The following is a 44,349-nucleotide window of genomic DNA, read 5'->3' as shown; positions in this document are numbered from 1 at the left end:
GCACCCTGTATTATCACCCACCATTAGAGAAGCGAAAATCCGAAGGATTTCAATCCTTATAGAGAAATATGTACGCGAAATCATGCGACTCCGTAGGAGTCGTACACAAAGAGGCCTATTTTTATAAATATTTGACCTCTTCGAGGTCTTAAACCTGAATTTATGGACAAGGCCTATACTTATTGCTCATGGAACCCAGGTTTATTAAACCCGGATTGTAATGGAAAGCCCACAGCCGAGTAAAACGAGGCAAGGACTTGTAATGAGCGGGGCTGCAGTTGTTGGGCTGCACTAATGTTCTTTTTCTAATTAAAAACTTAACGTTTTATAGGGAAGTGATTACTATGAACCTAAGTAGCTGAGTGCCTGTTTAATCATGGCATCACTTAAATTATGCGCTTTGTAATAACCATTATCACCCAAGTAATATTTATACAGCATTAGCTTTAAGTTTTTGTATATCAGTGGCTTTGAGGCGATAAGCTGTTTGGTGTCTATGGGTATTTTTTTGTTCTCCACATATTTAAGGAAATCTACATAGTCCCTATCGGAGATATTAAAAACACTTATGGCCTTATTAAGATAGTCGGACGTGTAGCGATCAGCCAAAACGTCAAAAACAAAATCGATGAACACCTTTTTTTGCAGTAAGGTAGCGTAAAATTTGTTGTAGCCAATGGTATCCAATTTTACATATATATCGGGTTGTATGCCGCCGCCCGCAAATATCTTCTTGCCGTCCTTAAGGATATAGGGCATATTGTTCATCAAGCTGTCGGCCTTGGGTGCATCAGAGGTGAGCTCGCCGCTATTTAGCCTGTCTTCGAGGTCGTTTTGGTAAGCTTTGTAGCCTCTTTTGTAGGGTTTTTGTATGCTTCGGCCCAAAGGAGTGTAATAACGGGCAATAGTAAGGTTTAGTGCCGAGCCGTCTTCGAAAGCAAATTGTTCCTGCACCAATCCCTTGCCAAAAGACCTGCGGCCTATGATAACGCCGCGGTTAAGGTCCTGTATGGCACCTGCAAAAATCTCGCTGGCCGAGGCCGAATTTTCGTTGATGAGTACGGCTAGTTTGCCCTGCTCAAACTCCCCTCCGCCAGTAGTAAAATAGTCGGTACGTGGATCATGCTTTCCCTGGGTATATACAATCAATTTGTTTTCGGGCAAAAACTGGTTGGCCAATGAGGTAGCAGCAGTTAAATAGCCGCCGCCGTTGTCCCTCAAATCAAGCACCATTTTTTTCATGCCCTTGGCTTTTAGGTTTTTAATGGTGTTGCTGAAATCGGTTTCGGTGGTGGCGCCAAACTTGCTGATTCTGATGTAAGCCGTTTCGGGGCTCATCATGTAGGCGGCATCAATACTGCTCACTTCTACCCGGCCACGTTTTACGTTGAGCACTACTGGTGAGCTGTTGCCTTGGTGCAGAACGGTCAATTGTACCGTTGTGCCTTTTTTTCCCTTTATCCTGCCCATCATGGCCGAGCGTGGCAACATGCGGCCGCTCACTACGGTAGTATCTACCTTTAAGATTTTGTCGCCCTGCCTAATGCCACTTGAAAAAGCTGGCCCATCTTTAATTACATTGGTAACCAGCAGGGTATCGTTAAGGATATAGTATTCAACGCCAACACCTTCAAAATTTCCTTCAAGAGCTTCCGAGAGCTCAAATGCTTCGGTAGGTGGCAAATAGGCGCTGTGCGGGTCTAACTGATGAAGAAGACTGTCGATGGGTAAATGTTTTAGGCTGTCGGCATTGATATCATCTACGTATTTTTTCTTGATGATATGGATGATATCCTCAACTTTTTCTTCCTCAGTATTGGCATACCTGATATCTTGTTTGACCTGGAAACCTTGGTCTTTTAAAAATCTGTAGCCCAAATACATGCCACCAATTAACGTGACACAATAGGCCAACGCAATTAATAGATTGAGGCGAGTACTTTTTTTCATCAGTTTGGATAGGGCAAAGGTACTAAAATTACTTGCTAGTAAAAAAAGAACGTATAAATTACCATTTAGTTTTTTAATAATTTATGCCGATATTTGAAAATTCTTGCAAGAAATTGCGGTTATGTGCAAATTTGTGAAAAGAAAAACCTATTTTTAATTTTAAATGAAAAGAGTAACCGAACAGGAATCTAAATACAAAGACATTGATAAAATGTCGGTAATTGAAGTTTTAAAAGGCATTAACGAAGAGGATAAGCTTGTTCCCTTGGCGGTTGAGAAGGCTTTGCCACAAATAGAACAGTTGGCTACAGCCGTTGCCGAGCGGATGAAAAACGGGGGGAGGTTATTTTATATTGGTGCAGGAACCAGCGGAAGATTGGGCGTAGTTGACGCTTCGGAGTGCCCGCCAACTTTTGGTGTACCATTTGACTGGGTGGTGGGTATCATTGCCGGCGGCGATAGCGCCATCCGTAAGGCCGTAGAGTTTGCCGAAGATGACGACAAGCAGGCTTGGATAGACCTTCAGGAATATGACATCAATGAAAAAGATTCGCTGGTTGGCTTGGCGGCTTCGGGCACTACACCTTATGTGGTTGGTGGTTTAAAAGAAGCTAGAAAACACGGGGTGTTAACCGGTTGCATCATTTGCAATACAGGCGGGCCGGTGGTTGCCGAATCTGATTTTCCAGTAGAAGTGGTTGCTGGTCCGGAATTTTTAACGGGCTCAACCCGCATGAAATCTGGAACTGCACAAAAATTGGTGCTAAACATGTTAAGTACCACCGTGATGATCCAGCTGGGGCGCGTGAAAGGAAATAAAATGGTTGATATGCAGTTGACCAACCATAAATTGGTAGACAGGGGTACGCACATGGTGATGGAAGAACTGAATATTGGTGAGGAGCAGGCCGCGGAACTTTTAAATAAATACGGCAGCGTACGTAAAGCGGTAGAGGCCAGTAAATAAAGCCAGCTACCTTTATAGATAGCCACAGATACACAGCTATTTTTTATTGTGAAAGATAAAATCTGTGTATTTGTGGCTAACTTTTTTAAGCCGTTTGGTCCATGCACGTACAGGATAAAATTGTAAATTTACCCCATGCACGAAATTGAACCATACTATCAGTGGAGAGACGATTATATCGCTGCGGAAGACGAGCGTTCACCTTTCTATAATACAGAATACTCGGAGTTTTATTACGATAAACAGCTATATAATTACCTCATCCATCCCCAATGGGACCTTTTTGGTTCTAATACACTTTACCTTAAGGTGCTGTATGCAGACTATGACAGGCATTACACCATTATTGAACTGATTGGTGAGTGGAATGATGCCATCACCAATGACATCATGATTTTGAAAAGGGAAATCTTGGAATTGATGATGGACGAAGGCATCCATAAATTTATCCTTATTGGAGAAAATGTGCTCAATTTCCATGCTTCAGACGACAGCTACTACGAAGAGTGGTTCCAGGAAGTGGATGACGAAGATGGCTGGATCGCTGGTATTAACTTCAATGAGCATGTGATCAGAGAATTTCGGGAAAACAGCATCGACTACTACATCAACTTTGGCGGACAATTGGACGAAATGCATTGGCGTAAGCTAAAGCCACTACAGTTTTACAAAAAAGTTGAGGAACTGCTGACAAAAAGATTAAACTAAAATTGTACTTTTAACCGTTAACCAATTTAAATTAATGATGGAACAACAAAATTATCAATATCAAGAACAGTCGGTTTTTGTGCAGGAAAAATCGGTATCTAAAAAATTCTTCGCTAACGTGTTCACTTGGATGTTTGTGGCCTTGAGCTTGTCCACCGTTGCGGCGTATTTATTTAGCACTAATGAGGGATTATTACAATACTTGATTACCTATAACCCAGAAACAGGTAAAGGGGGCATGTCTATTTTTGGATATATTGCCATGTTTGCACCGCTTGGCTTGGTACTCACCATGGGCTTTGGCTTAAGCAGACTGTCGTATGGCGCCTTGGTAGGTATTTTTATTTTATACGCCGTACTTACAGGGATCAGCTTAAGCTTTATTCTTTTAGCATATACTACCGGCTCTGTGGTAAGCTGTTTTGCAGCGGCGGCGGGAATATTCGGGATTATGGCATTTATGGGCTACACTACCAATATTGATTTGAGTAAGTTTGGCCCTATTTTAATGGTAGGCGTTATAGGTTTAGTTATCGCAAGTTTGATTAACATGTTTGTCCAAAGCGAGCAGTTTAGCTTGTTCATGGCATTTATCGGTATCGCTGTATTTACCGCCCTAACTGCTTATGATGTACAGAAAATCAAAAGAATTGGGGAAGGGCTTGAAACAAACGGCGAACAGGCGTTACAGGTAGAAAGTAAAAAGATGGCTATTGTGGCCGCTTTGTCTCTATATTTAGACTTTTTGAACATCTTCCTTTTCTTGCTACGTATTTTTGGAAGCAGAAAGTAATCTCGTTCAACCAAATAAAATTACAAAGGCCGTGCAGATTTGCATGGCCTTTGTAATTTTATTTGGGTTGTATCGCCGATATTTTTGGAAATGATAAGCGGATGTTGCACCTTTGCATTGCTTATTAAGAAAGACGGAGGGACTAGACCCAGCGAAGTCTTAGCAACCTGTGCCAACAAGGTGCTAATTTCTAATCTCAGCAGTGGCGAGAGAAGATAAGTTTAGCGGATATACTCATTTCCGACTTTTTTAATAGGCTTTTAATTGATCATATAGTTTTTCAAATATCGAGCGCCGAAGTGCAGGGTATGTATTTGTCTGTATGAAGTTAGTGCATTTATCAAGGTGATTGATACTTGATGCTAGCAACTTACTATCACAACCGCATGAGCATTAGAGAAGAACTAGAGAAACGTATTTTAATTATAGATGGTGCCATGGGTACCATGATCCAACGTTATACCCTAACCGAAGCAGATTTTAGAGGCGAGCGTTTTGCAGGCCATGCCTGCGATGTAAAGGGAAATAATGACCTGCTGAATATTACCCGCCCAGATATTATTAAGGCTATCCATACCGAATATTTGCAGGCTGGTGCTGATATTATTGAAACGAATACCTTCAGTACGCAGCGCATTTCCATGGCCGATTACCAAATGGAAGAGCTTTCGTACGAGCTGAGCTATGAAGGGGCAAGAATTGCTAAAGAGGCAACTGCCGAATTCATGGCCAAACATCCCGATAGGAAATGCTTTGTTGCCGGCGCTATTGGTCCAACCAACCGTACACTTTCCCTATCGCCAGATGTGAACGATCCTGGTTTTAGGGCCATTTCATACGATGAACTTTTTGAGGCTTATTATGAGCAAATCAGGGGCTTGGTTGATGGAGGATCGGATGTACTGCTTATCGAAACCATTTTTGATACCCTAAATGCAAAAGTGGCCATTGCTGCCATTAAGCAATATGAAGAAGTAGTGGGCAGGAAGCTCGAGATCATGATTTCGGGAACCATTACCGATGCTTCGGGCAGGACTTTGTCTGGACAAACGGCAGAGGCTTTCCTCAATTCGGTGGCACATGCTAATCCGCTGAGTATTGGTTTTAACTGCGCTTTGGGAGCTAAAGAAATGCGTCCGCACATTGAAGAATTGGCCGCTAAAGCCGCTTGCTACGTTTCTGCTTATCCAAATGCAGGTTTGCCTAATGAGTTTGGCGCTTACGACGAGCTGCCACACGAAACGGCACATTTGGTAGATGATTTCATCACCTCTGGTTTTGTAAATATTGTAGGTGGTTGCTGCGGTACTACGCCAGACCATATTGGCTGTATCGCTAAAAAGGCGGCTCAGGCTAGCCCCAGAAAAATACCAGTGCTTGAGCCCTATTTGCGTTTAAGCGGATTGGAACCTGTAACCATCACGCCAGAAAGCATTTTCGTGAACATTGGCGAAAGAACCAATATCACAGGTTCGCCTAAATTCTCCAAACTGATTTTAGGTGGCGACTATGAAGCAGCACTTGCAGTAGCCCTACAACAGGTAGAAGGCGGCGCACAAATTATTGACGTGAACATGGATGAAGGAATGATCGATTCGGAAGCGGCAATGACCAAGTTCCTCAACCTGATTGCTTCGGAACCTGATATTGCCAAACTGCCAATCATGGTCGATTCCTCTAAATGGACCGTTATTGAAGCCGGGCTTAAATGTTTGCAGGGAAAAGGTATCGTTAACTCTATTTCCTTAAAGGAGGGAGAAGATGTTTTCAGAAGTAATGCCCGCAAAATTATGCGCTATGGGGCCGCCGTAGTGGTAATGGCCTTTGATGAACAGGGGCAGGCAGATAATTACCAACGCCGTATCGAGATCTGTAAGCGCAGTTATGATATTTTGGTACACGAAATCGGTTTCCCGCCACAGGATATCATCTTTGACCCCAATATCTTAACCGTAGCTACCGGACTGGAAGAGCACAATAACTACGCAGTAGATTTTATTGAGGCTACCCGCTGGATTAAACAAAATTTATCCCATGCCAAAGTAAGTGGCGGGGTATCTAATATTTCGTTCTCATTTAGAGGGAACAATGTGGTGCGTGAAGCCATGCACTCGGCATTTTTATACCATGCCATCCATGCCGGATTGGATATGGGCATTGTAAACGCGGGGATGTTGGAGGTTTACCAGGAAATTGAACCTGAGCTTTTAGAAAAGGTAGAAGATGTACTCCTAAACCGTAGAGAAGATGCCACCGAAAGATTGGTAGAGTTTGCCGAAACGGTAAAAAATAAAGGCAAAGTGGTAGTGAAAGACGAAGCTTGGCGACAAGGAACGGTAGAAGAACGTTTGTCGCACTCGTTGGTGAAAGGCATTGTAGAGTTTTTGGATGATGACGTAGAGGAAGCTCGCCAAAAATATGACCGACCATTGCAAGTGATTGAAGGCCCATTGATGGATGGAATGAACATTGTTGGCGACTTGTTCGGCGCTGGCAAAATGTTCCTGCCCCAAGTGGTGAAATCTGCAAGAGTGATGAAGAAGGCCGTTGCTTACTTACTGCCATTTATTGAAGAAGAGAAACGCTCCAATCCCGATGCGGGGCAAAGCTCATCGGCTGGTAAAATATTAATGGCTACCGTAAAAGGTGACGTGCACGATATCGGAAAGAACATTGTAGGCGTTGTTTTGGCGTGTAATAACTTCGAAATAGTGGACATGGGCGTAATGGTGCCTGCTCAGGAAATCATTAAAAAAGCCAAAGAAATTAATGCCGATATTATTGGGCTAAGCGGCTTAATCACCCCGTCGCTAGATGAAATGGTGCATTTTGCCAAAGAAATGGAACGCGAAGGATTTAACATTCCTTTGATTGTTGGTGGTGCCACTACTTCTCGGATACATGCGGCCGTGAAAATTGCGCCAAACTATTCCGGCCCCGCTATCCACGTATTGGATGCCTCCAGAAGTGTAACCGTTTGTAGCACTTTAATGAATGGAGAACTGAGAGATTCTTATATCAGCCAAATCAAGGCCGAATACGATAAAGCCCGTGAAGCGCATTTGAACAAACGGTCCGATAAACGTTTTAAAACCCTGGAAGAAGCTAGGGAAAACAAATTCCGGATAGATTTAACACAGGTTGCACAGGCTCCAACGTTTACCGGTACAAAAGTTCTGGAAGATTATCCGCTGGAAGAATTGTTATCCTATATTGACTGGACACCGTTTTTCCATACATGGGAATTAAAGGGCAGCTATCCTCGCATTTTTGATGACAAGAATGTAGGTGATGAGGCCAGGAAGCTTTTTAATGATGCGCAAACATTGTTGAAACGCATTGTTGACAAGAAACTATTAAAAGCAAAAGCGGTATTTGGTTTTTGGCCTGCACACACCATCGGCGATGATATTGAGCTTGACGTGGCGAGCAGTAGTTTAAGGGCTACGCCTGAACTGAAAAATGGCAAAGCCGATAAAGTTCGCATACATACCTTGCGCCAACAGGCAGAAAAAGTAGATGGCCAGCCTTATTATGCCCTCGCTGATTTTATTGCCCCTAAAGAAAGCGGAGTAGAAGATTATTTTGGTGGCTTTGCCTTAACCGCCGGTATTGGTTGTGATGAATTGGTAGCTGAATATGAGAAAAATCACGACGATTACAACAGCATTATGGTAAAAGCATTGGCCGACCGATTGGCAGAAGCCTTTGCCGAGAAATTGCATGAACTGGTGCGTAAGGATTATTGGGGCTATGCTAAAGATGAGCATTTTTCCAACGACGAACTGATTAAGGAACAGTATATTGGCATTCGTCCGGCTCCAGGCTACCCCGCTTGTCCAGAGCACACCGAAAAAGGGACCTTGTTTGCTTTGCTGGAAGCCGAGGAGAAAATAGGTTTACGCATCACCGAAAGCTATGCGATGTATCCTACAGCTGCGGTAAGTGGATTTTATTTCTCCCATCCAGAGTCGAAGTATTTCGGTCTGGGAAAAATTACTAAAGAGCAGATAGATGATTATGCTTTGCGAAAAGATTTAACGATAGAGGAAGTAGAAAGGTGGTTAGCGCCTAATTTGGCTTACTAGGCGTTTGGTTAGTTAGTTTTTTTGTTGTTTGGAATAACATAGTTTTATAATTAATATGGCATATCAAAAATACACTGAGTTGGAAGTCTGGAAGACAGCAAGGGTATTTGCAGCCTATATTTATAAGCTGACGGTTACATTTCCAAAAGAAGAAACATATGGGCTATCTTCTCAAATTAGGCGATGTGCAGTTTCTGTACCGTCAAACATTGCGGAAGGTTCAGGAAGACAACATGTAAAAGAAACAATTCAATTTTTAGCCATTGCTAGAGGTTCATTGTAGGAATTAGAAACTCAAATATATGTTTCATTTGATATCGGTCTCCTTTCGGAAGTACAATTGAATGAGAGTATTCAACAAATTGAAGTTCTAGGAAAATTGATTAATGGGTATATCAGGTATTTAAACAAGGAATAAAAAGAAATTAGTTGATTGACTTGTCGTTAACTAGGCTTTAGGGCTAAACAACCAAACAACCAAACAACCAAACAACCAAACAACGTCTAATGAAAATTACAGAACATATTAAAAACGCAAAAGGAAAAACCTTATTCTCCTTTGAACTTTTACCACCAATTAAAGGCCAAAGTATCGACTGGATTTACGATGGTATAGAGCCGCTGTTGGAATTTCAGCCGCCTTTTATCGACGTAACTTCGTTAAGGGAAGATTATATCTACAAAGAACAGCCCAACGGTTTATTGCAAAAGGTTTCCTATCGCAAACGTCCGGGAACCATTGCTATTTGTGCAGCCATTATCCATAAATATAAAATTGATGCGGTACCGCACCTGATTTGCGGCGGCTTTACCAAGGAAGAAACAGAAAATGCACTGATCGATCTGCAGTTTTTGGGTATCGACAATGTGCTGGCTTTGAGAGGCGATGCCCGTAAGGCCGACAGTTCCTTTGTGCCTACGCCCGGTGGACACGCTTACGCTACCGATCTTATCCAGCATATTAAAAACCATAATGATGGAAAGTTTCTCCATGAGGATGTGGAAACCTTCAAAAGTGATTTTTGTATAGGCGTGGCGGGCTACCCCGAAAAGCACTTTGAAGCACCCAACCTGAATACCGACTTCAAGTACCTGAAGCAAAAGGTGGATATGGGGGCAGAATTCATCGTAACCCAAATGTTTTTTGATAATCAGAAATATTTTGATTTTGTGCAGAAATGTAGGGATAGCGGGATCAATATACCCATTATTCCAGGCTTAAAGCCAATTAGCACATTGGGGCAGGTAACAGCACTGCCCAAAATATTCCATATTGACTTGCCAGATGAGCTGACAGATGCCTTATCGCATGCTAAAACCAATGCCGAAGCCAAAGAAATAGGAACCGCCGCCATGGTTAAACAATGCAAAGAACTGATCGAGTTTGGAGCACCGGTATTGCATTTTTATACCATGGGCAAGCCAGATCAAACCAAGGAAATTGCAAAGGCTGTTTTTTAGCGAATACCAGTTAATTGGTATTGCAAAATGATCGCTCCTCCAAGGCCTGGAAGAAGGTGGCGGGCTTGGCATAACCTGGTATTTCTGGGAGCTTTGCGAGAAGAAACAGTGAGGTGGCCTGAGGCCATTTAATTTTGATCACGACAGATGAATTTTGAAGGCAGCTGGCTTTAGGTAATGTAAAAAATACAAAACCATTTTAAAATTAGACAGTTATCTTACAAAGATATGCTTGCATAGTAAAATTGAAGATTTATATTTGCTCCATGAAAAAACAAAAACTTAGAAGCCTACTGATGCTTTGCCTACTCTTTTTGCTGGGCCTGGTATATAGCGTGCATGTTTTTGTAATGGATAGTAAGGTAGCTGTGCAAACAGAAATGACCGATACCAATGATAACAATACGGAAAGTGGTGAAGAAAATGTGAAAGAAACCTCACATCATCTTTTCTTGCCAGAAAAAATCCGCTATTATTTAAAGCCGGGAACATCAATTGTGGTTAACTTAAACGACCACATAAAAACCGCCCTTCCGGAAGCTTACCTCCAGTTAGCTACACCTCCGCCCGATTTTGCTTAAAACCACAGCAGAAAAATCAAACCACTGCCAAATTTTAATAGATATAAATGTACAAACGATGAATCAATATGATTTGCTGGTCAATCATCGTTGGCTCATCATCATCCACAAAACAACATGAAAAAATTATTTTTATTGAGCGCTATTGCCATGGTTGGCTTTGCCTTTAACACCAACGCACAAACAGTTAAACAAACAGAAATTACTTCGATAGATAATTCCTTAAATACCGTTTTAAAACTTACGCCAATCAATTTTAGTTACGATAAAGATTGGGCCGGTAAATTGAAGTTAAGCACCCAAAAACAAAGTGGGTTTGCGGTAGAAGAAGTAGCTAAAGTTGCACCAGAGTTAGTGGTTAATCAGCAAAAAACATATAGCGCTGGAAAAAACAGTACTAAAACTGCTACAGTTCCAATGGTAGATTACGAAACCCTTATTCCGCTTTTGGTAGGAAGCATTAAAGAACAGCAGCTACAGATAGAAGCCCTAAAAAAGGAAATAAGCCAGTTGAGAAGTGTAAAGTCAAAATAAAAAGGCCATTACAAATTTGTAAAAACCTCGGGCAATTATACGTTGTTCGAGGTTTTTTTATACGTTGCTTTCTGTGGCAAGGACATCTGGGGACCCAAGAAATGGCGGATGTTTTTATTGCGTTGCCACAAGCTTATAAATAAAGCTATCTAAACAAAACTGCTTGTTAAAAATATTATAGATGAAATGCAGTTAAATGAAGTATTTTGCTGGTATTTGCTGTTATTTTGGATATTAATTATTATTATTGGCATAAATTATTACAACAATATGCTCAAAAAAATCCTCCTTCTTTTATTTGTATTTGCTTCCTTACGGGTAGGTGCACAAATTAACACGGGCCCAAAAATACAGCGTGAATTTAGAGCCGCTTGGGTGGCCAGCGTAGCCAATATCAATTGGCCTAGTAAACCAGGTTTAACTACTCAGCAGCAGCAAAACGAAGCAATCGCTTTGTTGGACATGCTCCAAAAAAATAATTTTAATGCAGTAATTTTTCAAGTTAGGCCACAAGCAGATGCTTTTTATAAAAGTGATTTAGAGCCATGGTCGTACTATTTAACCGGTGTACAAGGACAGGCTCCAAATCCTTACTATGATCCCTTGGAATTTTGGATTGAAGCTGCGCATGAGCGTGGCATGGAATTGCATGTGTGGTTAAACCCCTATCGTGCACACCATACCGCTGGTGGGCCAGTAAGCGATTTATCCGTGGTTAAAAAATATCCAGATCTGGTAGTGAAGTTGAAACAGGGCTATTGGTGGTTTGATCCTTCCAAAAAAGGAACTCAAGATTTAGCTGCCTCGGTAGTGACAGATATCGTGAAGCGTTATGATATTGATGGCGTGCATTTTGACGATTACTTTTATCCCTATGCAGAATACAACGGCGGAGATGATTTTCCCGACGACGAAAGTTACATGGCTTATCAAAAAAGCGGAGGAAAGTTGTCTAGAGGGGATTGGCGTAGAGACCAGGTTAACAAATTTGTAAAGCGAATTTACAAGGAAATCAAGGCCGAGAAGAAGTTTGTGAAGTTTGGCATCAGCCCATTTGGTATTTGGCGCCCGGGTTATCCCGAATCTATTAGAGGAATGGATCAATATGAAAAGTTGTACGCCGATGCTAAACTTTGGTTGAATAAAGGGTGGATTGATTATTTCATGCCGCAGTTGTATTGGCAAATCAATAATATCCCCTTAAGTTATCCAGTATTGTTGGCTTGGTGGGAAAGTGAAAACACTAAAGGCCGGCACCTGTGGCCGGGACTGAACAGTGGCATTGGTGGGGGCGACAAAAATAGTGACGAAATCATTAACCAGATCATGATTTCAAGGGGTGTTACGCCAAAATCTCCAGGGGTTTCGCACTGGAGCATCGCTGCCTTAACCAAACATGAGAGCTTGCAAAATGATTTACTGGCGGGCCCTTATAAAGACGAAGCTTTGGTGCCAGTATCGCCTTGGTTGGGTAAAAAAGCTCCACGGGCACCTATGCTCAGTTATGAAGACAGAGGTAATGACCTTTATTTGAAATGGACAGCAAAAAACGAGGAGGAAGTGTTTAAGTACGTGGTTTACACTCAATATGGTGATAAATGGACTTACCGAACTTTAAATGCCAAAAGTAGCTTTTTTCAAGTCCCTAAACAGGTAGAAGCAAACGCCAAAACAAAGGCCGTAGCCAAATTGAAGGCCATTAAAGTAACGGCAGTTGGCAAAACCGGCCACGAAAGTGAAAGCAAAATCATCACGCTTTAAAGCAGTAACAGGCCACCATAAACTTGCGAAATTTAAAAGTTTCGCAAGTTTTTTTGTTTTAAAGAACCCGGCCTGAACGCTCGGCAGAAAAATCCTTAAGTAAAAACGCAAAAGAATTTTTCGACTACACTATTTTGTCCCAAATGAAGGGTTTGGGTGCTTATATTCTACGGATTTCTAACCTGTCCATCGCCAGTAACCAGCCACTTATAGCTGGTCAGTTCCTCCAGGGCCATGGGCCCCCGGGCATGAAGTTTTTGAGTGCTAATGCCAATTTCTGCACCTAACCCAAACTGGGCACCATCTGTAAATGCGGTTGAGGCGTTAGCGTAAACCGCCGCAGCATCTACCTGATTTAAAAATAGGGCAATATTTTCGGCATCCTCACTAATAATTGCCTCGCTGTGCTTTGAACTGTAGGTTGCAATATGATCCAAGGCTTCATTAATATCGCTCACTACTTTAACGGCTAATTTTAAGGATAAAAACTCGGTTCCAAAATGCTCGGGTTGGGCCGGGTGCAACAGCTCTTCGGGGTACTTCGCTTTTAGTGCCTGATAGCTTTTTTCATCGGCGTAAAGCTCTACTCCCTTCTCGGCCAGGGGCGATAAAAGATCTGTGATATCCCCGGTGCGGTCCCGATGGATCAGTACGCAATCCAGCGCATTGCATACACTAACCCTACGGGTTTTGGCATTGGCGATAATCCATTTTCCCTTCTCCAAATTAGCGGAAGCGTCAAAAAAGGTGTGTACAATGCCAGCTCCCGTTTCAATAACCGGGATTTTGCTATGCTCACGTACGTAATTGATCAAAGATTGGCTTCCCCTGGGAATTAATACATCTACGTCATTCACGGCGTTCAGTAAAGCCTCGGTAGCACTTCTATCGGGCGGCAATAAAGTTAGTACGTTAGGGTTAATCTGATGCTTTTCCAAAACCTCTCGTATTACTTTGGCGATAGCGGCATTAGAAAATTCGGCATCGCTACCCCCCTTTAACACGGCCACATTTCCAGTTTTAAAACATAAAGCAAAAACATCTACGGTAACGTTGGGGCGGGCTTCATAAATTACGCCAACCACCCCAAGTGGCACCCTTACTTTTTTAATGTTTAAATTGTTTGGCAAAGTTTTTTCGTGGATCAGGCTTCCCAAAGGATTGTCCAACAAAGCCACATTTTTTATTTCGCTGGCAATATCCCTGATCCGTTGTTCGGTAAGTTTTAGGCGGTCATATTTAGGATCACTCTCGGGCATGCGGTCCAAATCCTTCTGGTTTTCCGCCAGTACGAAGCCGCTTTGTTCCACTAGTGCTTCTGCCAATTTATTCAACAACAGGTTAATGGTTTCTTTATTGAGCGAAACCATGGTTCTGGTAGCCTGTCTTGCGTTTTCAAAGTATTGTTTCATCCTTAGGTTTTGGTTGGTTCGTTGTTTGGTTGTTTTGTTTTTAGAAGCCCAGTCTTTGTTCCTTGCTCTTTATTCCTTGTTCCTAATTCCTAACCACTAATTAAATCGCCGCATAAAAATAATCGTAATGCACCAGGGGTTTCTGGTTTTTTTGGCCAATCCGTTCGCGTGCTTTATCTGAGCCATATTTGGCAATGCCTAGGCCAATTAGCTTTTCATTTTCGTCAATAATTTTGATGATATCGCCCTTTTTAAAGTCGGCCTTGATGGCAATAATTCCTACTGGGAGTAAACTGGTGGCTTTTCCGGAGGTAAGCACTGTTTTGGCGCCATCATTTAGTTGTACGGCTCCAGTGGCTGCGGTTTCTGCATGGGCAATCCATTTTTTCTGGCCTGATTTTATTTTATCGGCTACAAAATGGGTGTGTAGCACACTTCCGTTCAATAGAGAAGTGAGAATATCGTCGGTTTTGCCATTGCTGATGTGCACATTGATACCAAGCTTGGCTATTTTTTGGGCAATGGTAGATTTGGTAATCATTCCGCCTCGGCCAAATTGCGACTTTCCAGCACTTACAAAGTTGCTGAAATCAGTAGGGTTGCCCGCTTTTATTTTTTCAATCACTTGGCTATCCGGTAGTTTAGGATCACCAGTATAAATGCCATCCACATTGGATAAAATAAAAAGTGCATCGGCATTCATCATCGAGGCAATAAGGCCTGCCAGCTCATCATTATCGGTAAACATCAGCTCCGTTACCGAAACCACATCGTTTTCGTTAACCACTGGGATTACGCCGTTTTGTAGTAGAATGCGCATACAGTTTTTCATGTTCAGGTAATGTACCCTATCTCTAAAATCCTCTTTGGTAACCAATACTTGTGCACAAGTCATTTGGTGCGCTCCAAAAAAGTCTGAATAAGTATTGATTAATTTTACCTGTCCAATAGCTGCTAACAGTTGTCTGGTAGCTACAGCATCTTGTTTTTCTGACACTTGTACGAGGCTCCTGCCAGAGGCCACAGCGCCAGAGGAAACCAGAATCACCTCAATGCCTTTTTGCTTGATTTGAGCAATTTGCGCCACCAGGTGTTTGATACGGTCGGTATCAGGTAGTCCGTTGGCTTGGGTGATCACATTTGAACCTATTTTAACGACAATCTTTTGATAAGGTAAGGACATGCTTGATAATAAAAAGGCTAATCTACCAAATAAGTAGTATTTTTTTAACCAAATGTTTGTTTAAATGAAAAATTAATAAAAAAAAGCCACATAGGTTTGCTATGCGGCTTTGACAGATCTATTTTGATTTGATGTTATTTTTCGATAAGGAAACTGCTTTTTGGTTGACGAACTTTTTTCAAGCCTACTAACCAATCATTTTCTGTATCGCGGTAGCCTAAAGGTAAAACGGTCACACTTTTTAGCCCCTGTTCGTTTAATTTTAAAATCTCGTCATATTTGGCATTATCGAAACCTTCCATTGGCGTAGCATCTACTTTTAACAAAGCGGCTTCGGCAATAGCAGTGCCAAATGAAATATAGGCTTGGCGTGCGGCGTGCTCAAAATTTACTTGTGCCTCTCTTGACAGGTACATGCTTTTTAAACGCGCTACATAATCTGCGGTAGCTTCTGCTGGTAATCCTCTTTCGCTGTTCATCAGGTTAAAAGCATGGTCTATGCGTTCTTCTGTATAGTTGTCCCAAGCAGCGAAAACCAATACATGTGAGGCGTCTACAATTTGTGATTGATCAAAAGAGTGGGCCCTTAAAGTTTGTTTTAATGCCGGATCGGTAATCACGATGACTTTAAAAGGTTGCAGGCCAGATGATGAAGGAGCTAAACGTGCAGCTTCCAAAATTTGGTCTACTTTTTCTTGTGGAACGGCCTGTCCGTTCATTTTTTTAGTGGCGTAACGCCAGTTTAATGCTTCAATTAAGCTCATTTTTTTAGCGATTGATATTTTTAATAAATCCTTGTATGGCATCCAAAAGAATTTGCTGTTGCATCTCATCTGGAGCGGCAGTTAGGTTCACCATATTGATAGAAGTTAGTCCGTGAAGGATGGACCAGAGCGTGTGGAACTTCAGAAACTTTCGCTGTTGGTCTGCTTCTTGCATCAAGCTGCTGATCACCTCAATGAGATTACTGCTAAAGTTCCCGATCTCGGTAATTTCCTTTGCTTTTTGGCAATTGGGAATGCCAAGTCCGAACATCATTCTGTAGTATGCGGCATTGCTGAAAGCAAATTCAAAATAGCTTAATGCCATTTGAGTAAGCTGTTCCTCAGGATTAGTGTATTTTTCTCTGGTGCTTTGCATGGCCATTGCAAGCATCCAAAACCCCTGTTTTACAAATTCTCCCTGTATGGCATCTTTACTCTCAAAATGATTGTACACTACTGGTAGGCTATATCCTATCGCATCGGCTATTTTCCTGATGGATACCGCTTGCCAGCCTTCCTGTAGCACAATTTCTTCCGTGGCTTTCAAAATGGCATTCTTGGTCAGCTCTTTCTGCTTCTGTCTATCCGTTTTAACTAACATCTAATTAGGTTAACACTGTTAGCAAAAGTAAAAGTTAACACTGTTAGCTAAAAGGCCTTTTGTGGTTTTTGACTAAAAAATGATAGAAGTAAATCTCACATGATAAAAACAATTTGCTCGAAATAAGGGTTGTTTGTTATGCAAGCATAGTTTTTTGATGCCTGTATGTAAATGACGAGGCTTTTATTTAAAATGAACGGTTATGAAAAAATTAGTATTGTTGGTGGTGTTGATGGTGTCAGTTACCACCGCCGTACTGGCACAAGAGGGCAGGGGTTTCTATATCAAACCTACTGGGAGTTATTTTGTCAAAGTTACTCCTGTAGAATTTCCCAATGTGGGTGAACTGCAACCCAGAGACAGGGTGTTCAATATCAATCCTTTAACTGGGGCGCAAACCTTAATTTCGGAAGAAGCCATTACGGGCTCTTTTGGACAAGGCTGGCGGGCTGGTTTGACAGGTGGTTTTAGGTTTAGTCCCGTAGTTGCGTTTGAAATGGGGGTTAATTATTTCCAGAGTGAAAAAAATACCATGGCGCGCCAAACTGGATATAATGCCAATAACGGTAGCGTGCTGTTGTCTATTCACTCTAGCGGACAAGTGAAGGCGCTGGATTTAACGCCATCCTTGGTTTTTCACGTGCCTACCAGTAAAAACTTTAGGCCCTATTTGAAAATTGGCGCTGTGCTGCCCGTATATGGTTATTTGGATATTAAAACAACCCTTAACGACCAAACTGGCACCATTGCTAGCGAGATTAACCCAGCTTTAAGGGCAGTTGAACTAACTAGGGAAGAGCGTATTGAACCAAGGCCAACCATTGGTTTTTTAGGTGCTGCAGGCTTTAGTGTGCCTATTGGTAAAAATATCAGTTTCTTCAGCGAGGTAGAGTACCGTAACGTATCTGTGAGCAGCAAGGAGAAAGAAGTGCGCAAATTTGATGGAACGGGAACCACCTTATTGGGAACAAAGGTGCCTATTACCATTAATGATTTGCCTACTGCACAACGTTATACCGATTATCACAAAAAGATTGATCAAAGCTCCAATACTCCGGGGAATGCCAATTACGATCCTAACAAAAGGGGAGATGATTTGAGGTCTTATATTAATATCGGCGGTTTGGGAATGAATGTTGGCCTTAAAATTGGATTTTAAGATTGTTGCACTGCGTTTGCCACACCAAGTCCATCTCTATTAGACTGAGATGGGCTTGGTGTAGCAAAGATATCCTAGCCAGGAATTTGTTCCACTAAAATTTCCTTTCCTGCTCGATCAAAATAAGCGCAGGTCATTTTTTCTAAATCTACGATCCATTTTTCGATACCTGTTTCGGCACAATCTTTACAAAACGTATAATAGTCGGTGCCGCCTTGCTGGTGGATTTTCAACTGTGTAGTAAATTTGTCTTTATCAGTGGTTGCTGAGATAAAAAGACTTTCATATTGAGGTGTTGAAGAAGTTTGAAAGCCATTTGTACCGTAGTAATCTGTATGGCTATCTTTCACCCAGGTTTCGAAACTTAAAACGCCCATGCCCTTAATCTGTTGGATGTACTTTGGAAAATCAGCGCCGGATTTTACTTGATCATGAGCCTGTTCAATAGCTGCTACCGTAAACATTTTGTATTAGTGCTTTAACCTCGATTTAAATAATTTCTCTAATTTATCCATCTTTGGCAAAATCACCACTCTGCAATAAGGTTGCTCGCCATTCCTTAAAAAGTAATCCTGATGGTAGTTTTCTGCCACATAAAAGGTTTGGGCCTTTTCCAAGGTGGTTACCACAGGTTTGCCAAAGGCATTTTCCTTGTTTAACAAAGCTTTGTACTTTTCGGCAGTTGCTTTTTGCTGCTCATTGTGGTAAAAAATCACCGAGCGATATTGCGTGCCCACATCGGCACCCTGTCTATTTAAGGTAGTGGGATCGTGGAGTTTCCAAAATACCTCCAGCAGTTCGTCAAAGGAAATCTTTTTAGGGTCATATTCAAATTCAATCACTTCTGCATGATTGGTAGTGCCGCTGCAAACCTCATCATAAGTGGGGTTGGGGATGTTGCCCCCTTCGTAGCCCGACTTTACGTTGTACACGCCATCTAATCGTTGGAAAACAGCTTCAGTACACCAAAAACAGCCCATGCCAAAGGTTGCTTTCTCCAGTTTTGGTTTTTGTGCATCGGCACCTAATATCGAGAACAAAATTAAGGACGTCATCGTTATACTTTTCATTTTTTGAAATTTCTTAATATGTAATTATACGTAAAAGCTGGTGCAAAAGTTTCCTGACGCCCTAAAAATGACAAGCGGCTTAGAATGTAACTTGTTAACATTTTTTACTGCCCTGAAAGGCATGTTAATAACTTAATTGTCTTGTTTTTAGTTTTTTATGCTGATAAAATTTAAATAAATAAGGTTTGTTAACATATCTTTTCTAAATTTAACTTGAACATTAAAAACAACGATATGTCAACACCTTACATCCCGTGTTTAGATTTAAACACTTACATTAACGGAACAGAGGAACAGCGCAAAAAATTTTCTGATGAACTTGGTAAAGCCTTTAACGATTCGGGCTTTGTGACAATCACCAATCATGGGGTAAGCCAAGAGCTTATAGATAAACTCTATAAAAACATCAAAGAATTATTTGCATTGCCGATAGAGGTAAAACGTAAATATGAAAAGCCAGAATTGGCAGGGCAACGTGGTTACACCAGTGCAGGTAAGGAAACGGCAAAGGGCGCAAAAACAGCCGATTTGAAGGAGTTTTGGCAGATTGGCCAAACTGTAACGGATGGTGATCCCATTAAAAACGAATATCCAAATAATGAGATAGTTGATGAAATTGCCGAATTTAATACTGTTACCAGGGAGATTTACCAAAAACTTGAGGAGAACGGAAAGCATTTGTTGCGTGCCATTGCTACTTATTTAGGTTTGCCTATCGATTATTTTGACAAACATGTACACAATGGAAATTCTATTTTGAGAGGAATCCATTATTTCCCAATCGAAAATCCTGATTCAATTCCTGCTGATGCCGTGCGTGCTGGTGCACATGAGGATATCAACCTCATTACTTTACTTATTGGCGCCAGCGCTGATGGTTTGGAAGTATTGACTCGCAGCAACGAGTGGCTGCCAATTAAAGCACACCATACCGATATTGTAGTAAATGTGGGCGATATGTTGCAACGCTTAACCAACAATAAATTGCGTTCAACCACGCATCGGGTAGTGAACCCCCCGCGTGAGCTGATGAAAACTTCCCGTTTTTCAGTGCCGTTTTTCTTGCATCCGCGTAGCAATATGGATTTAACCAGTTTAGAAAGCTGTATCGATGCTGAACATCCGAAATTATATAGCGATATGACTGCCGGCGAATATTTGGACGAACGCCTGGCGGAAATTGGCTTGAAAAAAATGTAACGATATTTTGATGCCATAAAAAAGGCGGCCATTCGGTCGCCTTTTTTTAGTTCCGCTTTTTCAAACTATCTGTTTTTAAGGAATCGGTAGTTTTGGGAAAAGATTTTTGGGTATCCTGCGCTGGTGCTATTGGTTTAGTAACCTCTTTTTCTACAGGATTTACAGGCGTTTTGGCCACGCTGTTGGTGGGTGTTTTCCCTTTATTGTTAGTAGGAGCTTTTTTAGCAGGCTTGCTTGCTGCTTTAGGTTTAGGAACCGATACGCCCCTAATAATATCTGCTTTGCTTGTAGGCCTAAGTTCCGGCTTCCATATAAACCCCGTAAGCAGCGGGTCTTTTTCCAATTTGTCTATAGGGTCAACGGCTCCTTCAACTTCCCTAACGGTTACAATGTGGGTAAGCGCTTTGTTGAGGAATTTAAAACGCAGCCTGCTGCTCACCGTTTGGTTTACATTATCGTAGTTGCCCTTGTTGTCTTTGGTGTAATAAATACTTTCGGCATTTCCGTCTACATACATATTCCGGATTTCGCCATCTGTAAAAAAACCAGTAATGATTTTTCCCTTCACTTGGTTGAACTTGGTCGAGTCGCCTTCTATATTGACAATAAAGCCATTCTGTAGCACTTGAAAGGTATGAATTTTGTTGTTTTTAAAGAAAACATGAATGGTATCGCCCGTTTGTTGGCTGCCATCTGACCATAAAATTGGATTTTTATACCAACGTAAGGAAGAATCGGCCGCAGTATAAAACAAAGAATCGGCCTTGGCCTGCATGTTAGATTTGTACACCCTAACGTTATGATATGCTTTAATGATTCGGGCCCTTATGGTGTCTGCGGGGTTAACGGCGCTATCGGGTAACAATGGTTTAACCACTTGGTTCGCATCAGCTTTTAGGTTTCCGGTGGGGTTTGTTTTTGCTGCGACCTTGGTTTTTGTGGTAGCTGGTTTCTGCAAGGCGCTTTTCACCGAGTCTGATTTCACCTCTGGTATAATTTTCTTGAGCTTGGCAATACTGTCTGCAATTACACTATCCCGCTTCAACTTGTTTTTGATCATCAACAGGCTGTCAATGGGGGGAGAGCCTTTTTCCAGTTGCTTTTTGGCTTCCTCTTCCAGCTTCTTTCGCTCTTTTCTGCTTAGTTTTTTATCATTTCCTGTAGTGCTGTTCTTCTTTAGGTCGTCTGCCTGTTGCAATAATAACTTTCTGGCTTCGGCTTTTTCCTTGTCTTTTTCTGCCTTCTCTTTTTCGTCCTCAGCACCAATTTCATGGTCTTTTTTAACAACTGGTCTAGTCAGCAATTTAAGCGATTTAACCAAGGAGCGTTGGCTTTCCAAGGTATCGGCGGCTAACCACAAAGTGTCTGGCGTTTTTTTGGTGTTAACAGTTACGCTGTCTTTAGTGCCTATGCCAACGTAGGCTTTTTGGGTGACTACCACGCGTTCTTCGGTACGGTAATATTCGCCCAACTGCCCATACATAATGGTTTGGTCTTTGGTGTCTTTGAAAATGATGTTTTTAACCGCCCTGCCATAGCCTTGCTTGCCGTTATAGTGCAAACTATCGCCTTTTAATGAGCGACTGCCATTGGTATATAGGTTTTTCTTCCCGAAATAGGCATTTTCACTCTTGGTATTGTATCTTCCGTTTTCTGTGTAAAGCTTGTCTTCCTTGTTTTTGATATTGGTTGGGCCATAAAAAAACGTCCAATTGGAGCCCGTGTTGTACCTTAAATTGTCGGAGGTAATGATGGTTTTTTCCGAAGTTACCACCAGCACGTCGTTTTTGAAATAGGCGTCCCGGTAGTTGGAGAAATAGAAACCTTCTTTACTGGTAATGGTAGCATCTTTGTTTACCAGCTTTCCACCGGTAGTGTACTTGCCAATTTTGGCCACCATATCGTAGTCCAGTACATTGGAAGTGAGGGTGTTTTCTCTATCGATTAATTTAACATTTTTATCCAAATGTGCTTTTTTGGCATTTCCGTCATAATTCAAGAAATCTGAATAGATGTTCAGGGTATCGCCCTGGTTAATGTGCACATTGCCAAAGGCTTCAAAAAAATTGCGATTTTGATATAGTACGGCACTATCGCATTTCAATATGGCGCCATCGTGGTTAAAAACCGGTTTTCTTAAGTGTACAGCTGCTGTTTGCTTAATGCCGGTCCAGTTTTCTGCCGTTTCCAGTTTAATTTGCGTACGGGCCTGAGCAAACAATAATAATGGGCTAACCATCAACAATAATAAAAGGCGAAACTTTTGCACGATACAAATTTAAGGTTTTATTTTTCAGCTATGCTTATGTGCTTCATGAATTTATAGATATTTTTGAGCAATGTTACCAGTACAGCAATTTATAGACCACGTTTTACAGCAGCAGCTTTTTGAAGCTTCGCACCATGTACTGCTTGCGGTAAGCGGGGGCAAGGATTCTGTATTGATGGCACAGCTATTTAAACAGGCAGGTTTTAATTTTAGTATTGCGCATTGTAATTTTAATTTGCGCCCAGAGGAGGCACAGCGAGATGAGCTGTTTGTGAAACTATTGGCCGAAGAAATGCAGGTGCCTTTTCACCTGATCCGATTTGATACGAAAGGTTTTGCGGAAAAGCATAAAATTTCTACACAAATGGCCGCTAGGCAGCTGAGGTATGATTGGTTCGAAAACGTAAGAAAAGCACATGATTATGCGTGTGTGGCCGTAGCCCACCATCAGAATGATGCCATTGAGACCGTGTTGCTGAATTTGGTTAGGGGTACGGGTATTCGTGGAATGCATGGGATTTTGCCGAAACGAGGGTACCTGATCAGGCCGCTGCTTTTTTTGTCGAGACAGGAAATAGATCAGTTGGTTGAGGAAAATGGGGTGCCCTATGTGGAAGATAGTTCGAACCTGAGCAGCAAGTATGCTCGGAACAAGCTTCGTTTGGAGGTCATTCCGCACCTGCGGGAAATCAACCCTAAACTGGAGCAAACCTTTGCAGAAAACATTGCCCGTTTTGCCGAAACAGAAGAGCTGTTACAACAAATGGTTTTGCAGACCCGTAAACAATTGCTCAAAGCAGAAGGAAATGCATTTTCTTTGCCCATTAAAGGAGTGAGGGCTTTAAAACCGCAAAAATTGCTTTGCTTCGAACTGTTAAGACCCTTTAATTTCAGTGCAGTAGTGGTTGATGAAATTCTGCTTTCGCTAAGCAAGCAAAGCGGGACCTCGTTTTATAGTCATACCCATCAGCTTATTATTGATAGGGAACGTTTGCTGATTACACCTTTATTGAATACCTCCGGCCAGGTTTTTTACCTACATGGCCAAGGAAATTTGGATTTGGATTTTGGGCAGAAAATTAAACTGGGATTTGCCGAAGACAGTGCTTTTGGAACTGAAAAAAACTTTGCCCATGTAGATGCCAGTTTGTTGATATTTCCCCTAATTGTGCGTTACAGGCAAGATGGAGATAAATTTATGCCCTTGGGGATGAAAACATTGAAGAAACTTAGTGATTTTTTGGTGGATGAAAAAATACCACTGCCACAAAAGAAAAAAGTACCGTTGTTGATTAATGGAAACGGAGAAATGATATGGGTGGCTGGTTTGCGGCAAGATGAAAGATATAAAGTGCGTGCAACAACGAAAAAAGTTGCTATATTCGAATTATCAAACTGATTAATGGACGGAAGATACACTTTTATTGAAAAACAGTACATCGGTCGGGATTATATCCGTATTTCTATACGTTTAATCATGGCGGCATTTTGTTTTGCAGTGTACGTTTACGAAAGAGACAGGGACAATACCGTTGACCTGTTCCTTGTGGTAGGCTTTGGTATCATTGGTGTATCTATCATTCTGCTGTTCATGGTGCAGTACAAAACCGTTATCGAAAATAAGAAAGTACTGATAGATGGTTTATGGACTGCCAAAAAGGTGGAGATAGATCTTCATAAAATTGTGAACATCCGTAAAGCTACCTATAGCCGGTTCTTTTTCAATAATCCGGTGTACAATCTTCATAAAAATGGTACGGTGCGTTTCTTTTCATCAGGCAAAGATGCAATTGTACTTACCGATAGAGATGGTTTGGAGTATTACATCGGAACCCAAAGGCCTAATGAAATGTATCTGGTACTGCAAAATGAAATGCGGGCCGATTAAACAAAAAGCGTCTTTTCCTAATCATTTTATTACCCAAAAATAACAATCTTTAAACAGGATATCAGCTACATTTGCCTTTGTAAATCTTGAACATAGAGATTGCGTTACAACCAACAGATGAAAATAGGAATAGTTTGTTACCCTACCTTTGGAGGTAGCGGAGTGGTAGCTACCGAGCTGGGCAAAGCCTTGGCTAATCAAGGGCATCAGGTACACTTTATCACATATAGCCAGCCGGCAAGGCTCGATTTTTTTTCAGCCAATTTATTTTACCACGAGGTTTCCGTAAGGGACTACCCCTTGTTTGATTACGCTCCCTATGAATCGGCTTTGGCAAGCAAGCTGGTAGATGTGGTGCGTTTTGAGCAATTGGATATCCTCCACGTGCATTATGCCATTCCGCATGCTTCTGCTGCTTTTATGGCTAAACAAATTTTGGCTACATACGGAATAAATATTCCTGTAGTAACTACTTTGCACGGCACAGATATCACTTTGGTAGGCAAGGATGCCACCTACAAGCCTGTGGTAACTTTTTCCATTAACCAGAGCGATGGGGTTACTACAGTTTCGGAAGATTTAAGGGAGGATACCTACCGGCATTTTGAGATCTCGAAAGACATCAAGGTTATTCCTAATTTTATTGATTTTAACCGCTTTAGCTTACAGCCCAAAGATCATTTTAAGAAAGCAATTGCGCCTAACAATGAACGCATCTTAATCCATACCTCTAACTTCAGGAAAGTTAAACGCACCGAAGATGTGATCCTCATGTTCCATAAAGTGCTGGAGAAAATTCCGGCTAAGCTCTTGATGGTAGGTGACGGCCCAGAACGCTCGGCTAATGAGCAGTTGTGTAGGGAATTGAATATTTGCGATAGCGTAAGGTTTTTGGGTAAGCAGGATGCCGTAGAAGAAATCTTATCCGTATCGGATTTGTTCATTATCCCTTCGGAAAATGAAAGTTTTGGGCTCGCTGCGCTCGAAGCGATGGCCTGCAAGGTGCCCGTAATTTCGTCCAACGCAGGTGGCTTACCTGAACTTAATGTTGACGATTTTTGTGGCTACATGTGTGACGTAGGCGATGTGGAAGATATGGCAAACAAGGCCGTAACTATTTTGAGCAACCAAAAAACGCTGGATTATTTTAAGGAAAATGCGCTCATTCGCGCTAAAGACTTCGATTTAAGGAAAATATTGCCTCAATACGTTGCTTTTTATGAAGAAGTAATTGCAGGTCAACGTAAATCTTAATCAATTAGATGTTATCCTAAAAAAGGGAGGCATATTCCCCTTTTTTAGGATGATTATTAAAGTGGCGTAAAGCCCATAATGGTATAAATGGTCATCTTGATTTCGCCTCCAGCCGGGTTTGGCATGCTGATCGTTTCCCGGGCAGTTAAGGTCAGGTTCTTATTTACAATCGCAGCTTCGTAAACAATAGGGGAATCCGTATTATTGATGATGTTGGAGGTCAAGGTAAGTTTTTTCTTGTCTGCCGAAAGAGACCAAGTTCCACTTTCTTGTTGAGGTGCATCAGGGTCGCATTTGGTAGGGCCCTCATCGTAAATAAAATTACCACCGGCGTTAAAGTGCACCAGGTCGTCCTTGCTACAGTTTTCTGCAATTAAAAAAAGATCGGCTTCATTTTTTACACCACTTACTTCTTGGCCAACAATCATGGAGGTTACTTTCCATTTGGTGCCTTCTAAGTTGGTAATGGCGGCGCCTTCTTTCTTGTCTTTTCCAGGCTCCAGGTAATCTGTAGGCGTTTCACAAGATAGTAAGGCAAGGATGGTAAATAAAAAGGGGAGTAGTCGTATTTTCATATTGTTAATGAATTTTGCTAAGTTGTTTTGTAATAAGCTGAGGTTTACCGGAAATCACTATTTTTCCATCTAAATGCTTGTTTACGAATAAGTGCTTGGTCCCATAACGTTCCACTAGATATGGTAGGACAGGGCAGGATCCTGATTTGCAGAAAATGCTTTATAGATCGTTTTTTGGGCAAAACAGCACAATAAATTTGGGAGAAAATAAATAAGACAGGAGATTTCCTCATTAAAGTTAATTTAGATAATTCCCAAAAGTACTAAAAGTAAGCTATTTACCAAAAATTAAACACACCGGTGAACCCACTGCGATACGCTTTTTAGAATCAGTTAATTTTCCGGTTTTGGTATTTCTTTGAAAGATGACAATATCGTTGGAGTATTGATGCCCTACCAAAAGGTAGTTGCCACTTGGGTCAATACTGAAGTTGCGAGGACCTTTGCCCAGGGTGCTAACGGTTTCAATATATTTCAATTGGCCATTCTTTTGTACTGCAAAAACACTGATGTTATTGGCATCGCCACGGTTGCTTTCATATAAAAATTTACCGTCGGCAGAAATGTGGATGTCTGCGGCGTCAATTCTGCCTTTGAAATTATCATCGGCGGTAGCTACTTCCTCTATTAACTTGAAATTGCCATCTGAATAGCTAAAAACGCTAATTTTCCCATTAAACTCATGTGCCAGATAAGCAAATTTTCCATTGGGGCTAAAAGTGATGTGCCGTGGACCAGAGCCCGCATTAGTGCTGATACTATGCTTTAAGGTCAAAGGTTTTTCGGCATTAGCCTGATAATTGTAAACATATAATTTGTCTTCGCCTAAATCAGTAGAGATTAGATATTTGCCATCGGGCGAAAATAATGTTTGGTGAACATGTGCGCTGGCCTGTCGCTTATCGGGCCCGCTTCCGGTATGTTGTATAAGTTGTTTTACAGGAGTAAGCGAACCATCGGGCCTGATGCCAAAAACACTGATGCTGCCCCCACTATAATTTGCGGTAAATACGTGCTTGCCATCGGTGAGGATAAAGCAGGGGTCGCCGCCTTTAGTAGCCTCTTTGTTGATCAGCGCACCTTCATTCGTTTGCAGATTAAACTTAAATGCCGCCGCGGCGCTGTTGGTCCCAACCTCCGATACACTATAAATGGCATCTTTATTTTTTCCTAAAGCTACATAGCTAGGGTTGGCAATGTTTTTGATCAGCCCCACCTGTTTTGACTCGGCTGTTTTACTATCAAAATCATACACATAAATCCCCTCGCTAGCTCCTTTAGACGTATAGGTGCCAACAATAAGTTTGTGGTTTTGGGCTAAGGCAAGCAGCGAGATATAACAAAATAGGGGTAAAAGCAGGAGTTTTTTGAGCATGATTTTTGGTTTTTTTGAGAAAGATAGTAATAAATAAAAAATGCGCAAAGCTTAACCCTGCGCATTTCAAATCATTTTATTTGATCAGATGCTTGATCTGTATCAATTCATGTTCTTCCAGATATCTCCATCTTCCGCGTGGAAGGTCCTTTTTGGTCAGGTTACCATAAACCACACGGTCAAGTTTTACCACCTCATAACCAAGGTGTTCAAAAATACGGCGAACAATCCTGTTTTTTCCGCTGTGAATTTGGATGCCAACCTCATTTTTGCTTGCACCGGCAACATAAGAAATGTTGTCTGGCTTGATAAAGCCATCTTCCAGCTCTAACCCGAACTGGATTTTGTTGAAGTCGCCCTGCGTAAGATTTCTGTTCAATTCTACCTGATAGATTTTGGTGATGCCATTTCTAGGGTGAGATAACCTGTCGGCTAAATCCCCATCGTTGGTCATCAACAATAGTCCAGTGGTATTTCTGTCTAAACGGCCAACTGGATATATGCGCTCGCGGCTGGCCTTGTCAACCAAATGCATTACCGTTTTACGTTCCTGTGGGTCATCTGTAGTGGTGATATAATCTTTAGGCTTGTTTAAAAGCACATATACTTTCTTCTCACGCTTTAACAGCTCACCATTGTATCTTACCTCGTCTTTATAAGGATCTACCTTAAAGCCAAGTTCGTTGATCACTTTGCCGTTTACACTAACCACGCCGGCTTCAATCAGCTCATCGGCTTTACGGCGTGAGCAGATGCCTGCATTGGCGATGTAGCGGTTCAAGCGGATAAGGTCATCTTCAACTTTTGATTTTCTGTTTCTTAAAGTAGGGGCAACACGTTCGCCTTTATCCTCTTTTTTATTTTTGAAACCTTTGTCGTCCCTTTTTCTAAAAGGGCGGTTATCGCCATAACGGTTGTCTTTTCTATCGCCAAACTTGGCCGAGGCACCATCTTTGGCGTAACTGTCTTTTTTTACATAGCTTCTTTTGCCTTCTTTGTGATCAAAGGATTTTTTGAAACCATCCTGATTGTCGAAATTGTTTTTGGCAGGTCTGCCAGTTTTAGATTTGAAACCCCTTTTGTCGTTACTGTCGAAACGAGGTCTCTCGTTTGTTTCGTTAAACTTCTTTGGTCTTTCGTCAGCAGTACTTCTTCTTGCGCCGTCACGCTCATTGCGTTCCCTTGGCTCGGTACGTTGGGTGCGTTCTGTGCGCTCTCTACGGTCTGCGGTACGCTTGCCAGCATTGGACTTGTCATCCCGACTTTTCCCTTTGTTACTATTTGTCATGATACGATTTTAACCGCATAAATAATGCGGATGCAAAGTTAGCAAATTTGTATGGATTAGCAATTGAAAATAACACGGATTTTCGCTGAAATGGAGTGTTTAAAAAACTAGCTTCACGATGTTTTAAAGGCCGATTTTAAGGCTTGTTTTTATAAGTGCTTGATAATTAAATAAATAAATTGTACCTTTGCGCACCAAGTATTAAGTGTTAACTAAAAAAGGAGGAAGATGTTAAAGAAACACCTCATCCCATGTGCAGTAGTTTTAGGATTGCTGATCATGGCCAAAGTGTTTGCTTATAAGCTACCAACCAAAGTAGAAAATCTTAAGAAAGATAACTATACCAATAGTATAAAAGAAACCGATGAGCCGGTATTTTCAATAGCTCAACTAGAGTTTGCCGAAGAAACATTACCAATTGGTGATACAAAGGTAACTCATAAAATGAAGAGGACTTTGGCTTCATTTTCTTATGGAAATTTGCAGACAAATCGTTTGCATAAGAAAGCAGCAGAATGGTTTCCAGTGATAGAGCCAATTTTGGCCGCCTATGGTATACCTAATGACTTTAAGTATCTGCCTTTGGTAGAATCTGGCTTAAAGGGAGGGGTGTCACCTAAGGGAGCAGCAGGCTTTTGGCAATTTATGCCAAGTACTGCCCGTATGTATGGATTGAAGGTGAGGAAGGGTGTAGACGAGCGCTACAACCTGAAAAAATCTACCATTGCTGCAGCAAAATATATCAAAGAACTTTACGAGATTTTTGATAGCTGGACTTTGGTAGCAGCTGCTTACAATGTTGGCGATAGCCATATGCGTAAACAGATTAACCGCCAAAAGCAGGATAATTACTTCAAGATGAAGCTGAATAGAGAAACAGGGGCGTACGTGTACAAACTGATCTCGATGAAGGAGATTCTGGAAAATCCGCACCGTAATGGTTACAAAGATCAGAAAGCGTTAATCGCATACAAACAAGTACAGGACGTAAGTGCCACTACTGTAGAATAAAAAATTGGTATAGCTTTTTTATAAGCATTTTAAAAGCGGTTTCCGAAATAAAGGAAGCCGCTTTTTTCGTTTATAGGCTGCCAATATGTGTTTGTATTTAACCCTTAACTCAAACTCTATTATAAGGCCAATAAATAATCTGTTTATCTGTGGCTTATTTAATGGCATTTTCGCCTTTTTACTTTTAACTTTCTACTTTTGGCATATGTCTCTACAACATTTAAAAGTTGCTGCGGTACGCCAAGAAGTGAATGAGGTTATCAGTATTGTATTTGAACCTGTGGAGGGCTTGGCCTATAAAGCGGGGCAATTCCTCACTTTATCATTTACCCTTAACGGAAAGGAATTGCGTCGTTCTTATTCTTTTTACAGCTCGCCTGTGGTGGACGAGCCTCTGGCCATTGCGGTAAAGCTGGTAGAAAATGGCGAAATTTCACGTTTTCTGCATCATCAAATTGCTGCTGGAGATATCGTAGAAGTTGCTGAACCCAATGGGCAGTTCTTTTATGAACCAAATGCCGAATTGCCGAGAACAGTATTCCTGTTTGCAGCGGGAGTGGGGATTACCCCTTTGTTTTCTATCTTAAAAACAGCCTTAGTTGCCGAGAAGCGATCCAAAATTGTATTGATTTATAGTAGCCGTTCTGCTGGGGAAACTTTGTTTATTGATGATTTGAAGGCTTGGCAACAGATCTATCCTGATCGGTTGGAGCTGATTTTCTTGTTCAGCAACGCTAAAAATCTGTTAAGAGCACGCTTAAATGGTTTCCTGGCACAGGAATTAGTAAGAGCGCATTTGGCTTTTGCCAAGGAAGATGCTTTATTTTATACTTGTGGCCCGGTTGATTATATGGATGTTTGCCGCATTTCTATCCTGGGAATTGGCTTTAAGCCACATCAGGTGAAACGAGAAACTTTCGTGCTGCCCGAAGATGAAATTGACGAGGATGATACGACAGAAAAAGTCATCGATAAAAATACCTATTCCATTCATTTAATTTTTCAGGGAGAAACCCATCATTTGGAGGTGCCTTGGCCCAAAAGGATTTTAGATGTAGCCCTGGAACACAAGATAAACATCCCTTACAGCTGTAGCGGGGGTGTTTGCAGTACTTGTGTGGCTACCTGCATTTCGGGCGGTGTAAGAATGGATTATAACGAGGTGCTTACTGATGATGAAATAGCCAAAGGCAGGGTGTTGGTTTGCACGGGCCATCCCACCGAAAATGATACAACAATTACTTGGGGGTAGTTTGTTGCGAGTTATAAGTTAAAAGTTTCTGGCTGTAGGTTTTAAAGCTTAATGTATATCCCCCCTCTTTGAAAAGGAGCGGGATAGTTATTGCCTAAATTTACTTCACATTCCTCGTTTGGGGAGGTAACGGTACAAATTCAGTTTCACCTGGTACAGGGGCAAATTCTTGCCTTAGCCATTTTTCTTTGGCCTCTTCAATGAGTGCTCTGCTGCTGGCTACAAAATTCCAGTAAATAAAACGCTCTTCGGCAAAAGGCTCGCCGCCGAAAATATAAACCGTGCTATTAGGTTCTAAGGTAAATTCGCAGAGTTTGCTGTCTTTGGCTACCAAGAAGTTCTTTGGGCCAAAAGTATTGCCTTCACTGCTTACACCGCCTTCTAAAATATATAAACCGCTTTCGCCAAAAAGATGCTCCCCAATATTTAGGGTTTTAGCTGCTTTATTTTTGATTTCTATAAAATACAGTGGGCTATATACGGGTATGGGTGATTTTCTGCCAAAAGCCTCACCAGCAATTAACTTAAAATCTACCGCATCATCCTGCCAAGTGGGAATATCCTTGCCATCGGCATGAAAAAACTCAGGGTCCATTTGCTCGAGGTGCTTGGGCAATGCCACCCAAATTTGCAGACCGTGTAAAAACTTGTCGCTATGTCTTAACCTTTCAGGGGTACGCTCGGAGTGGGCAATGCCCTTCCCTGCCGTCATCCAGTTCACTTGCCCCGGATTAATCTCTACCGTGGTACCTAAACCATCGCGGTGCATAATGGCGCCTTCAAACAAATAAGTCAACGTCGATAAACCAATGTGTGGATGAGGCGGGATGTCGATGTTCTGATGGTCGTTCATGGCGGCGGGCCCCATGTGGTCAATAAAACAAAAAGGACCTACCAATCGCTTCTCTCTAAAAGGTAGCAATCTGCCTACTAAAAAATTACCAATATCACTTGGTCTTTCTTCTATGATGAGTTGGATATTTGACATAATTTTGGGTTTTACTGTTCAAGCAAATATACTTAAAAGGCCTCTGAAAAGTCGATTTTCTTCTTTAATCTCGTTGTTAAAAACCTTTGCTGTAATTTAGCGGTTTAAATTCCAAAATGAAGCAGGCATTTTCTCTTTTTGATTTTAAGCAGCCCATCAATTATAAGAATGAGATTTTGGCCGGCTTAACTGTTGCAATGACTATGATTCCCGAGTCCTTGTCGTTTGCGATACTGGCTGGCTTTCCTCCGCTCACAGGTTTGTATGCTGCCTTTATCATGGGCTTGGTTACAGCCATTTTAGGAGGTAGGCCTGGATTGGTTTCGGGCGGAGCCGGTGCTACGGTAATTACACTCATCGCTTTGATGAAGTTGCATGGGTTGGAATATGTGTTTGCTGCCGTAATCGTAGCAGGTGTCATTCAAATTACGGTAGGTATTTTTAAGCTGGGCAAGTTTGTGAGGTTGGTGCCGCAATCGGTAATGTATGGTTTTGTGAATGGTTTGGCTATCGTGATTTTCATGTCGCAGTTAGACCAATTTAAAGTGCGGGAAACTGGCGAATGGCTAAGCGGAACGGCCTTATATACCATGTTGGGTTTGGTGGCTTTAACTATTGCGATTGTGTGGCTCTGGCCTAAAATTACGAAAACGGTTCCTGCTTCATTAGTGGCTATTTTAGCGGTTTTTGGTGTGGTGCTAATTGCAGGCGTTCAAACCAAAACGGTGAGTGATATTGCTTCGGTAGCAGGAGGTTTGCCGCCTTTTCATATGCCACAAGTGCCTTTTAATTTCGAAACTTTGCAAATTGTATTTCCCTTTGGTTTAATTATGGCCATGGTAGGTTTAACCGAAGGTTTGCTCACCTTAAATTTGGTAGATGAAATTGTAGGCAATAAAGGCAATGGCAATAGGGAATGTGTAGCGCAGGGCAGTGCCAATATCCTAAATGGTTTCTTTTTTGGAATGGGCGGCTGCCCCATGATTGCCCAAACCTTGGTCAATTTAACTGCAGGAGCTAGGGCAAGGCTGTCGGCTATTGTTGCTGCCCTCACCATTTTGCTCATTATCTTGGTGGGTGCGCCAGTAATAGGCAAATTGCCCATGGCGGCTTTGGTAGGGGTAATGATGGTGGTGGCTATTACCACTTTTGAATGGAGTAGTTTAAGGGTGATTAACAAAATGCCAAAGTCGGATATTTTTATTGGGGTGGTCGTGGCTGCGGTTACGGTATTGATGCACAATTTGGCGCTCGCTGTTTTAATAGGGGTAATTTTATCCGCATTGGTTTTTGCTTGGGAAAGTGCCCGACGGATTAGAGCCAAAAAGCATATAGATGAGGAAGGAGTGAAGCACTACGAGATTTATGGACCTTTGTTCTTTGGTTCTACTGCGGCTTTCTTAGAAAAATTTGATGTTCAGCATGATCCCGATATGGTGGTGATAGACTTTAAAGACAGTAGGATTAGCGATATGAGTGCCATTGATGCCGTCCATAAAATTACGGAACGCTATCGCAAATTAAATAAGAAAGTTACCCTAAGACATTTGAGTGCAGATAGCAGGTTGTTGCTAAGGAATGCCGGAAATATCATCGAAGTAAATATTGACGACCCAACTTATAAAGTGGCGAATAAATAATTAGTAATGTGATGATTGGTTGATTAGCTAATTAGCAGATTTGTTAATGTGATAGTTGGTCGACTAAAAAATGCCCTTTCAGTGAGGAACGATACGTTGTAGGGATCACGATATGGAATGCTCGGTAGTGCTTGAACAAAAATCCGAAGGATTTCGATAATTGTAGCACAAACCTTCCAAAAGCATACGACTCCTACGGAGTCGCATTAGCGTTAGTCAGTTTTTTATAGGCATTTGACCGCTTCGAGGTCTTGAAAATATAGGGTAAAATCCAAAGTTTCCGCTAAGTAATCTTTGGGATTAAGCTACGGATAACATTAGCCAATCAGCACATTTACCAATCAGCTAATTTATTGATGAGATAATTGGATAATAAAAAAAAACGCCATTTCGCTCCCAAAAGTTCGGGGTCGAAATGACGTTCTATATCGTTGAATTAGCTAATTATCCATCAGCCAATCATCACATTCAATTAAGCCTGTACTTGTTGCAATCCAGGTATTTCAACCATTTCATTGGCTTCAGCTTGGTAGTCTACACCTTCCACATCAAAACCAAAAAGGTTTAAGAAATCGTGTTTGTAGCCCGCTAAATCGCCAGTTGCTGGTAAAGTCTCCGTATCGGCAGTCTTCCAAAGTTCAGCTACTTTAGCTTGTACATCGTCACGCATTTCCCAATCATCAATTCTAATACGGCCTTTTTCGTCCACAGGAACATCTCCGCCAGTGTAAAGCCTTTCGTTGAATAAACGTTGGATTTGCTCAATACAACCTTCATGAATGCCCATCTCTTTCATCGTTTTGTACAAGAAAGAAATGTATAGCGGAATTACAGGGATAGCTGAACTCGCTTGGGTAACCAAGGCTTTGTTTACCGAAACGTAGGCTTTTCCCTTAAGTTCGGCCAATTTATCGCTAATGGTAAATGCCGTTGCTTCCAAATGGTCTTTAGCACGGCCAATAGTACCTTTGCGATAAACCGCTTCCGTTACTTTTGGACCAATGTATGAATAAGCCACAGTGGTAGCACCCTCGGCCAAAGCTCCAGCTGCTTTCAAGTCGTCAATCCACATTTCCCAGTCTTCGCCGCCCATTACCGCAATCGTATTTTCAATTTCTTCTTCGTTGGCAGGCTCAATGCTCACTTGCGATACAATGCCGGTATGGAAATCAACCGTTTTGTCACTGAAAGTACCGCCAATAGGTTTTAAAGTCGAACGGTGCGTTACGCCAGTTTTTGGATTGGTTCTTACTGGAGAAGCCAAGCTATAGATAATTAAATCTACCTGACCCCAATCCGCCTTGATTAAATCAATGGTTTGTTGTTTTACTTCGTTAGAAAAAGCATCGCCGTTAATACTTTTGGCATATAACCCATCTGCAATGGCTTGTTTTTCAAACGCAGCGGTATTGTACCATCCCGGAGAGGCAGTTTTGCCCTCTTTAGGTTCCTTTTCAAAATAAACGCCAATGGTAGCAGCACCTGAGCCATAAGCCGCAGTTATTCTAGAGGCTAAACCAAAGCCTGTTGAAGCACCAATAACCAACACACGTTTAGGGCCGTTAATTGCTCCTTTAGATTTTACATATTCAATTTGGTTTTTAACGTTTTGTGCAGCACCATCTGGATGGGCTGTTAAACAAATAAAACCACGCATTCTAGGTTCAATAATCATAATCTTGTATTATATAATGCCAAGTTACTGGCAATCCTTTGTCAAAGCTACCTATTTTTTTGTGCTCTGCAAATTTAGAAAGTACCTTGTCCGGCGCATGGACGCCAATACAGGGCAAAATTTTTTTTTTGAAAAGCAAATCCTGTAGTTCTTGGCCAGTGTAGCCCTTTGCTCCGTTCAAATGGCTTTATTACGCTGCGCTCCATTTTGCCATAACCACTTCGCCAAGGTTTATTTTACAGCGGTCGTGAAAATGGCAGGTGCTAAATCGCAGCGTTTGTAGTTTTTAAAGAATCTTCTCTTTACATAGCCGTTACTACTTACACATCCGTAGCGACAGCTGTAAAGCATGTACGGCCAGAGAATACCTCTCCCTCTCCGCCGTGCGGTTTCTCCCTCAAAGGCAAAGCGGCGTGCTTACCAGCATTATCTTGTATGGTATCTCTAACCACTTCTTTACGAAAAAGAATATATTTGTTGATATCTCTAGCGTAATGCGTTACAAAAAAGCTCCTACAGAAGATGTCGCCTATATTTTGGCAATGCTGGGTGCCATCTGTCCAATCAGTAAAGAACTATCCACTGCTTTTTATGAAAAAACAGTAAGCCTGAAAGTTAAAAAGGATACAATTTTATTGAAAGAAGGCGAACGATGTCAGTACATGTATTTCATCAAACGTGGAGCAATGATGGGACAAACCATTCATCAACGAAAGGAAATTGTGACCTATATTTCCATTGACAATGAATTTGTAAGTTCTATTTCTGGTTTACACGGCGTAGTGCCATCGCAAGAAGCTATTATTGCGGTAGAAGATTCGGAACTCATTGCCATGCATAATGATGATTTACAAGAGCTCTTCTCGAAATACTTTGACATGAATTACCTTTTTAGGGTAATGGTAGAACAGTATTACAGAGATGCGCAAGAACGTACGCATATCATTAGGGTGGGAAATGCCAAAGAACGGTATCTTTATTTTGTAAATACCAAACCTGGATACATCGAACGCTTGCCCCTGCACCTGGTTGCATCCATGTTGGATATGAAATTACAGACCTTGCTGCGGGTGCAAAAGCAACATCAGCTTTCTTTACAAAAAGATAGGGAAACTGAAGATTGGTGCGCCAAAATTGAAGATTACATTATCACAAAGGAAGCTTTTAAAACAACTGATTTGAGTTTGGAAAAAGTGGCCAATACCTTGTCGAGCAGTACCCACAAGCTTTCCGCTATATTCAACAATGTCTATAAAATGACTTTTGCTGATTTTGTAAACGGACAACGAATCAAAAGCATTCAACTGCAAATGGCCAACACCGAGGCCATGCGCAACTTCACCATTGAGGCATTGGCTAAACAAACAGGATTTGCTTCACGCAGCGCATTCTATAACGCCTTTAAAAAGATTGTAGGCGTAAGTCCTGCAGAGTATAGAAGCGCATTATCATCATCCTCTATATAGTTTAATTAAATATATAGATCGTCAATTCTGAAATATTTCTGAGATACATTAAGTGCAGTTTTTGAAAACTTTGTCCAGTTTTATAAAACTGGACAAAGTTTGTGCTTTAAAATTACAGGACAAGTTTTGTGAAGTTTACTTTTGTGCCTGTAAACCACGATAAGCCGTTAACAGCTTGCAAACTAAAAACTTAATCATGTATCGCCTTAATAACTATTGCAAAACAGCATGTGTGCTCCTATGGATTTTATTTTTCAATACGGCGCTTCAAGCGCAAGGAACATCCCTACATTTTGATGGTGTTAACGACTATGTTACGGTGCCCACCAAAAATGTAGAAATTAAAGGGAACTTTACGGTAATGGCTTGGGTAAAGCCCGAGAACACCACTAAAGCTATGCACATTTTTAGTTCTAGGGAACCTGCCGAGTTTGGTTTTGATATGCAGCTCACGGGCGGCAATAAGGTGCATGGTGATATTGGAAATGGAACTTCTTTTCTTACCACTTCGGCAGATGCCAATTACAGTTATGCCGTAGGAAAATGGCTGCATGTGGCGTATGTGATTACACCAACCGCATATAAAATTTATGTGAACGGTAATTTGATGGTGACTAGTCCTCTAAGCGGAACGCCATTGCTGTTAAATAATACGCATCGAATCGTCATCGGGAAAAATGCCAGCGAGGCTACTTATTTCCAAGGGAATATTGATGAAGTAAAGTTGTTTAGCAGTGCTTTAAGCGATTTAGAGGTGGCTACCGAAATGATGAGCAGCGCTGTTGCTGTACCTGCAAGTTTGGTGGCACATTATGATTTTAACCAATCGGCGACTATTTTAACCGATTTAAGTGGGAATGGCTACGACGGAACCCTTACTAATTTTGCGCTTACAGGAACGACAAGTAATTGGGCAGAAAGTTATGCGATGGTTGTTCCTGGCCTATCATTGCCAAGCAATGTATCCAGTTCAGGCTTTACGCTCAACTGGCAAGCGCCGGCCAATGGTGTTGCCGAACAGTACACGTTAGAAGTAGCCACTAATTCGAGCTTTAATAGCCCTATTGCCGGCTCACCCTTTACCGTTACAGGAACATCGCAAAATATTACCGGACTTTTATCGGGAACAGATTATTATTATCGGGTATCAGCCCAAAAAAATACGGGCATTGCGCAAAAAGGAGCTTATAGTGCCGTTACAAAAGTGACCACTGCTTTAGCGTTTGATTATTTAAATGCACTTTCCATCAATAATATTAATTTCTCTCCAGTTTTTAGTGCTAGTCAATTTACCTACACTGCCATCACGGCCAATGCAGATTTTCGGCTATTGGCGACACAGCCCAATGTTAGCTCAGTCATAGAAATGAAAGTGAATGGCGGAAGCTTTAGTGCACTCACCAGTGGAATTTTATCGCCTATCATTCCCTTAAACTTCGGAGTTAATATTCTCGAAATTAAAGTAACAGATGGTTCAGCAAGTAGAATCTATACTTTATCTATCAACAGGGTTAGCCCAACCACTCGTTATGTTACCCAAAATGGTGCTGGCAATAAAGATGGTTCGTCGTGGGCAAACGCTTCAGACGATTTGCAGCTCATGATCAACAATTCATCTGCATATGATATGGTATGGGTGGCAAAAGGTATTTATGTACCCAATAGGAGAGCAAATGATGTCAATAACATCACCGTCAACGACCATGATAATGCCTTTTTGTTGAAAGCAGATGTAGAGGTTTATGGCGGTTTTGCTGGCGTCGAACAGTTTTTGTCACAAAGAGATTTAACTATTAAAGCAAATAAGACTACACTCAGCGGCGATTTTCAGGGAAATGATATATTGACGGGTAAAGGTAAAGGTTTAAGCATGCAAAATATGACCGATAACGCCTATCACGTGGTAGTTAGTGCCGGGAATGTGGGGACAGCATTACTTGATGGCTTTACCATTTCTGGTGGTAATGCCGTGAGATTTGGATTTACAGAGTATATCACGGTAAACGGGGTGTCGGTTTACACGGGGAATGGTGGCGGGGTAAATTGTACTGAGTCTTCGCCACGATTAAGTAACCTGCAAATCATCGGTAATTCTGCTTATGTGGGCGGGGGCGGTATATGTAACCGATCTTCTTCACCACTCATTGAAAATGTAACCATAGCCCGAAATTTAGCCACTGGACATAACGCAACTAGCTTGGGCGGTGGAATGGTAAATTATACCTCGTTCCCTGTGATAAAAAATGTGATCATAGACGGAAATACAGGATACTCTGGTGGTGGGATTTATAATAAGGGTGGTTCTAATGCAACTTTTATCAATGTTAATATTACGGATAATCATGCCGTAAAAGTATTTAATTCAGGTGGTGGCCTTTGTAATGAAGAGTCGTCGCCCACTTTAACCAACGTATTGTTTGCTAACAACACGGGTTTAGAAGGTGGAGCGATTTATAATGGCTATACCAGCATACCTGTTTTAACCAATGTGACCATTACTAAAAATACCGCTGACGCTGGGGGTGGCATTTTTCATTACAGCAACTCGTCGAGCAAGATTCGTAATTCCATTATATGGGGTAATAATAGCGGGATTGGCGACCCGGGAGCTACTACAGTGGAACATAGTTTGGTGCAGGGAGGTTTTTTAGGAACGGGTAATATGGCAGCCGATCCACAATTTAAGGATGCCAATGGCAATTATCAGTTGAGGAGCGGCAGCCCAGCCATTGATGCAGGCAGTACAAGTTACTATGGTAATGCCGAAATACCTAATATCTCTACGGTTACCAGAGATTTGGGCGGCAACAAAAGAGTGCTTGGTGCAGGCATTGATATGGGTGCTTATGAAATCCAAGAACTTGTTGCGGCGTTGAATTTTGATGGTGTAGACGATAAAATTACCTTTAATAGCAACCATACAGTGTTGGGCGCATTTACCGTGCAGGCTTGGGTACGCCCTACAGATTTTACCAAAACCATGCATGTGTTGAGCACCAAAACCGCAGGGGGCTACGGTTTTGATCTGCAATTGAAGCAGGGTAACATCATTCATGCCAATATAGGGTCTGCCAATGCCTGGTTGAGCAACACGGCCGATGTAACTTATGATTATAGTGTGGGCAGATGGATGCACATTGCTTATGCGGTATCTGCTACAGGCTATCAAATTTATGTGAACGGCAGCCTTAAGCAAAGTGGTTTTTTTTCGGGCACTCCCTTGTTAATGGATGCTAATCATCTGTTGCAATTGGGTTTTAGCGGAACAGAAAATACCTATTTCAAAGGGGATATGGATGAAGTGAGGATTTACAATAAAGCATTGAGCGCAGCAGAAATCAATGGAGAAATGCTGAATGCTGCAACTACCTTGCCGCTTAATTTAGAAGCACATTATAATTTTGATGAAGGCGCCCCTTCCCTAAATAACGCCGCAAAAACAATATTGGAAGACCAGGGAGCCAATGCTCGAAATGGGGTGTTGAGTGGCTTTGATTTAAATGGAAACAATAGCAACTGGGTGGAGAGCTATGCCATGGTATTGCCAGAAGCGGCAGTGCCCATCAGTTTGTCCTCATCGTCTTTCGAAGCTCGTTGGAGGTACCCTCAATTGGGGATTGTAGATAATGGTTATGTGTTAGAGGTAGCCGCTGATGCTGAATTTACCACGCCTGTAGCAGGTTCGCCTTTTATGTTGGCTGCACAAACGAAAACCATTACAGGTTTGTCGGCGAATGCCACATACTATTATAGGGTGGCGGCAGACAAGCAAAGTGTTACCGGACAAGGGGCGTTTTCTCCAGCCACAGCGGTTACATTGCAGTCTTTCAGCCCTCCAGGGAATGCCCTGAATTTTGATGGGGGCGACGACCATGTGGTAATGCAGCCTCAAGCTGCGGTGGTGAAGGGAAATTTTACGGTAATGGCTTGGGTGAAACCCGAACATGCCACTAAGGCCATGCATATTTTTAGTACCCGAGAAGGCGGCGATAATACTTTCGACATGCAATTAACAGGAGGAAATAAGATCCATGGCGATATTGGAAAGGGCACAGCGTGGATGACGAACACTGCCGATGCCAATTATAACTATCCAATTAATCGCTGGTTGCACGTCGCTTACGTGGTAACTCCTTCGGGCTATAAAATTTATGCCAATGGTAAAGAAGTGGGTAACGGTACCTTAACCGATGAAGCGGTATTGCTTGATGCTACACATTACATCACCATTGGTAAAAATGCGTTGGAAAATACTTATTTCAAAGGAAGTATTGACGAGGTAAAGCTATACAGTGCAGCTTTAACAGAAGCCGAAATAAAGACGGATATGTTGAACAGCATTTCAAACCCAACAGCCTTGGTAGCTTACTATAATTTTAACCAGGCAAACAACAGCCAAAGCGATGTGCTTACCGACCAGGGAAATAACGCTTACCACGGTAGTTTAAAGTATTTTGAATTGCAGGGTAATGTTTCCAATTGGATAGAGAGCTATGCACAGGTAGTGCCACAGGCCACTGCGGCTGTTGGTATTACCGATAAACAATTTAGGGCCACTTGGACCGCACCAACAGTAGGAGTGGTAGAAAATTATGTACTGGATGTGGCTACCGATAATGCCTTTACACAACCTGTTGCAGGTTCGCCGTTTACAGTGAATGCTTTGTATAAAGATATTACCGGCTTAACTGCACTTACTAATTATTATTATCGCTTAAGGGCCGAAAAGGCCAGTGTTACAGGTCAGGGAGCACTGTCGGAAGTGGTTGTTGTAACTACCTTAGAGCCCGCGTTGCCAGTAGTGTTAACCACTTACACCGCAAAAATAGAAAGTAATTATGCCAAGCTTTCATGGCAAACCGCTTCGGAACAGAACAACAAAGGCTTTGAAATTTATCGCAGTGGCGATGATAAGCAATTTGTTAAATTAGATGATGTAAGTGCCAAAGGAATTGGCGCATCGTATACTTACTACGATAAACAACCTTTAAAAGGTAATAACTACTACCGTTTGGTACAGGTGGATATGGATGGTAAACCTACAGGATTGGGTGAACGTGTATTGAACTTTGCACTTTCTGCTACGGAGGTGAGTGTATACCCAAATCCAACAGCTGGAAATACTAAACTAACATTTGCTGAGGGTGTATATCAATTGGTTTCAATTTCTGGAATAGATGGAAAGATATTGGAAATAATTAGGCTTTATAAAACGGACTTTTATAAGGAGATTGATTTAAGTAGGTATGCTAAAGGACTTTATTTTATAAGGCTCGATGGAAGTGGAGGCAGTAGTGTAGTAAAACTGATCAAAAATTAAAAAATATTGGGGTAGATAAAGGATTTTGATTTTGTATGATAGTTTTGTTAAAGTGTTTAAAATCATATATTTGTGTAACGATGTGTGGTTTTTGACGCTGCATGTATTGAGCCTATATGTCGTTAAGAAGTGATGCTCAAAAATCTGTATTTTTCAATTATGAAACCTTGTTTTTATGCCGTTTTATTGGCTATTGCGCTACAATTAAGTTTTTACAATTCGAATGCGCACACAATGTTGGTTGCTGGTGATAGAGCCCTTGTAGGCGAAGAAACTGAGATGGTGGGAGATGATTTTTCCTTTGCTGCCTTAAAAAGGACGGTGTTTACAACTTCTATTTCTAGTGTTACCCATACATCAGCTGTCGGTGGAGGAACGGTATCTTCTACGGTAACAAATGATTGGATCACCGAGGTGGGTATCGTTTGGAGTACTAGTCAAAATCCAACAGTAGTTTTAAGTACTAAACTCTCTACTACTTACACTTATGGCACTCAGTACTATCCATTAACTTTCAATGGACGCATGATGACAGGCTTAAATCCAAGTACCACCTATTACGTGAGAGCATACGTAAGAAGTGGCGCAGGTGCAGGAACAGTAGAATATGGGCCTCAGGTTTCTTTTGTTACATTAGCCAATCCATTGCCTGTAAAACTTAATGGTTTTGCCGCTAAGGCAGTTGCTAATGGCATCACCTTAAACTGGCAAACACTTAGTGAGATAAATTCTTCCTATTTTGAGCTTTTTCACGGGAGTAGTAAAGATGATTTCAAACCGCTTACTAAGCTATCAAGCCTTGGTAACTCTTCTACGGGTAAGTACTATAGCTATTTGCATAATGATGCTATTTTGGGTGATAATTATTACAAGCTAGTGGCTGTAGATGCAGATGGTATTAAAGAAGATTTTGGAGTTGTTGTAGCAAGTTTTGCCATTGTACCAGAGAATGAAATTGTATTATCTCCAAATCCAACTCCAAACAAGGTAAAGGTAGGCTTTTCGGCAGGTAGATATCAAAAATTATTGCTAAGCACTGTTGAGGGCAAGATATTGCAACAGTTTGACCTTCTGCCAACTGCTGCAGAGATAGAGTTAGATTTAATTGCTTATCCAAAAGGTATTTACTTGGTGAAATTAAGTGGCGGCGGACATGTAGCAACCACTAAAGTAGTTAAGAATTAAGAAAGGCTTCGGTATTGAAATGCCTATCTTTTGCTCGTCGTTTTTGTTTACAGGCTTATGTAAAATAGCCCCGATTGAACGGAAAGCCCGCAAGCGAGCGCAGCGAGTGCGGACTTGTAGGGAAAGCGGGACTGCCGTTTTGATTGCATTTTCGTTGCGCTTCTCATCTCCTTGTAAAACAACTCATCTCCTTGTTCCGTTATCTGGAAATCAATAGCTTTTGTGCTTTTATTTCGTTAATTTTGCAAGCTATTTTTTAAAACGGAGCGAATAATATATGGCGAACAAGCATGTAGATTTGGGTGAGCAAAAGGATGTAGAAGTATACGGTGCAAGGGTGCACAATCTGAAGAATATCGATGTAAGTTTCCCAAGGAATAAAATGGTGGTGGTTACTGGCCTAAGTGGTAGCGGTAAATCATCATTGGCATTTGATACGATTTATGCCGAGGGACAGCGCCGCTACATGGAAACATTTAGTGCCTATTCACGTCAGTTTATGGGTGGTATGGAGCGGCCAGATGTAGATAAGGTTTCGGGACTGAGCCCCGTAATTGCCATTGAGCAAAAAACGACCAGCAAAAACCCTCGCTCAACGGTAGGTACCATTACCGAAATTTACGATTTTATGCGTTTGCTTTATGCCCGTGTGGGCGAAGCTTTTTCGTACAATACTGGCGAAAAAATGGAGCGTATGAGCGAGGACCAGATTTTGCAGAACATCTACAAAAAGTTTGAAAAATCTGCCGTAAATATATTGGCACCTGTGGTAAAAGGGCGTAAGGGCCATTACCGTGAATTGTTTGAACAAATCCGTAAGCAAGGTTATGTAAAGGTTCGTGTGGATGGGGAAATCAAAGATATTGTAGCCAAAATGCAGGTGGACCGTTACAAAATCCACGATATTGAAATTGTGGTTGACCGACTGATT

At 41.6% G+C, this 44,349-nt stretch carries 34 protein-coding genes and 1 riboswitch (1 of these 35 only partly in view); of the genes, 21 read left to right on the top strand and 13 right to left on the bottom strand.

The window, feature by feature from the left end; all coding sequences use genetic code 11:
- Positions 1-342 precede the first annotated feature (342 nt).
- Positions 343-1,950, bottom strand: a complete 1,608-nt coding sequence (locus DUT71_RS08650) for a S41 family peptidase (protein WP_113662117.1) — start codon at positions 1,948-1,950, stop codon at positions 343-345.
- Positions 1,951-2,113: 163 nt separating this feature from the next.
- Between DUT71_RS08650 and murQ the strand changes: the two genes are divergently transcribed.
- The 9 genes from murQ to DUT71_RS08605 all read left to right on the top strand — a co-directional run bounded on the left by murQ (position 2,114) and on the right by DUT71_RS08605 (position 12,843).
- Complete coding sequence (murQ, locus tag DUT71_RS08645; protein ID WP_113662116.1) at positions 2,114-2,917, top strand: N-acetylmuramic acid 6-phosphate etherase; 804 nt, start codon at positions 2,114-2,116, stop codon at positions 2,915-2,917.
- 135 nt (positions 2,918-3,052) lie between these two features.
- A complete protein-coding gene (locus DUT71_RS08640) occupies positions 3,053-3,625 on the top strand; it encodes a hypothetical protein (protein ID WP_113662115.1) in 573 nt (190 codons plus the stop codon).
- Positions 3,626-3,659: 34 nt separating this feature from the next.
- Positions 3,660-4,418 (top strand): Bax inhibitor-1/YccA family protein, encoded by a 759-nt coding sequence (locus DUT71_RS08635; protein WP_240186884.1) that lies wholly within the window; start codon positions 3,660-3,662, stop codon positions 4,416-4,418.
- Positions 4,419-4,536: 118 nt separating this feature from the next.
- Positions 4,537-4,640: riboswitch (SAM riboswitch) on the top strand.
- A 164-nt stretch (positions 4,641-4,804) separates the two neighbouring features.
- Positions 4,805-8,506 carry a methionine synthase gene (gene metH / locus DUT71_RS08630; RefSeq protein ID WP_113662150.1) on the top strand — a complete coding sequence of 1,234 codons (3,702 nt, stop codon included), beginning with the start codon at positions 4,805-4,807 and terminating at the stop codon, positions 8,504-8,506.
- A gap of 55 nt (positions 8,507-8,561) precedes the next feature.
- A complete protein-coding gene (locus DUT71_RS20360) occupies positions 8,562-8,789 on the top strand; it encodes a four helix bundle protein (protein WP_205313883.1) in 228 nt (75 codons plus the stop codon).
- A gap of 224 nt (positions 8,790-9,013) precedes the next feature.
- Positions 9,014-9,967, top strand: a complete 954-nt coding sequence (locus DUT71_RS08620; RefSeq protein ID WP_113662114.1) for a methylenetetrahydrofolate reductase — start codon at positions 9,014-9,016, stop codon at positions 9,965-9,967.
- 266 nt (positions 9,968-10,233) lie between these two features.
- The gene (locus DUT71_RS08615; protein WP_113662113.1) at positions 10,234-10,548 is read left to right on the top strand and encodes a hypothetical protein; all 315 of its coding nucleotides are present in this window, start codon (positions 10,234-10,236) and stop codon (positions 10,546-10,548) included.
- A gap of 117 nt (positions 10,549-10,665) precedes the next feature.
- A complete protein-coding gene (locus DUT71_RS08610) occupies positions 10,666-11,082 on the top strand; it encodes a tail fiber domain-containing protein (RefSeq protein WP_162795986.1) in 417 nt (138 codons plus the stop codon).
- A 270-nt stretch (positions 11,083-11,352) separates the two neighbouring features.
- Positions 11,353-12,843: a glycoside hydrolase family 10 protein gene (locus tag DUT71_RS08605; RefSeq protein WP_113662149.1), complete on the top strand. Its 1,491-nt coding sequence runs from the start codon at positions 11,353-11,355 to the stop codon at positions 12,841-12,843.
- Positions 12,844-13,010: 167 nt separating this feature from the next.
- Here DUT71_RS08605 and DUT71_RS08600 read toward each other — a convergent pair whose 3' ends face one another.
- The 4 genes from DUT71_RS08600 to DUT71_RS08585 all read right to left on the bottom strand — a co-directional run bounded on the left by DUT71_RS08600 (position 13,011) and on the right by DUT71_RS08585 (position 16,803).
- Positions 13,011-14,255, bottom strand: a complete 1,245-nt coding sequence (locus DUT71_RS08600; protein WP_113662111.1) for a glutamate-5-semialdehyde dehydrogenase — start codon at positions 14,253-14,255, stop codon at positions 13,011-13,013.
- A gap of 100 nt (positions 14,256-14,355) precedes the next feature.
- The gene (gene proB / locus DUT71_RS08595) at positions 14,356-15,438 is read right to left on the bottom strand and encodes a glutamate 5-kinase (RefSeq protein ID WP_113662110.1); all 1,083 of its coding nucleotides are present in this window, start codon (positions 15,436-15,438) and stop codon (positions 14,356-14,358) included.
- Between the two features lie 134 nt (positions 15,439-15,572).
- Positions 15,573-16,202 carry an NAD(P)H-dependent oxidoreductase gene (locus DUT71_RS08590; RefSeq protein WP_113662148.1) on the bottom strand — a complete coding sequence of 210 codons (630 nt, stop codon included), beginning with the start codon at positions 16,200-16,202 and terminating at the stop codon, positions 15,573-15,575.
- A gap of 4 nt (positions 16,203-16,206) precedes the next feature.
- Positions 16,207-16,803 carry a TetR/AcrR family transcriptional regulator gene (locus DUT71_RS08585; RefSeq protein WP_113662109.1) on the bottom strand — a complete coding sequence of 199 codons (597 nt, stop codon included), beginning with the start codon at positions 16,801-16,803 and terminating at the stop codon, positions 16,207-16,209.
- Between the two features lie 202 nt (positions 16,804-17,005).
- On the opposite strand from DUT71_RS08585, the gene DUT71_RS08580 reads away from it, so the two are divergent.
- Entirely contained in the window at positions 17,006-17,962 is a 957-nt protein-coding gene (locus tag DUT71_RS08580; RefSeq protein WP_113662108.1) for an outer membrane beta-barrel protein, read from the top strand.
- A gap of 74 nt (positions 17,963-18,036) precedes the next feature.
- On the opposite strand, the gene DUT71_RS08575 is transcribed toward DUT71_RS08580, so the two are convergent.
- The gene (locus DUT71_RS08575) at positions 18,037-18,426 is read right to left on the bottom strand and encodes a DUF1398 domain-containing protein (RefSeq protein ID WP_113662107.1); all 390 of its coding nucleotides are present in this window, start codon (positions 18,424-18,426) and stop codon (positions 18,037-18,039) included.
- A gap of 6 nt (positions 18,427-18,432) precedes the next feature.
- Positions 18,433-19,032, bottom strand: a complete 600-nt coding sequence (gene msrA / locus DUT71_RS08570) for a peptide-methionine (S)-S-oxide reductase MsrA (RefSeq protein WP_113662106.1) — start codon at positions 19,030-19,032, stop codon at positions 18,433-18,435.
- 234 nt (positions 19,033-19,266) lie between these two features.
- Between msrA and DUT71_RS08565 the strand changes: the two genes are divergently transcribed.
- Positions 19,267-20,232, top strand: a complete 966-nt coding sequence (locus DUT71_RS08565; RefSeq protein ID WP_113662105.1) for an isopenicillin N synthase family dioxygenase — start codon at positions 19,267-19,269, stop codon at positions 20,230-20,232.
- A 46-nt stretch (positions 20,233-20,278) separates the two neighbouring features.
- Here the strand turns inward: DUT71_RS08565 and DUT71_RS08560 are convergent, their stop codons facing one another.
- A complete protein-coding gene (locus DUT71_RS08560; RefSeq protein ID WP_240186883.1) occupies positions 20,279-22,501 on the bottom strand; it encodes an OstA-like protein in 2,223 nt (740 codons plus the stop codon).
- A gap of 70 nt (positions 22,502-22,571) precedes the next feature.
- Between DUT71_RS08560 and tilS the strand changes: the two genes are divergently transcribed.
- The 3 genes from tilS to bshA all read left to right on the top strand — a co-directional run bounded on the left by tilS (position 22,572) and on the right by bshA (position 25,643).
- A complete protein-coding gene (tilS, locus tag DUT71_RS08555) occupies positions 22,572-23,900 on the top strand; it encodes a tRNA lysidine(34) synthetase TilS (RefSeq protein WP_113662103.1) in 1,329 nt (442 codons plus the stop codon).
- Between the two features lie 3 nt (positions 23,901-23,903).
- Entirely contained in the window at positions 23,904-24,389 is a 486-nt protein-coding gene (locus DUT71_RS08550; RefSeq protein WP_113662102.1) for a hypothetical protein, read from the top strand.
- 117 nt (positions 24,390-24,506) lie between these two features.
- On the top strand, positions 24,507-25,643 hold the full coding sequence (gene bshA / locus DUT71_RS08545) for an N-acetyl-alpha-D-glucosaminyl L-malate synthase BshA (protein ID WP_113662147.1): 1,137 nt from the start codon (positions 24,507-24,509) through the stop codon (positions 25,641-25,643).
- A 56-nt stretch (positions 25,644-25,699) separates the two neighbouring features.
- Here bshA and DUT71_RS08540 read toward each other — a convergent pair whose 3' ends face one another.
- The 3 genes from DUT71_RS08540 to DUT71_RS08530 form a co-directional block, all read right to left on the bottom strand.
- A complete protein-coding gene (locus DUT71_RS08540; protein WP_113662101.1) occupies positions 25,700-26,218 on the bottom strand; it encodes a DUF5004 domain-containing protein in 519 nt (172 codons plus the stop codon).
- 274 nt (positions 26,219-26,492) lie between these two features.
- Positions 26,493-27,593: a lactonase family protein gene (locus DUT71_RS08535; RefSeq protein ID WP_113662100.1), complete on the bottom strand. Its 1,101-nt coding sequence runs from the start codon at positions 27,591-27,593 to the stop codon at positions 26,493-26,495.
- Positions 27,594-27,669: 76 nt separating this feature from the next.
- Positions 27,670-28,881 (bottom strand): pseudouridine synthase, encoded by a 1,212-nt coding sequence (locus DUT71_RS08530; protein WP_113662099.1) that lies wholly within the window; start codon positions 28,879-28,881, stop codon positions 27,670-27,672.
- Positions 28,882-29,109: 228 nt separating this feature from the next.
- Between DUT71_RS08530 and DUT71_RS08525 the strand changes: the two genes are divergently transcribed.
- The gene (locus DUT71_RS08525; RefSeq protein ID WP_113662098.1) at positions 29,110-29,892 is read left to right on the top strand and encodes a lytic transglycosylase domain-containing protein; all 783 of its coding nucleotides are present in this window, start codon (positions 29,110-29,112) and stop codon (positions 29,890-29,892) included.
- A 205-nt stretch (positions 29,893-30,097) separates the two neighbouring features.
- Complete coding sequence (locus tag DUT71_RS08520; protein WP_113662097.1) at positions 30,098-31,144, top strand: ferredoxin--NADP reductase; 1,047 nt, start codon at positions 30,098-30,100, stop codon at positions 31,142-31,144.
- Positions 31,145-31,244: 100 nt separating this feature from the next.
- Here the strand turns inward: DUT71_RS08520 and DUT71_RS08515 are convergent, their stop codons facing one another.
- Positions 31,245-32,132, bottom strand: a complete 888-nt coding sequence (locus tag DUT71_RS08515; RefSeq protein WP_113662096.1) for a pirin family protein — start codon at positions 32,130-32,132, stop codon at positions 31,245-31,247.
- A 116-nt stretch (positions 32,133-32,248) separates the two neighbouring features.
- Between DUT71_RS08515 and DUT71_RS08510 the strand changes: the two genes are divergently transcribed.
- A complete protein-coding gene (locus DUT71_RS08510; RefSeq protein ID WP_113662095.1) occupies positions 32,249-33,772 on the top strand; it encodes a SulP family inorganic anion transporter in 1,524 nt (507 codons plus the stop codon).
- A gap of 472 nt (positions 33,773-34,244) precedes the next feature.
- Here the strand turns inward: DUT71_RS08510 and fabV are convergent, their stop codons facing one another.
- The gene (gene fabV, locus DUT71_RS08505; protein ID WP_113662094.1) at positions 34,245-35,447 is read right to left on the bottom strand and encodes an enoyl-ACP reductase FabV; all 1,203 of its coding nucleotides are present in this window, start codon (positions 35,445-35,447) and stop codon (positions 34,245-34,247) included.
- 494 nt (positions 35,448-35,941) lie between these two features.
- Between fabV and DUT71_RS08495 the strand changes: the two genes are divergently transcribed.
- From DUT71_RS08495 to uvrA, 4 genes are all read left to right on the top strand, one after another.
- The gene (locus tag DUT71_RS08495; RefSeq protein ID WP_113662092.1) at positions 35,942-36,913 is read left to right on the top strand and encodes a helix-turn-helix domain-containing protein; all 972 of its coding nucleotides are present in this window, start codon (positions 35,942-35,944) and stop codon (positions 36,911-36,913) included.
- 196 nt (positions 36,914-37,109) lie between these two features.
- The gene (locus DUT71_RS08490) at positions 37,110-42,233 is read left to right on the top strand and encodes a LamG-like jellyroll fold domain-containing protein (RefSeq protein WP_162795984.1); all 5,124 of its coding nucleotides are present in this window, start codon (positions 37,110-37,112) and stop codon (positions 42,231-42,233) included.
- 132 nt (positions 42,234-42,365) lie between these two features.
- Entirely contained in the window at positions 42,366-43,418 is a 1,053-nt protein-coding gene (locus DUT71_RS08485; protein WP_113662090.1) for a T9SS type A sorting domain-containing protein, read from the top strand.
- A 277-nt stretch (positions 43,419-43,695) separates the two neighbouring features.
- A protein-coding gene (uvrA, locus tag DUT71_RS08480) for an excinuclease ABC subunit UvrA (RefSeq protein ID WP_113662089.1) crosses the window boundary here: on the top strand, positions 43,696-44,349 show its beginning. Its footprint extends 2,190 nt past the window's final position; 654 of the gene's 2,844 nt are visible here — the first part of the coding sequence; its start codon is at positions 43,696-43,698; the stop codon falls past the right edge of the window.

The organism is Pedobacter nanyangensis (assembly GCF_003313505.1).
Taxonomy (GTDB): domain Bacteria; phylum Bacteroidota; class Bacteroidia; order Sphingobacteriales; family Sphingobacteriaceae; genus Pedobacter; species Pedobacter nanyangensis.
This window is presented reverse-complemented; position numbering and strand designations above follow the sequence as displayed.

What these genes read in the sequence shown, in the direction of transcription:
- msrA (WP_113662106.1), bottom strand. Translation starts at nt 19,032, where the DNA reads ATGAAAAGTATAACGATGACGTCCTTAATTTTGTTCTCGATATTAGGT.
- metH (WP_113662150.1), top strand. Translation starts at nt 4,805, where the DNA reads ATGAGCATTAGAGAAGAACTAGAGAAACGTATTTTAATTATAGATGGT.
- DUT71_RS08535 (WP_113662100.1), bottom strand. Translation starts at nt 27,593, where the DNA reads ATGCTCAAAAAACTCCTGCTTTTACCCCTATTTTGTTATATCTCGCTG.
- DUT71_RS08605 (WP_113662149.1), top strand. Translation starts at nt 11,353, where the DNA reads ATGCTCAAAAAAATCCTCCTTCTTTTATTTGTATTTGCTTCCTTACGG.
- DUT71_RS08615 (WP_113662113.1), top strand. Translation starts at nt 10,234, where the DNA reads ATGAAAAAACAAAAACTTAGAAGCCTACTGATGCTTTGCCTACTCTTT.
- DUT71_RS08650 (WP_113662117.1), bottom strand. Translation starts at nt 1,950, where the DNA reads ATGAAAAAAAGTACTCGCCTCAATCTATTAATTGCGTTGGCCTATTGT.
- DUT71_RS08575 (WP_113662107.1), bottom strand. Translation starts at nt 18,426, where the DNA reads ATGTTTACGGTAGCAGCTATTGAACAGGCTCATGATCAAGTAAAATCC.
- DUT71_RS08530 (WP_113662099.1), bottom strand. Translation starts at nt 28,881, where the DNA reads ATGACAAATAGTAACAAAGGGAAAAGTCGGGATGACAAGTCCAATGCT.
- DUT71_RS08590 (WP_113662148.1), bottom strand. Translation starts at nt 16,202, where the DNA reads ATGAGCTTAATTGAAGCATTAAACTGGCGTTACGCCACTAAAAAAATG.
- DUT71_RS20360 (WP_205313883.1), top strand. Translation starts at nt 8,562, where the DNA reads ATGGCATATCAAAAATACACTGAGTTGGAAGTCTGGAAGACAGCAAGG.
- murQ (WP_113662116.1), top strand. Translation starts at nt 2,114, where the DNA reads ATGAAAAGAGTAACCGAACAGGAATCTAAATACAAAGACATTGATAAA.
- DUT71_RS08640 (WP_113662115.1), top strand. Translation starts at nt 3,053, where the DNA reads ATGCACGAAATTGAACCATACTATCAGTGGAGAGACGATTATATCGCT.
- bshA (WP_113662147.1), top strand. Translation starts at nt 24,507, where the DNA reads ATGAAAATAGGAATAGTTTGTTACCCTACCTTTGGAGGTAGCGGAGTG.
- DUT71_RS08525 (WP_113662098.1), top strand. Translation starts at nt 29,110, where the DNA reads ATGTTAAAGAAACACCTCATCCCATGTGCAGTAGTTTTAGGATTGCTG.
- DUT71_RS08490 (WP_162795984.1), top strand. Translation starts at nt 37,110, where the DNA reads ATGTATCGCCTTAATAACTATTGCAAAACAGCATGTGTGCTCCTATGG.
- DUT71_RS08585 (WP_113662109.1), bottom strand. Translation starts at nt 16,803, where the DNA reads ATGTTAGTTAAAACGGATAGACAGAAGCAGAAAGAGCTGACCAAGAAT.
- DUT71_RS08540 (WP_113662101.1), bottom strand. Translation starts at nt 26,218, where the DNA reads ATGAAAATACGACTACTCCCCTTTTTATTTACCATCCTTGCCTTACTA.
- DUT71_RS08510 (WP_113662095.1), top strand. Translation starts at nt 32,249, where the DNA reads ATGAAGCAGGCATTTTCTCTTTTTGATTTTAAGCAGCCCATCAATTAT.
- DUT71_RS08565 (WP_113662105.1), top strand. Translation starts at nt 19,267, where the DNA reads ATGTCAACACCTTACATCCCGTGTTTAGATTTAAACACTTACATTAAC.
- DUT71_RS08520 (WP_113662097.1), top strand. Translation starts at nt 30,098, where the DNA reads ATGTCTCTACAACATTTAAAAGTTGCTGCGGTACGCCAAGAAGTGAAT.
- DUT71_RS08635 (WP_240186884.1), top strand. Translation starts at nt 3,660, where the DNA reads ATGATGGAACAACAAAATTATCAATATCAAGAACAGTCGGTTTTTGTG.
- DUT71_RS08495 (WP_113662092.1), top strand. Translation starts at nt 35,942, where the DNA reads ATGCGTTACAAAAAAGCTCCTACAGAAGATGTCGCCTATATTTTGGCA.
- DUT71_RS08515 (WP_113662096.1), bottom strand. Translation starts at nt 32,132, where the DNA reads ATGTCAAATATCCAACTCATCATAGAAGAAAGACCAAGTGATATTGGT.
- DUT71_RS08620 (WP_113662114.1), top strand. Translation starts at nt 9,014, where the DNA reads ATGAAAATTACAGAACATATTAAAAACGCAAAAGGAAAAACCTTATTC.
- DUT71_RS08580 (WP_113662108.1), top strand. Translation starts at nt 17,006, where the DNA reads ATGAAAAAATTAGTATTGTTGGTGGTGTTGATGGTGTCAGTTACCACC.
- proB (WP_113662110.1), bottom strand. Translation starts at nt 15,438, where the DNA reads ATGTCCTTACCTTATCAAAAGATTGTCGTTAAAATAGGTTCAAATGTG.
- DUT71_RS08550 (WP_113662102.1), top strand. Translation starts at nt 23,904, where the DNA reads ATGGACGGAAGATACACTTTTATTGAAAAACAGTACATCGGTCGGGAT.
- fabV (WP_113662094.1), bottom strand. Translation starts at nt 35,447, where the DNA reads ATGATTATTGAACCTAGAATGCGTGGTTTTATTTGTTTAACAGCCCAT.
- tilS (WP_113662103.1), top strand. Translation starts at nt 22,572, where the DNA reads ATGTTACCAGTACAGCAATTTATAGACCACGTTTTACAGCAGCAGCTT.
- DUT71_RS08610 (WP_162795986.1), top strand. Translation starts at nt 10,666, where the DNA reads ATGAAAAAATTATTTTTATTGAGCGCTATTGCCATGGTTGGCTTTGCC.
- DUT71_RS08485 (WP_113662090.1), top strand. Translation starts at nt 42,366, where the DNA reads ATGCTCAAAAATCTGTATTTTTCAATTATGAAACCTTGTTTTTATGCC.
- DUT71_RS08600 (WP_113662111.1), bottom strand. Translation starts at nt 14,255, where the DNA reads ATGAAACAATACTTTGAAAACGCAAGACAGGCTACCAGAACCATGGTT.